Origin of the sequence: Amycolatopsis coloradensis, from assembly GCF_001953865.1 — a bacterium.
In the GTDB taxonomy this organism is placed as follows: Bacteria; Actinomycetota; Actinomycetes; order Mycobacteriales; family Pseudonocardiaceae; genus Amycolatopsis; species Amycolatopsis coloradensis.
This window is the reverse complement of sequence record NZ_MQUQ01000041.1, coordinates 1-55926: the sequence shown is the minus strand read 5'-3', so window position 1 is coordinate 55926 and position 55926 is coordinate 1. Positions and strand designations below refer to the sequence as shown.

Genomic DNA, 55926 nt, shown 5'->3' with positions numbered 1-55926 from the left:
TCGGTCCGCCACAACACGGTCCGCCAGCGCCCGGGCAGTGCGCAGTAGGCGGCCCACGCCAGGCGGGCGTTCGAGCGGAGGATGAGGAGTTCTTCCGCGCCCACGGCTCCGGCGGCCACTTCGGTCGCCGGGGTCATGCCGTACAACTCGACCCGTTCGTGGTGGTGACTTCCTTTGGCCACCAGTTCCGCATGGTGACCGCGAGATAAGCCCGCAGGTTGTCCCGGGGTCGCCCCCGGCGCGGATGACGCCCAGGACGCGCAGCGCTTCGCCGGCGACGATGTCACACCCCGCGCGCGTCAGTCTCCCGGCAGCTCCGGCAGCGCCAGGTGCTCGCGCAGCGTCGTGCCTTCGTAGGCGGTGCGGTAGATCCCCCGGTCCTGGAGTTCCGGCACCAGCTTGTCGACGATGTCGTCCAGCGCGGCGGGAACCAGATGAGGGCTGATGTTGAAGCCGTCTACGGCGCGGTTCCGGACGTAACGCGCCCACTCGTCGGCGATCTGCCCCGGCGTGCCGACGAAGGAGTGCTCGCGCGGCTGGACTTCGAGAACCAGTTGGTGGATCGAGAGGTTCTTGCTTTCGGCGAGTTCGCGCCACTGCCGGATGCGGTCGAGCTTGCCGGTGCGATGTTCGACGGAGAGGGTGCCGCGTGAGGGATCCAGTTCCTCCTCGGTCGGCTCGACGTCCGGCAGCGGTCCGTGTGGATCGTAGGCGGACAGATCCCGGCCCCAGTACTGCTCCAGGAACGAGATGGCGCGCTGCGGGTTGAGCTGCCGCAGCCGGATGTCCTCGCTGCGTTCGGCCGCGTCGGCCGGGGTGTCACCGAGGACCACCGTGGCACCGGGCAGGATCCGGACGGCGTCGGCGGGGCGTCCGTGCTTGGCCAGCCGCGCCCGGAGATCGGTGGCGTAGGCGATCGCCTTGTCGTACGCGGTGTTGGCGGAGAAGACGACGTCGGCGTGCTTCGCGGCGAGTTCGCGTCCGCCGGGGGAATCGCCGGCTTGGAACAGCACCGGCCGTCCCTGCGGACTGCGGGGGACCGTCGGCGCGGCACGCAGCCGGACGAGGTCGGTGCGCCGGTCGACCACGTCGCCGCCCGACCACAGGGCCGACGCGGCCTCGACGAACTGGTCCGCCCGGTCGTAGCGGAGTTCGTGGTCGAGCCAGCCGCCCCGGCGGAAGTTGGCGCCCGTCCAGGCGTTGTCGGTGGTGACGACGTTCCAGCCGGCCCGGCCACCGGACAGAAAGTCCAGTGTGGACAGACGGCGGGCGAGCTCGGCGGGGAAGTTGTAGGTGGTGTTCTGGGTGGCCACCAGTCCGATGTGGGTGGTGGCGGCGGCGAGTGCCGCCAGCTGCGTGATCGCGTCCGGCCGCCCGGCGACGTCGAGCGCGAGGATCCGCCCCCGGTTCTCGCGGACGCGCTGGCCGTCGCCGAGGAAGAACGCGTCGAACAGGCCGCGTTCCAGGGTCCGTGCCACCGAGACGTAGGTTTCGATCTCGGTGTGCGCCCCGTTCGACGGGTCGTCCCACAGGTATTGGGCGCCGACGCCGACGTAGAAGACGCCGAGGTGCAACTGCGGATCTGGTTCGCTCACGGTCATCCTCTCGAAGCGGCGAAACGGTTGACGGGGCGCGGCAGGCCGAGTGCCGTGCGCAGGGTCGTGTTCGGCTCGGGCAGGCTCAGCACGCCTTGGGCGCGGAGCTTGGGGAGCACGGCTTCGATCAGCAGAGGCAGATCGGTCGCCAGCACCGCCGGATGCAGGCGGACGCCGTCGACGACCGTGCCGAGCCACCCGAGCAGATCGGCGAGGCCATCGGTGGATCCGGTGTACCGCAGGCGATCGGTGCGCTCCCAGCGGATGGTCGAGTCGAGACGTCGCAGCCGGGTTTCAGCCGGGTTCTCCGCGTTCAGGAGGACCTCGACTTCGGCGAAGACCCGGGGCGTGCCGGATTCCCTTGCCCGGAGAGCCCGATGACGGAGGTCGCCGAGACCGTTTCCGCCGACCAGGACGACGTCGGGCCGTGCGTCGTCAGCCAGGTGCTCCGGGGCGATCACGACCGGCAAGCCCTGCGGTGGCCGTGGGGTGATCAGCGGGCCCTTGACCGAGAACGTCGCGCCCTCGAAGTCGACGTGGTGCACCTTGCCGGGATCCAGGTAGCGGCCGGTCGCGACGTCCTTGATGACGGCGTCGTCCTCCCACGAGTCCCAGAGCCGCCGCACCACGTCGACGACGTCGGTGATCTCCCGGCGCAGCCCTGCCGGATCCAGCGGTCCGACACCGACGGTGGCGAGGGTGCCCGGGTCGTTGGCGGCACCGACCAGCCAGGCGGCCCGGCCGTGCGACGCGTGGTCGAGGCTCGCCAGCTGGGTGGCGACGTGGAACGGCTCGGTCGTGGTCACCTGCGCGGTCGCGCCGAGGCCGATCCGGTTCGTCCGGGTGGCCACGTACGCGGCCCGGCCGAGCGCGTCCAGCCGGACGCCGCTCGGTGGTGGCAGCGGCGAATCGTCGAAGGTGACCAGGGTGAACCCCGCGATCTCGGCCGCGAGGACGAGATCGACCAGTGCGTGCGGGCCCAGCCGTTCGGCGGCCGGGCGCTCGTCATCGAGGCCCGCCGCCGGATGCGCGCCGTCGCCGTCGAGTTCGACCGCGAGCCGCACCGGGTCACCGCCTGTCCGGGAAGTCATCGCATACCGCCCCTTCGTCCAAGTCCCTTCCGAGAGTCGACGGCGGACCCGGTGTCGCGCACCTGTGTTCAGGATGTGGGAGCGGGAATGAAAATCCGGCCGGCGGCGTCGCAGCCGTCATGGTCACCCCTATCGACGATCCTGTCTGGGCATCGCTGACCGGTCCGCACGCGCACTTCGCCGAACGGTCCGGCCAGGTGCTGCGCTATCAGGTCGACGTCGCTCCTTTCCTCGCCCTGCCACCGGAACCGGACGACGGCGTCTGGGACGACGTCGCGGAACTGGCGGGTCCCGGCGAGACGGTCATCGTCCACAACTCGCTGCCGGTACCGGCGGACTGGGAAGTCCTCGGCAGGATCGCCGGGGTCCGGCTGGTCGACGTCGCGCTCGAAGTCGCCGAAGATCCCGAAGCCGTCCTGCTGGGCCCGGACGATGTCCCCGAGATGCTGAACCTCGTCGAGCGGACCAAACCGGGACCGTTCCGGCAGCGGACCATCGAACTGGGGACATACCTGGGAATCCGGCGCGACGGCGCGCTGATCGCGATGGCGGGCGAGCGGCTGCACCCACCCGGTTGGACCGAGATCAGCGCCGTCTGCACCGACCCCGCCTATCGCGGCCAGGGGCTGGCGACCCGGCTCGTCCGCGCGGTGGCGGCGGGCATCCGGGCCCGCGGTCTCCGCCCGATGATGCACGCGGCGGCGTCGAACACCTCGGCCATCCGCCTGTACCAGTCGATCGGCTTCGAGCTGGTGCCGCGGCCGGATTTCGTGTCGGTCCGTGTTCCGGGAGCCGCCGTTGCCCCGGCGGCCGCGCTCACCGGCCTAGCGCGCGGTACTGCCTGGCCGCAAGCGGCAGGAAGATCGCGGTGAGCACGGCGGGCCAGAGCAACGCCAACGTGACCGAATGCGTGCTCGCCCAGTCGGTCGCGCCCCAAGTGGGATTGCCGAACAGGTCCCGGATCGCGGTCGCGGTGGCGGACAGAGGGTTCCACGTGCTGATCGCGCCGAGCCAGCCAGGCATCGTCACCGGCGAGACGAACACGCTGGAGAGGAAACCCACCGGCCAGACCAGGATCTGCACGGCGACGGCCGACTCCGGCGTCTTCAGCAGCAGACCGAGGTAGATCCCCACCCAGGTGAAGGCGAACCGCAGCCACAGCAGCAATCCGAACGCGGCCAGCGTCGGCAGGAAGCCGCGTTCCGGCGCCCAGCCCACCAGCAGCCCGGTCACGACCATGACGGCGAGACCGACGACGGCGTTGAGCAGATCGGCCGCGCTGCGCCCGGCGAGGATCGCCGTCGTCGCGACCGGCATGGCGCGGATCCGTTCGGTGACGCCCTTCGCGGCGTCCGTCGTGACGGCCACGACCATGGCCTCCAGCCCGAACAGCATGGTCATCGCGAGCATGCCGGGGATGAGGAAGTCCAGGTACTCGCCGTCGGGGACGGCCATCGCCCCGCCGAAGAGGTAGCCGAACATCAGCACCATCAGGACGGGGAACAGCAACCCGACCAGTATCGAGCCGGGCCGCTGCCGCCAGTGCAGCAGGATCCGGCCGGTGAGCGCGGTGGCGTCGGAAATCGCGGTCAAGACGGCTCCTCGGTGGTGGCGTGTCCGGTGAGGTGCAGGAAGACCTCGTCGAGCGTGGGTTTGCGGGTGACGGTCTCGACCCGGTCCGGGCCCACCTTCGCCTTGAGTTCGTCGGGGGTTCCTGCGGCGACGACGCGGCCCGCGTCGATGACGGCGATCCGGTCGGCGAGTTGATCGGCTTCTTCGAGGTACTGGGTGGTCAGCAGCACCGTCGTGCCGGAGCCGACCAGATCCTTGATCGACGCCCAGACCTCGATGCGGGCGCGCGGATCCAGCCCGGTGGTCGGTTCGTCGAGGAACAGCACCGGCGGCGAGAGGATCAGGCCGGCGGCCAGGTCCAGCCGTCGTCGCATCCCGCCCGAGTACGCGGCGACGGGTTTACCCGCCGCTTCGGTGAGGTCGAACCGTTCGAGGAGCTCGTCCGCCCGGCGTTTCGCCGCGGCGGCCTTCAGGTGGTGGAGCCTGCCGAACAGCACGAGGTTCTGACGGCCCGTCAGGATCTCGTCCACCGAGGCGTTCTGCCCGACCAGGCCGATGCGGTAGCGCACCGCCTTGGGGTCCGCGAGCACGTCGTGGCCCGCCACCCACGCCCGGCCGCCGTCGGGGCGGAGCAGGGTGCTCAGTATTCGCACGGCGGTGGTCTTCCCCGCCCCGTTCGGCCCGAGCAGGCCGCACACCGTGCCCGCTTCGACGCGAAGGCTGAACCCGTCCAGCGCCACCTTCCCCCGGTACCGTTTTCGCAGGTCGACGGCTTCGAGTGCCGCTTCTTCGTATGGCATACGGAATAGAGTAGCACAAACTTCGTACGGGTTACGGAGTAAGTCTTCTATGATGGCGCCATGACGGAGACCAACGGCGGCGATCCGGCGCGTACGATCGCCACGTTGTGGGGCACACGGAAGCTCCCGCGGCGCGGGCCGAAACACACGCTGACCACCGAGCAGGTCGTCGCCGCGGCGGTCGGACTCGCCGACGGCGACCAGGATGTCGCCACGCTGTCGATGCGCAGAGTCGCCGAATCGCTGGGCGTCGGCACGATGTCGCTCTACACCTACATCGCCTCGCGGGAGGAACTTCTCGAAGCGATGCTCGACAGGGTTTACGAGGAAGCGGTGGGGGAACTGGGCGAACCCGGCGACCAGGGCTGGGAGGACGGCCTGCGTGAGGTCGCGAAGGTGAACTGGAACCTCTGCCTGCGTCATCCGTGGGTGCTGCAGGTGTTCACCGGGCGTCCGCCGCTCGGGCCGCACTCGATCGCGAAGTACGAACGCGAACTGGCGGTGGTCGAGGGTCTCGGCCTCACCGATGTCGAGATGGACTCGGTCATCACGCTGGTGCACGACCACGTGGAGGGGGTCGCCCGGCGGCGGATCGAAGTCGATCGCGCCGTCCGCCGTACCGGGATGAACGACGAGCAATGGTGGGAAAAGGTCGGCCCCTTGCTCGCCGAAGTCTTCGATCCGGCCCGGTTCCCGCTCGCGGCGCGCGTCGGCCGGTCGGCGGGGGAAGCGCACCAGGCACCCCACAATCCTGAGCACGCCTACGCCTTCGGTCTGGCCCGATTACTCGAAGGAGTGGCCACGCTGATCGGCGGGCGGGGCGGGCCGCTTGTGAAGACACGCTAACGAGGGATTTCAGAAACTCGCGATGGACTGCACAGGCGCCGGGGGCCAGACTTCGCGCCATGAAGGCATTGGTCAAAGCCGACCGGGCACCAGGGCTTGAACTCACCGACGTGCCGGACCCGGCCGTCGGCCCCGGCGACGTCGCCATCCGCGTGCTGCGCGCGGGTATCTGCGGCACCGACCTGCACATCGACTCGTGGGACGACTGGGCGGCGCGCACCATCGCCGCGCCACTGGTCATCGGGCACGAGTTCGTCGGCGAGGTGGTCGAGATCGGCCGGTCGGTGACCACCGTCAAGGTAGGCGACCTGGTCAGCGGCGAGGGCCACCTGGTCTGCGGAAGCTGCCGCAACTGCAAGGCGGGGCGGCGTCATCTGTGCGCCAGGACCAAGGGCCTCGGCGTGCACACCGACGGCGCGTTCGCGCAGTACGCCGTGCTGCCGGAGATGAACGCCTGGGTGCATCGCACCAAGGTCGACCTCGACATCGCCGCGATCTTCGACCCCCTCGGCAACGCCGTGCACACCGCGCTGTCGTTCCCCGTCATCGGCGAGGACGTGCTGGTCACCGGCGCCGGGCCGATCGGCATCATGGCCGCCGCCATCGCGCGCCACGCCGGCGCGCGCAACGTCGTCGTCACCGACGTCAGCGAGCACCGGCTGGAACTGGCCCGCAAGGTCGGCGTCGACCTGGCGCTGGACGTCTCGTCGGCGACCATCGCCGACGCGCAGGAACGGCTCGGCATGGCCGAGGGCTTCGACGTCGGCATGGAGATGAGCGGGCGGCCCGAGGCGTTGCGCGACATGATCGCGAACATGTCCCACGGCGGCCGCGTCGCGCTGCTCGGCCTGCCGGCCTCCGAGGTCTCGGTGGACATCGCCGCCGTCGTGCTGAAGATGATCCAGATCAAGGGGATCTACGGGCGCGAGATGTTCGAGACCTGGTATTCGATGTCCGTGCTGCTCCAGGCCGGGCTGGACATCTCGCCGGTGATCACGCACCGGTTCGGGTACAAGGATCACGCGAAGGCGTTCGCGACGGCGAAGGAAGGCCGTTGCGGCAAGGTCATTCTGGATTGGACGGAGAACTGATGTACGGCGCGATGCGCGACGACCTCAAGGCCGGGCTCGCCGAAATCCGGGAAGCCGGGTTGTACAAGGGCGAGCGGGTGATCCAGGGACCGCAGCGGGCTTCGGTCAGCGTCGCCGACGGCGAAGTCCTGAACTTCTGCGCCAACAACTACCTCGGCCTCGCCGACCACCCCACGCTGGTCAAGGCCGCGCAAGAGGCGCTGGACCGCTGGGGCTTCGGCATGGCGTCGGTGCGGTTCATCTGCGGGACCCAGCAGCCGCACAAGGAACTGGAGGCGAAACTCTCGGAGTTCCTCGGCACCGAGGACACGATCCTCTACAGCTCCTGCTTCGACGCCAACGCCGGGCTGTTCGAGACGCTGCTGACCGACCAGGACGTCATCATCTCCGACGAGCTCAACCACGCGTCGATCATCGACGGCGTCCGGTTGTGCAAGGCCAAGCGGATGCGCTACCGCAATCGCGACGTCGCGGACCTGGAGGCACGGCTCAAGGAGGCGTCCGGCGCGCGTTACCGGATGATCGCCACCGACGGCGTGTTCTCGATGGACGGCTACCTCGCGCCGCTCGACGAGATCTGCGCGCTGGCCGAGCGTTACGACGCGCTGGTGATGGTCGACGACTCGCACGCCGTCGGCTTCACCGGCCCGACCGGACGCGGCACGCCGGAACTGTTCGGCGTGCAGGACAAGGTCGACGTGCTGACCGGCACCCTCGGCAAGGCGCTCGGCGGGGCGAGTGGCGGCTACACCTCGGGCCGCGCGGAGATCGTCGAGATGCTGCGGCAGCGTTCCCGGCCGTACCTGTTCTCGAACTCGCTCGCGCCGTCGATCACCGCCGCCGCGCTCGCCACGCTGGAACTGCTGGACTCCTCGAGCGAGCTGCTGGGCAAACTGCGCGCCAACACCGAGCTGTTCCGGCGGCGGATGACCGAGGCGGGCTTCGACCTGCTCCCGGGTGAGCACCCCATCATCCCGGTGATGATCGGCGACGCCGCCAAGGCTGGCAAGATGGCCGATCTGCTGCTCGACCAGGGCATCTACGTGGTCGGTTTCTCGTACCCGGTGGTGCCGCACGGTAAGGCCCGGATCCGGACGCAGATGTCGGCGGCGCATTCGGCCGACGACGTCAACCGTGCGGTCGACGCGTTCGTGACGGCACGGTCCATGATGGATGAATGATCGATCCGCGACGGCTGCGGGTACTGCGCGCTCTCGCCGACCACGGCACCGTGACGGCGGCGGGCCAGGCGCTGCACCTGACGCCGTCCGCCGTCTCCCAGCAGCTGGCCGCTCTCGAAGCCGAGTGCGGCCAGCAGCTGTTGAGACGGTGGGGCCGCCGGGTCTCGCTGACCCCCGCGGGTGAACTGATGGTGGTGCACGCCAACGCCGTCGCCGCCGAACTGGAGCGGGCACAGGCCACGCTGGCCGCGCTCGATTCCGGTGTCCAGGGGCAGGTGCGGCTGGCGAGTTTCGCCTCGGCGATCACCATGGTGGTCGCGCCGGCGATCGCCGCGCTGCGTGCCGGTTCGCCCGGTGTTTCGGTGCTGGTGCAGGACGTCGAGGGGCACGCGAGCATTCCGCTGCTGCTCGACGGCGAGGTCGACCTCGCGATCACCGAGGAGTACCGGCTCTCACCACGAACGGATGAAAGCAGGCTCACCCGGTTCCCGTTGTACGTGGAGCCGTTCGACGTTGTGCTGCCCACCGCGCACCGGCTGGCGGAAGCGTCCGAAGTGGACATCGACGAACTCGCCGACGACGACTGGATCGCGCCGAAACCGGGAAACCCGTGCCGCGACGTGCTGATGATCGTCTGCGCCAATCCGGGGATCCGGCACGTCTCCGACGATTTCCACGCGATCACCACCCTGGTCGCCGCGGGCGAGGGGGTGGCCCTGGTGCCGCGCAACGCTTTCACCGCCGTTCCCGGCGCGGTCACCGTCCCGTTGCGCGGTGAGCCGCCGCTGCGCCGGGTGTTCGCCGCGGTCCGGCGGGGGAGCGCGGACCACCCGTTGCTCAAGACCGTCCTTTCCGAACTGCTCGAAGCGTCGCCAAATCATGCGAATGCGGGCGAGGGGAACCACCTCTAGGATCCGGGTACCTGCCGTCGAACGAAAGACAGGGCGCGGATGCTCCAGATCGATGGCCTCACCTGGACCGTCACGATCGGACTGGTGCTCGCGCTGCTGGCACTCGACCTGCTCCTCGCGGCCGTGCGGCCGCACAAGGTCGGCTTCGGTGAAGCGGTGGCCTGGTCGATCGGCTACATCCTGGTCGCGGTGGCGTTCGGTGTCTGGCTGACGCTGGCGCACGGCGGGGACTTCGGGCAGCAGTACTTCGCGGGTTACATCGTGGAGAAGAGCCTGTCGGTCGACAACCTCTTCGTCTTCGTGATCATCATGAGCACCTTCGCGGTACCCGAGGAACACCAGCACAAGGTGCTCACGTTCGGCATCGTCGTCGCGCTGATCATGCGCGCGATCTTCATCGCGCTCGGCGCCACGTTGCTTTCGTTGTTCTCCTTCATGTTCCTGTTGTTCGGGTTGCTGCTGATCTACACCGGGATCCAGCTCTTCCGGCACCGTGACGAGGATCCGGACATCGAGAACAACGTGGTGGTGCGGACCGCGCGCCGTCTGCTGCCGTTGTCGAAGGAGTACGACGGCGGCAAGCTGTTCACCCGTCTCGAAGGGAAGCGGGTGGGCACGCCGCTGGTGGTGGTGCTGCTCGCGATCGGCGGGATCGACCTGCTGTTCGCGCTGGACTCGATCCCGGCCGTCTTCGGGGTCACCGACGAGCCGTACCTGGTCTTCGCCGCCAACGCCTTCGCCCTGCTCGGCCTGCGCGCGCTGTACTTCCTGGTGAAGGGCCTGCTCGATCGACTGGTGTATCTGTCGGCGGGGCTCGCGGTGATCCTCGGGTTCATCGGGGTCAAGCTGATCCTGCACTGGGCCCACGTCGACATCGACGAGAGCGTCCCGGAGATCTCGACGCCGGTCAGCCTCGCGGTGATCATCGGCATTCTCGTCGTGGTGACGGTGGCGAGCCTGTTCAAGACCCGCAACGACCCGACCGCCAAAGCACATCCGGGCTCGCTGCGCGCCTCACGCCCCCCATCCGAACAGGACTAGCGCCAGCCGTGGGCCAGGAGGTCGAAGATCTCCTGGACACCCTTCCGGGGATCCGGCGTGCCACGCGTGAGCGCCGGGATGTCCAAGACGAACCGCGCGAGCGCGCGGCAGGCGGCATCGTCGTGACCGACACCGGTGTCGTCGGCGATGGCGACACCGAGGGCCACAGCGTGCCGAGTCCACATGCGCTCGCCGTACTCCTGCAGCGCGGGGGTGCTGTTCACCAGCGCGGTGAACTCGGAGTACTGGGGATGCTCTGTGAGCGGGAGCCAGGTAGCGAGCACGTACTCGCGCAAGGCCTCGACGACGCTCTGCCCTTCCGGGCGTTGCCGCACCGCGGCGATCAGATTCGCCTCGCGGTCCTGAGCCTCGTCGAAGACCAGCGCTTCCTTGCCGGGAAAGTGCTTGAACAGCGTCGTGGTCGAGACGTCCGCGGCCTCGGCGATGTCCCGGATGCTCACCTGGTCGAAGCCCCGCTCCAGGAACAGTTTCAGTGCGGCGTCCGCGAGCGCTTGACGGGTCGCCGCCTTCTTGCGTTCACGCCGTCCCGGTGTCTCCATGAGCGCAGCCTACCGCATGAGTTGTCACAGTCACTAAGTTGACTCGTTGCACTTTTTCACTCGTTCTGCTTTTCTGGCGGTATGAGAATCAGCATCGTCGGAGCGGGCCCCGGTGGCCTCACCTGCGCCCGCATCCTGCAGAAGCACGGCATCTCCGTGACGGTCTACGACCGCGACCCGCATCCTCAGGCACGTGACCAGGGCGGCACTCTCGACCTGCACGCGGACGACGGGCAGCTCGCCCTGCGTGAAGCCGGTCTGCTCGACGAGTTCTTCGCGCTGGCACGGCCGGAAGGACAGGAGATGCGCAAGCTGGACACGGCCGGGCGGATCCTGGAACACCATGTCCCGGCCGAAGGTGAGCTGTTCAAGCCGGAGATCGACCGCGGGTTGCTGCGAGGGATGCTGCTCGACTCGCTGGAGCCGGGCACCGTGCGCTGGGGCAGAACCCTGGTGGGCGTGGGTGGTTCCGGGGAGCTGAACTTCGCCGACGGGACGACTGTCGAGACCGATCTGGTCATCGGCGCCGACGGCGCGTGGTCACGGGTGCGCCCGGCGGTGTCCGCGGCAGTTCCGCGGTATTCCGGGATCACCTTCCTGGAGGCGTGGTTCGAGGACGTCGACACCGCGCATCCCGACATCGCCGCGCTCGTGGGGCAGGGCGGCGCCATGGCCGCCGACGGCGAGCGCTGCCTGTTCGCCCAGCGCAACAGCGGCGATCAGATTAGGGTCTACATCGTCCAGCGCCTGCCCGCGGACTGGGTCGGTGTCAGTGACACCGCGGAGATCCGGAGCCGGCTGCTCGACGCGTTCTCGGCCTGGTCGCCGCCGATGGTGCGGATGATCACCGACAACGACGGCCCGTACGTCGATCGCCCGCTGTTCGTTCTGCCCGTCCCGCACACGTGGGAGCACAAGCCGACGGTGACCCTGCTCGGCGACGCCGCCCACCTGATGCCGCCACTCGGCGTCGGCGCCAATCTGGCCATGCTCGACGCGGCCGAACTCGCCCTCGCGCTGGCAGGTTCCGGCACGGTCGGCGAGGCCGTCGCCGCCTACGAGAAGACGATGCTTCCCCGAGCGGCGGAAATGGCCCGGTTGTTGGAGAACGGCGCCGAGGGCTTGCTCGACGCTCCCTCGGATGAAGGCTACTTGCCGTTCATGTCGGAATCGGTGGAGAAGACGATCACGCTCGGGTAGGTCCTGGCTCTGGTCGTGTGTGTCTAGCGGCGCGGGGTTATGGCCGGTGGCGTCGCGATGCCAGGTCTCGACCACGGCGCTGGCCAGCGGTGCGATCGACGGTTGACGCGCTGGCCTTCGCGGTGGTCCGGCATGGCCCTCCGTTTCCTCGCGTTCGGTACTGATGCGCCGTCGGGGAGCGCTGCTGTGAACGTGATGTCAGCTTGTCGTGGGGTGGCTGTGCCTCTCGGTCTTCGGGGCGTTGCCGTTTCTGGCAACGACCTCGGAGCTTGCTTTGGACGAGAAACCGCCGCCTGTCAGTGGACGGCGACACTGAACCTCGCCCGACCGGATCGCTGGAAGAGGTCAGGCCCATCTCCACGGCGCGGGCTCAGAGCGGAGGTTCCGGTCGCGGCTCATGCAGTGGCGGTGGCTCGCTGACGTGCGTCAGCCCGGTCGGTGTCGTGATTCTCAGCGTCCCATCAGGCGCGAGGTGATAGACCCAGCCAGGCTCGTCCTTGAGCCGGTGGTCCCGGGTGCAGTAGGTGATCAGGTCGGCCACGCTGGTTTCGCCCTGGAACTGCCAGGGGATCGAGTGATCGAGTTCGCATGCCTGCGCGGGACGGTCGCAGCCCGGTCTTCGGCACTCGCGATCCCGGACGCGGACGAACTCGGCCATCGCCGCGTCCGGCCGATACTGGGTCCTGCCGAGATCTTGGACCTGCCCGCTCAAGGGGTCGGTGATGATCCGCCGCAACACCGTGTTCGGGCCCGTGGCGATGTGGCGGCCCAGCGAAGCGGGGATGTGGCCGTGTCCGGCCATCTTCACCGGATCGTCGTTCAGTCCCAGATACGTGAACATGTCCATGTAGAGGAACACCTCGGCTCGCTCGGCGGCACCGCCTTTGCCGCTGAGGAGCAGATCGAGGGCGATGTCGGCTCGGAGTTGGTTCATCGTCCGGGTATCACCGTGGTTCTTCAGTGCCTTGGCCTCCTGATGGATTCGCCGGTAGGCGGCGTTGACCTTCTCCGCCTGCCCGTCCACCACCTCGATCGAGGCGACCCCGGCCTCGCCTTGCGCCACCGCCAACCGGCGCCCGTCACGGCTTTGCTTCGACCGCTTTCCGGCGCCGACCGGATCGGCCTTGTTCGCGGCGTAGTTCGCCGCCTTGCGGACCTGGGTACTGTTCTTCTTCGGCAGCCGCGACTCCAACTTGGCATCGACCACCAGCGAATCCTCGTGCGACAACCATGCCGTCGCCTCGGCGACCTTCTGTGCGGAGTAACCGCCTACCAAACCCCGGTCCAGCAAGGAAAGCGTCCGCGGTAGCCGGGAGGTCAACGCGACTCCTGTCGAGACAAGGGAACCGGCGAAATTGTCCACGAGAGACAGTGTCATCGCCACCTCCTGCACCACGCTCCGCGCCCCGCCCCGAAGCTCGCTCAGTCGTGACAGGGCGCGATACCGAACGGCTTCCCAGCGTGCGAGTGCGGCAGTGGCTTCTCGTGCGACGAAGATGGAGTCCTTGTCGTCCAAAGAATTCAGCAGGGCATTGATTTCCTCCAGGTTGGTCGAATCGGATAGGTCCTTCAAAGCGGCGATGGCCGCTTGAGTGGTTTCCATGCGGCGAAGGTACCGTCGACCACCGACAGAAACGGAAACCTGTTTACTGTCAAGGAAACCTGGTCTGATCGATGCTCGCGGCGACCTTGTCGTCCGACGAGGTCGCGGCCGTCCGCGTTGCCAAGTGCCGGCAAAGCGCATCTGACAACAGAATCTTGAGCAGTCGATCCTGAAATCCTCGAGTGGGAGCTGGGTGAAGGCCTCGAACCTCCAGCATGGCCGCGAGCGTCGGCGTCGTGAGAGTCGCGGCCACCGCGTTGCCGGATACCGGCAAACCTCACTCGACAACAGAATTCCGAGCGTCCAGCCCCGAAGCCTTGAGAAGGCTCCCGAACCGCCAACGTGGCCGCGAACGTCAACGGGAAACACCCGGTCACCAGCCAGAAGAACACACTCTCGTGCCAGCCTGCTTCAACGCCAGAGCGCTCGGCCTCGAAAGCCCGCCGAAGACGTTGGTGGGGAACACCCGTCTTGGTGATCGCTGACAACGCCGTATAGCCACTGAGAAACACCAGCGCCGTGATCATGGCACAAGAGCGATCGGCGGGTCGGATGATGCCGATTGACGCGGGCCCAGTAGCCAGCCGCCGAGCGGGCGCATCAGGAATCCGACGGCTGTGGAAGCAACTGTGCCGTCAGGTTTCCCTCGGGTAAGGAGCCCGCCACGAACCACGTTAGCCACGACCCCGGGCTTCTTGTGTGGCAAGGGAAGCTCCTTCGCTCCGGGAATGAGCTGTGAGCGCCATGGTTGAGAAATGGAAATCCGCGATGGGCACATACCCGGTCGGCATGAGTTACCCGAGGAAGTCGCTCACCAGCTCGCTCGACTCGGGACGGCACTCGTCGAAGTAGGCGTGCCGTGCCCCGGCGAAGAGGTGCATCCGCGCTTCGGGAATCCGGTCGGCCAGCAGGGGCGCGTTCGCAGGCGGAGCGAGCAGGTCGTCGTCGCCGTGGAGGACCAGGGTGGGGGCGGTGATCTCCGGGAGTACGTCCCAGGCGTCGTGGGTGTTGCTCGCGACGAGGTGCCCGCGGACCGCGTGCGGCGGCATCCCGTGCGCGCCCAGCACCCGGTACGGGCCGGGGTTCGCGGCCCGCCATCCGGGCGTGTACATCAGATTCTCCAGCGTTTTTCGCGCCTCGACGGAGGATCGCCGGGCGAGGGCCAGCCGCACGTCGTTCGACCGCTCGACGCCGTGGGTGCCGCCGGGTGAGGTGCAGCCGAGGACGAGCCGCCGCACCCGGCCGGGGTACCGCGCGGCGACCCATTGCGCGACGCGGCCACCCATCGAGGTTCCGTAGACGTCGGCCTCGGCGACGCCGAGTTCGTCGAGGACCGCGATCACGTCGTCCGCGAATCCCGTTGTGGAATAGGGGGTATCGGGTGCGTCGCTGGCTCCGGTGCCGCGGTAGTCCATGGTGATCGTGCTCGGGAAATCCCCGCGCGTGCGGTTCCACCACTTGTGGTCGTTCGCCTGCCCGGCCAGCAGCACGAGCGGCCTGCCCGTGCCGTGCCACTGGTAGGCCAGCCGGGTGCCGTCGGCGGCGACTGCGTGGCCGGTTCGGGGGAGCGTGGTCATCCTTCTCCTGTTCGGTCTTCCCACAGTCTGGCCGAGGGCCACTCGCCCCTCGTTCACCGTCTGGTGGATCTGCTGGACCAGTGCCCGCGACGGCGTCGACAGCGGGCGTGACGCGGCCGGTCTTGGGGATGCCGAGGACGACGGTGCGCCAGACCTCCGGTTCGCGCACCGGCGCCGCGCTCAAGACGCCGTCGGCGACGTCCGCCGCGATACCGATGCCCGGCAGGATCGTCCAGCCGTGCCCGCCGAGTACCAGCCGTTTCTGCAGCGTCATGGAGTTGGTCTGCACGGTGACCTCGGTCTGGGCGCCTGCTTCACGGGCCGCGCCGTCGATGAGGGTGCGCAGCGCGTGCCCCTCGGACGGCATGACGAGCGGACGCGCGGCCACCTCGGCGAACGGCACGGGGCAATCGAGTGGGCCAGGAGCGTGGCCGCGCTCGTGGGCGACGGTTCCGTCGTCGTGGCGGACGGGCAGATGGTCGACCGGCCGGTCGAACTGCGCGCCAGGGCGATCCTCGACCGCGCGGGTGAGTCATTCCGGCCGGCCGGATGACTCCGACTCGGTCTGGCCGTGCCCGCCGATGGGCGGTAGCGTTCCGGTGAGCGGACTTTTCGTTACGGGTGAACGGAAAGGAGGCGTGGTCCGGTGCACGAACCGAGGGTGACGGACTTCGCGACCACCGATCCGGAACAGGCACGTGCCCTGATCGCCGAGGCCTACCGCGACAACCGGTTGCGGGTGCGAGGCACCGTCGAGAACTACCGTTTCGAGCACAACCGCTGTGATCTCGGGGACGTGCATTTCGACTTCCTGCACAACACGCTGACCACGGAGGTCGTCGTCCAGCCGCTGGGCAGGGTGGTGCTGTTGCGCGTGCTGGGCGGCGGGCTGGAGATCGACGACGGCGTCAGCGACCGCAGGCTGGGTCCGGGCGACGTGTTCGTCGGCCCGCACCCTGGGCACGGCTACCGGACCGGGATGCACGGCGCGCGCCTCCAGGTCACCGGTATCGACCTTTCGCTGTTCACCGGGATGGACGGCGGGCCGGTCGAGCGGCTGTGCTACGACCCGGTGAGTCCGGAGAAGGCCCGGCGATGGCGGCAGACGGTCGACTACCTCACCGGGCTCTTTTCCGAACCGGGGGCGGAGTACGGCCCGCTGGTGCTCGGCGCGGCCGGACGGCTGATGGCCGCGATGGCGCTGGACACCTTCACTGCGGGCGAGGGCGATTCCCGTCCCCGTGACCGCCGTGACGCCGTCCCGGGCACCGTGCGCCGCGGGATCACCTTCCTGGAGGCGAATCCGGACCTCGACCTCGGCGTGGCGGACATCGCCCGCGCCTGCCGGGTCTCCGTGCGTGCCCTGCAACTGGCGTTCCGGCGGTACCTGGACACCACGCCGATGGCTTATCTGCGCCGGGTGCGGCTGGACCGGGTCCGGGCCGAACTCCGTGCCGCCGAACCCGGTGACGGCACGACGGTCACCGGAATCGCGGCGAAGTGGGGGTTCCTGGACGGGAGCAGGTTGAGCGCGCACTATCGCGCGGCCTTCGGTGAGTCACCAAGTCAGACCCTGCGCGAGTGATGACGTTCGTTTTCGTCGGTGCGACTCTGCGTTTTCGCCGCTGGACGGCCGGGGGCCGCGAGCGGTTCCATGGGATCCGGCACCAGCAACGCCGGGCCCCCGCCTGCTGGTGTGTCGTAAGCGGACCGGCCGGCCGGTTCTTCTAGGGACGCGCCGCGATCCCGTCGTACATGACGCGGCGGACCGCTCTGCTCATCGCCGCCTGCCCTCGCGGCGACGGATCGCGCAGTCCGGAAAGCACCGAAGCGAGGATCATCCCGTTGATCGCCCGCGCGGTGGCGTCGACGTCCAGATCCTCGTGCAGATAACCGAGACGGACGCCGTGGTGGAGGTAGCCCGCGGTCAGTTCCGCGGCGGTCTCGTAGAAGTCCAGTACGCGTTCCCGCATCTCGGCGTCGATGCCGGCGGCCTCGAGCAGGAGGAACCGGGCCATCCGCGGGTCACTGCCGAAGATCTCGGCGAGCGCGTCGCCGATCCTCGCGCTCTGCTTGCGGTATTCGGCCAGGCTGTTGACCGCGTCGGGGGCGTTGTCCGCCGCCAGCGAGGCGACCACCTTCTCGACCAGGTCCGTGATGACGTGGTCGACGATGTCCCGTTTGTTCTGGAAGTAGCGGTAGAAGGTGCCGTGCCCGATGCCCAGCCGCGCGGCGATGTCGGCGATCCCCGTCGCGTGGTAGCCGCGTTCGGCGAAGCAGTCGAACGCGGTCTCCACGATCTCGCGCCGTAGTTCCTGCTTCTTCCGTGCGGCCCTGCTGACCGGGGTCTCCGTCGTCATCCCGCCAGCTTATTGCTTCGGACATTCAAATGACATACCGTTCCGGAAATGACACGTCATTCCGCGAGGGCGCTGGTGCTCGGCTGCGGCGGCACGCTGGGCTTTGCCTGGACAGCGGCGGTCCTCGACGCGCTCCACACTCGGGCGGGCTGGGATCCGCGCGAGGCGGACGTCCTGGTCGGGACCTCCGCGGGCGCCGAGGCGGTGGCCATGCTCGGGGCGGGTATCCCGGCGAAGGCGATCCTCGGCGCGCTGGCAGGTACGCCTGATGGCGATCCCATCGTCGCCGCGCACGTCCGGCGGGTGCCGAACCGGTTCCCGCCGGTGCCGTATCCCCGGTGGCCCGCGGCCAAGCTCGTCCGGGCCGCGCTGCGCCGGGACGTCGACGCGATGGCCGGTCTCGCGGGACTTCTTCCCCGTGGCAGGGGAGACGCCGGCTGGCTACGCGAACTCGGGGAAGCCTTGGCACCGGATGGCTGGGTCCCGCATCCCGCGACCTGGCTGATGGCCACGGATCCGGCGGGAGGACGGGTCGCGCTCGGCTCCCCGGACGCCCCGCCCGCCCGGCTCGGCGAGGCGATCGCCGCGTCGTGGGCGATCCCCGGCTGGTTCCCACCGCCGGTTGTGGGCGGACGTCCGCTGCTCGACGGCGGGACGGTTTCGCCGACCTCGGCCGATCTCCTGCTCGGCCACGACGTCGGCGAGGTCGTGCTGATCGCGCCGATGAGCAGCGAAGGCGGGGCCCCGGCGCGCGGTCCGGCCAAGCTGGAACGCCTGCTGCGGACGGCGATGACCCGGCGCGTGGACGATGAGGCGCGTCGGTTGCGCGCGGCGGGCGTGCGGGTGATCCGGATCGAACCGGGGCCGGCCGATCTCGCCGCCATGGGCGCCAACTTCATGGACGGACGGCGGCGGGAGCACGTGCTCGCGACCGCGTTGAGGACGGCGCCCGGCCTGGTCGCCGGTGCTTTCGAACGAGAGGGAGTGCGCGCGTGAGCAAGTACCCGGACCTCGACCTCGCTCGCGCGCATGTGGCGATCACCGGTGCGGGACAGGGCATCGGCCGCGCGACCGCGGAACGCATGGCCGCGCTCGGCGCGCGCGTGTCCATCGGCGACCTCGATCTCGAGGCCGCGAAACGCACCGCCGCCGACATCGGCGGGACCGCGCATCACCTCGACGTCGCCGACCCCGTTTCCTTCGCCGCCTTTCTCGGCGACGCCGAACAGGCGAACGGGCCGCTCGCGGTGCTCGTCAACAACGCCGGGATCATGCCCAACGGCGGTTTCCTCGACCTCTCCGACGCGCTGAACCGGGCGACCATGGAGGTCAACGTCTTCGGCGTCGTCCACGGTATGCGGCTGGCGCTGCCCGGCATGCTGGAGCGCCGCCGCGGGCACATCGTCAACGTCGCGTCGCTGGCCGGGAAGTTCCCCGTCAAGGGGCTGGCGATCTACAACGCCAGCAAGTTCGCCGTCGTCGGGTTGACCGCGGCGACCCGGCTGGAGTACGCGCCGCACGGCGTGAGCGTCTCCGCCGTGCTGCCGTCCGCGGTCGACACCGCGCTCGCGTCGGGGCTGGACATGCGGCCGATCCCGAAGGTGAAACCGGGCCGGATCGCCGACGCCGTCGTGGCTTCCGTCCGCACCCGTGCCGCGGAGATCGCCGTGCCCGGTTACGTCGGCGCGCTCGCGAGCCTTGCCGGTGTGACGCCCGAACCGGCGCTCAACGCCTTCCGCCGCCTGATGCGGGACGACCGGGCGCTGCGCCCCGACTCACCGGATCGCGCGGCCTACCGCACGCGTCTCGATCAGGACACCCACCGGGAGGAAAACGCATGAACGCGCAGTACGACGCCGTCGTCGTCGGGGCCGGTTTCGGCGGGATGGGCGCGGCGATCCAGCTCAACCGGCTCGGCTACGACAACTTGCTCATCCTCGAACGCGAGTCCGATCTCGGCGGCACCTGGCATGTGAACCGCTATCCTGGGCTGGCCGTCGACATCCCGTCGGCCACCTACTCGTACTCGTTCGAGCCGAACCCGCACTGGTCGCGGCTGTTCGCGCCGGGCGCGGAACTCAAGCGGTACGCCGAGCACGTCGCGGACAAGTACCGGCTGCGGCGCTACATGCGCTTCGGCACCGTTGTCACCGGTGCCGTCTGGGACGAGGCGAACGCGCACTGGACGGTTTCCCGCGCCGAGGGCGAGCCTGTCACGGCGAAGTACCTGCTGACCGCGACAGGGTTCCTTTCCCAGCCCAAGAAACCCGACATCTCCGGCATCGACACCTTCGGCGGCAAGGTCATCCACACCACCGCGTGGGACGACGGCTACGACCTCGCGGGCAAACGCGTCGCTGTGATCGGCACCGGCGCGACCGCGGTCCAATTGATCCCTGAGATCGCGTCCCTCGCGCGGGAACTCAGCGTGTACCAGCGGACCCCGATCTGGGTGAGCCCGAAACTGGACTTCCCGGTGCCCAAGGCGGTCCGGCGCGCGTTCGCCGCGGTGCCGTTCACCCAGCGGGTCGCCCGGCTGACCGGGACCGCGTTGCTGGAACTGATGATGGTCTCCGGCGTGCTGCACTACAGGCAACTGCCGATCGCGAACCGGCTCGGGAAGATGTGGTGCCTGGCGCATCTCCGCCGTCAGGTGCGGGATCCGGGGCTGCGTGCGGAACTGACGCCGCGGTATTCGTTCGGCTGTAAGCGTCCGACGTTCTCCAACGAGTACTTCCCGGCCTTCACCAAGGACCACGTGCACCTGGAGACGACGTCCATCGCGAAGATCGACGAGACCGGGATCGAGACGGCCGACGGTGCGCGGCGGGACATCGACGTCCTGGTGCTGGCGACCGGATTCGACCTGTGGGAGGCGAACTTCCCGGCGGTCGAGATCATCGGCCGCGGTGGTCGCGATCTCGGGAAGTGGTGGCGGGAGAACCGGTTCCAGGCCTACGAGGGCGTCGCGATCCCGAAGTTCCCGAACTTCATTTCGCTCAACAGCCCGTATTCGTATTCGGGACTGTCCTATTTCACCACCATCGAGACGCAGATGCGGCATATGGACCGGCTTTTCGGTGCGATGCGGCGCCGCGGCGCGACCGAGTTCGAGGTCACGCAGGAGGCCAACGACGCGTTCCTCGACCGGATGACCGAACGGCTCGGCGACTCGATCTTCACCCTCGGGAACTGCGCTCCGGCGAACAGCTACTACTTCAACCCGCACGGGGAGGCGACCTTGCTCCGCCCGTCCTCCACCCTCAACGCCATCAAGGAGGCCCAGAACTTCCCCATCGAGGACTACACCTTCGCCTGACGCGGCGGTGATCAGCCGGACAACACCCGTGATGTCCGGCTGATCACAGGTGATGTCCGTCTGATCACGTGTGCTCTCCGTTGGCGGCCGCAGGGGGCCGGGATCCCGGGAGATCCCGGCCCGTCGTCACTGCCGCTTACTGCCTGCGGAGCCTCAGCGTGACGGCCGCGCCCGCCGCGGCGAGGAACACCGCGCCGAGGGCGTACGGCCACCACGGCACCGAGTCGTCGCCCACCGGGGAGGCGCCGTAACCACCGGCCGCGCCCGTGCGGTCGTAGGTCGAGCCGGGCAGCTTGTCGCCGTAGCGGGTTTGCAGGGCCTCACGGTAGGCGGCGAGGGTCATTTTCTCGCCGGTCTTCGCCACCGACGATCCATCGAGGACGGTCACGATGTCCCCGTCGACGGCGTACCAGGCACCGGCCTGCGGTTCGCTCAGGAGGTAGCCCTTGCCGACCCGCGCCGCGAGGCGCTTTTCGACGTCACCCGAGGCGACGTTGTAGACCGACCAGCCCGTGCCTTCGCGCTGCGACCACACGGTCGCCGCGTCGCCGTTGCCCAGGGTGGCGGGAGTGGCGACGTAGGCCAGTTCCGCCGGCACGGCCGAGGTGCCGGCGATGAAGGCCGCGGTCGGCTGGTAGACCGCCACCGGGGTGCGCGGATCGGCTTTGGCGGTCCTGGCCGCGACGGCCATGTCGGCCTTGGCCGCACCGGGGAACTCCGCTTTGGCGAGCCGCTGGGTGGTCGCGTCGCTGGTGACCACTGTGGACACCGCGGCGAGATCGGCGGCGGTGGGTACGCCTGCCGGGGAATCCGCGGCGGAGGCGTGGCCGCCGAGTGCCAGAGACAGTCCGAGAGCGAGGATCGTGGCGCCGAGGAAGGTTCGCTTCATGGTTTCAGTCCTTGATCCCGTAGACGGTGTGGGTCCAGGTGAAGGAGTTGTTGGACCGGTAGGCGTTGTAGCTCATCTGGTTGTAGCGGGGGCTCGAACCCCACGGGTCGCCGTAGTACACCGTCGTCGCGCCATTGGTGTTGTCGTAGCCGTAGAGCACGTGCATGTGGCCGCCGCCGCTGCGCCAGCCGATCCGGGTGCCGATCGGCTGCCGCGCGTCGACCTGGCTCTTGATCGAGGCGAAGGTCAGCGTCTGGCCCGAGGAGCTGTAGGTGCCGACGTTGCCGAATCCGAGCCACCGGAACACGCGCTGCTGATCGCTCAGGTAGCCCTGGTTGTTCGCACAGTCCGAACCGGACTCGTTGTGCGCGACCTGGCAGAACTTCGTCTGGGAGATCGAGTGTCCCCACCAGGCGGCGATGGTGTTGCCGCTGGCGTCCCAGCACCAGTTGCTCTTCTCCTGCGCCTGCATCTTGATCGGGATCGTGGTGGCCGCCGTGATCGCGGGCGCCGCGGAAGCGGGCGCCTGGAGGGCGACCATCGCGGCGACACCGGCGCAGGCCGTGGCCAGCCCGCGCCTGAATGAGGTCTTCACCGTCGGAACACTCCTAACTGGATGGTCGAACGCGAAGCACGCGCGGGCGGCTACCCGGAGGGGACAGGTGAAGGCTTCGGCTACCCGACTGGGTGGTCGTCCGGCGCGAGCGGGGGACTTGCGCTGTGGTGAGGTGACACAGGGGCACTGCGAACAGTCTGAGATTCACCCTCAGGGGGTACCCGTGGCAAGGTTCGCGGCAATACCTAAGGGTCCGTATTGCGGCTGCGGGGTCCGCGCCAGGCAGGTCGGCGTCGCCCGATCGAGTTAACGCCGTGACCGCGGTGGTGTGGACCAGCGGAAAGCGTCCGGCACCCGGTCACTGTTCGTGTTCCCGCCTTTCGGCGGGTGTCCTATCGGTATGGTCCCGAGCATGCCGACGATCGGTGCGGCACCGGTGTTCGTGGCCCGCGACACCGAACTGGCCGAACTGGTGCGCGTCACCTCGAGCCCGCCGTCGGTCGCCGTGGTGGAGGGCGAACCGGGTGTGGGCCGGAGCCGTCTGCTCGAAGAATTGGCCGCCCATCCCGCGATCGCGTCGCGCGTGATCTGGTCCGCCCGCTGCGGTTCTTTCGTGCGGCCGTGCCGGTTGGCGTCGTTGGTCGACGCGCTGCTCGGCAAGAGCGAGGTGGCCGCCGCCCACGCGGCAGGCTTCTCCCCGGTGACCGGCGTCCTGCGACGGCTGATCCCCGAATGGTCGCCGTGGCTGCCGCCCTTTCCGGAGAACGCGGACACCGAGACCGTCCGGCAGCAGGAGTTCCGTGCCGTGCGCGAAGTCCTGACCGGCTGCGGCCCGGCGGTACTGGTGCTCGACGACGTCCACTCCGCCGACGACGACACGGGGGAGTTCCTGCGCGGGCTCGCGGCGTCACCGGCGGCGGCGTTGAGCGTGGTGGTCAGTTCGGTCGCGGGCGGCCCGCGGCGATTCCCGCCGATAAGGGAGATCGCCGCGCATCTCTCGCTTCCGGCGTTCACCGCCGCACAGGTGCGGACACTGCTGGACGCGTCCTTCGGCCGCTGCGCGCCGGATTTCGCCGAAGCGGCGCACCGGCGGACGTCCGGGATCGCCGTCGACCTGACGGCCTTGGTGCAGAGCGTCGGTGACACGGCCGAGGCGCTTTCGGCGGACAGACTGGAGTCGGCGACCGTGCCGCCGATCGTGCGGAGCCGGGTCGCCGGGCTGATGGCGGAGATCGGCCCGCCCGCGCGGGACGTCGTGCGTGCGGCCGCGGTGCTGGGATCACCCGCCGGGGAAGCGGAACTGGGCGCGGTGGCGGCACCGACAGCGGGGCAGATCCCCGGCGCGGTCACCGAGGCCGTGGAAACGGGGCTGGTGCGGGATCTCGGTCGCGGCCGCTACGAATCGGGGAGCCCGCTGATCGCCGAAGCGGTCTACGCACTGCTTCCCGGCCCTCAACGGTGCGCGATGCACGGCCGCGCCGCCGCCCGGCTCGCCTCGGGCGCCGAACCCTTCGCGTCGCTCATCGCCCGGCACGCGCGGCTGGCGGGCGATCTCGTCGCGTGGACACAGTGGACCGGCGTCGCGGTCGACAACGCCATCGAAGACGGCCGGACCGAGGAAGCGAGCCGTCTGCTCGAAACGGCGTTGCGGGATCCGGACCTGCCGAGGACCGCGCGCGAGTCGTTCGCCGTCCGGCTCGGCCGGGAACTGCCGCGCAGTATCGCCCACGCCGGCACGGTCCGGCTGCTGCGGGAGATCCTGCGCGAATGGCCGCTGAGCAAGGCCGCGCGGGGTGAGATCCGGGTCCACCTCGGTCAGGTGCTGATCAACCAGGTGGGCAAGGTCGAAGCGGGAAGGCTCGAGATCGAACTGGGCGCGGCCGACCTCGGCAGGCGGCAGGCGCTGCTCGCCAGGGGGCTGGTCACGCTGGCGATGCCGCATATCGGGACGGTCCCGGTCGAGGAGAACTTCCGCTGGCTCGACCAGGCCGAACAGGTGAGCAAGGGGGAACACGACGCCGGACTGCTCGCCGCGATCGCCGCCAACCGGCTTTCGGCGCGGATGCAGGTCGCCGATCCGGACGCCTGGCACGCCATCGCCGACCTGCCGCGGGCCCCCGAATCGGCCGAGGTCTGCCGCCAGGTGGCTCGCACCTACATCAACTTGGCCGACGCGGTGGCGTGGAACGGGCACTACCCGGTCGCCCGTGCCTACCTCGCGACCGCGCGGCGGCTGATCCGCGACGACCACCAGCCCTACCTCGACGCGCTGGCCGACGGTACGGAACTGCGCCTCGACCTCGCGATGGGGGAGTGGGCGATCGTCGCCGAGAAGTCGCGGGCGATGCTGACGCGGGTCGACAAGGACGGTTCGCTCGCCGCCGAACCGCTGCTCGTCCTCGGCTGGTACGAGTACGGGCAGCACCGGCCGACCGCGGCCCTGCGCAGCTTCGACGCGGCGTTCGCGCTCTCCGCGGGCAGCGTCCCGATCCAGGCGTCGGCGTACGCGGGCCGCGTCGCGGTCCATCAGGCGGGCAAGGATCTGCAAGCCGCCAGGCGTCTCGCCGAGTACGGCCTGGATACCGTGCGCCGCAAGAACAACTGGGTCTGGGCGGCCGAGCTGATGCCGTTCGCCGTGCGCACCATGCTCGGACTGGGACAGCTCGTCGAGGCGAGGGAACTGCTCGGCGAGTACCGGCAGGGCATCGACGGCAAGGACGCGCCGGTCGCCAACGCGGCGGCGCTGCTGTGCCGGGGAATACTCACCCAGGCCCGCGGCGAGACGCTCGCCGCCGGAGACCTCCTGCTCGGTGCCTCCAAGGCCTACCACGCGCTGCCTTTCCCGTATTTCGCCGCCTACGCCGACGAACTCGCGGCCGGATGCTTCGCCGAAGCCGGGGAACGGGAACGCGCGGTCGCCTCGTACACCACCGCCGAGACGGCGTATGCGAATCTCGGCGCCGCTGTGGACGCGCTCCGCTGCCGTCGGTCGTTGCGCCGATGCGATCCCGAGATGCCTCGCCGTGGCCGCAAGGGGTACGGCGAAGGGCTGTCGCCGAGGGAACTCGAAGTCGCCAGGCTCGCCGCCCAGAACCTCACCAACCGGGAGATCGGCGAGCGGCTGTTCCTGTCGCCGCGGACGGTCGAGATCCACGTCGGACGGGCGCTGCGCAAACTGGGGCTGCCTTCGCGCACGGTCCTGACCGAGGACCTGCTCCGCGACGCGAGCGGCGAGGATTCCAAAACGGCCTGAGGTGTTCCTTAGGGGTCCGTATTCGGCGATTCGCTGGGTAAGTCGTGAGAAACCGCAGGTGAGAGCCAGTTTCTTTAAATAGTGGGACGACCGCCGCGTTCCACTATTGTTCCGTTTCCGCCGCCGTCCGACAGTTGTCCGGCAGTCGCGATTTCCCGGAAAGGAATCACCGTGAGCAGACAACGGATCTTCGGCGTGGTCGTCCTGACCATGGCCGCGCTGGCACCGGCGGCGGGTATCGCCGGTGCGGCACCGGACACCCCGCCAGCCGACCTCCACCGTGCCATCGCACCGACCGACGCCGCGCCTTCGCCGACGGGTGGCGTCCACGGCCAGAGCATCGGCGGCTCGCCGGCGTCGGTCAAGGACTACCCGTACGCCATCGCCGCGCTCCGGGAAGGCGGTTCGCGGCCGAAGGGACAGAGCTGCAGCGGTTCCGTCATCGCGCCGCGGAAAGTCATGGTGGCGGCCCACTGCAAGGAACTGGCGGGTGAGAAGAGTGTCCTTTATGGACTGGATGACCTCAAGAGCGCGGGTGGCACTCAGCTGAAGGCCGTCGACTACCGGATCCACCCCAGATTCACCCAGCCCTGGAACGGTTACGACGTCGCGGTGATCACCACCGACGGCGACATCCCGGTCCCGCCCGGCGGTTACGCCAAGGTCGCCACCTCCGCCGACACCGGCCTGGAGACGCCCGGCAAGGACGGGTTCAGCCTTGGCTACGGCAAGAAGGACATGAACGACTCCACCCAGGACGTCACGTTGCACAAGCTGACGCTGCCGATCGTCAACGCGAGTCAGTGCACCGGCGTGGAGAACGGCGTCGACCCGGAGACGATGATCTGCGCCGGGTACTCCGACGGCCGCAAGACCGTCCTGCCCGGCGACAGCGGCGGCCCGTTCGTCGTCGACGGCAAGGTCGTGGGGATCACCTCCTGGAGCCGCAGCGATTTCCGCTGGTACAGCGTCTACAGCAGGCTCAACAACGAGATGGGGGACTGGGTCGCCGAGCAGATCGGCGGCGAGCAGCCGGGTGACGCCTTCACCCTGGCAGCTTCGCCTTCGTCGGTGAAGGTCTTGCCGGGCGAGTACGTGTCGGCGAGTGTCACGAGCGAACCGGGCAAGAACGGTGCCGAGAACATCACGCTGTCGGCGTCGGGACTGCCCGAGGGTGCCAAAGCCACGTTCCAGTCCGCCACGATCAAAGCGGGCGAGGTGGCGAAGCTGACCATCGAGACCGCCTCCGGAACACCGGAAAAGGCTTATCAGGTCACGATTTCCGGGAAGGGCACGACCGAAACGGCCACCGCCGGCCTCACCCTCACCGTCGGCGCGGGCGAACCTCCCGTCGGCGACCTGAAGGTGACCGTGAACCCGTCCTCCGGCTCCGGCCGAGCGGGTTCGCTGGTGAGCGCCACCGTCACCGCGACCGGTGGCAGCGACTCGATCACGTTGTCCGCCAGTGGTTCCGGGCTGCCGATCAACCCGTTCTTCTCACCGCGGACTGTGTCCAGCGGCGGCAGTTCGACCATGCAGGTCTTCGCACCGTTCCAGCCGGGCACGTATCCGGTCACGGTGACCGCCAAGGACGCCGTCGGCAAGACCGCGACCGCCACGTACACCCTCATTGTCCAGTGAACTTCACCGAAACAGAGGTGACCAACCATGCGTAACAAGACGAAAACCCTGCTGGCACTGGGCTTGTTGGGCCCACTCCTCGCGCTCGGCGCCGGAACGGCCGTCGCGGCCGAGGCGGAAGGCGTCGTGATCCCGGCCAAGCAACACTACGGTGATCAGTACATCGTCGTCCTCCACGACGTCGCCGCCGCCGGGCAGCCGGCTTCGGCCGAATTGGCCCACCGGTACGGCGGCGAGGTCCGTTCGGTCTGGACAGCGACCATCCGCGGGTTCTCGGCCAAGAGCATGACCCCGGCCGAAGCGCGGAGGCTGGCCGCGGACCCGTCGGTCAAGGCGGTCTACGAGGACGGCACCGCCCGCGGCACGGGCACCCAGCAGAATCCGACGTGGGGGCTGGACCGGGTCGACCAGAAGAACCTGCCGCTCGACAAGTCCTACACCTATCCCAACGAGGGCGAGGGCGTCACCGCCTACGACCTCGACAGCGGCATCAACCCGTCGAATCCGGAGTACGAAGGCCGTGCCAGCCTCGGCAAGGACTTCTTCGGCGGCGACGGCAAGGACTGTCACGGTCACGGCAGCCACACCGCGGGCACGCTCGGCAGCAAGACCTACGGCGTCGCGAAAAAGGTCAAGATCGTCGGGCTGAAGGTCCTGGGCTGCGACAACTCCGGGCCGGACTCGGGCATCATCGACGCCGTCGACTGGGTGACGGCCAACGCGAAGAAGCCCGCGGTGGCGAACATGAGCCTGGGCATGGACGCCCCCGGGGTCGGGGACGACGCGGTCAAACGGTCGATCGCCTCGGGTGTCGTCTACGGCGTGGCCGCGGGCAACGCGTCCACCGACGCCTGCGACACCAGCCCGGCGCGGGTGCCGGAGGCGATCACCGTGAACGCCTCGGACTCCGGCGACAACCGGTCGTCGTTCTCCAACTACGGCGGCTGCACCGACATCTTCGCGCCGGGCACGAACATCACGTCGCTGAGCCCGGGCAACGGCGGTTCGGCGGGGATGAGCGGAACTTCGATGGCGACGCCGCACGTCGTCGGCGCGGCCGCGCTCCACCTGTCGGCCAATCCGGGCGCCACACCACAACAGGTCCGGGACGCGCTGGTGAACAACGCGACCACGGGTGTCATCAAGAACGCGGGCAGCGGCTCGCCGAACAAGCTGCTCGACGTCTCCTTCATCGGCACCGGCGGCCCCGGCCCGAAGTGCGGCGTCAAGTCGAACACCACGCCGGTGTCCATTCCGGACGCCGGAGCCGCGGTGACCAGTTCGGTGACCCAAGAAGGCTGCGACGGCAAGGCTTCCGCGTCGTTGCCGGTTAAGGTGGACGTCTCGCACACCTACAGCGCCGACCTCGTCCTCGACCTGGTCGGGCCGAGCGGCAAGACTTACCGGCTCAAGGGCTCCGGCGGCGTCGGCTCGGCCGGCGGCGTGCACCAGACGTTCACGGTCGACGCTTCCGGTGAGGCGGCCAACGGCACCTGGAAGCTGAGCGCGCAGGACGTCTACAAGTTCGACACGGGCAGCATCGACGGGTTCAGCGTCACCTTCTGAATCCGGTGAGACTCGCCGGCAGGGCGGGGAGGGAAGACACCGGCGGGGCCGCGCTCGCGGTCCCGCCGGTGTCTCGCAGGTCGTGAGTGCGTGGCCTTCAGGACGGCTCGGCGGCGGTCGCTGGGCGACGGCAGGCGTCTCCACGCGATGGTGCTCCGGGGACTGAAGACCGAACCCGAGGTGATCGCCCGAGAGATCGTCAGGACGCGGTGAGCGCCCGCCGGAGTTCCTCGTACGTCGGCGCGAGCGCCCGGAGCGTGTCCGCGGCGCGCGTGTCGTCCTCGGTGACCAGGTCGTACTGCAACGAACCGACCAGCCGTGCTTGCGTGGTGAGGATGGCGGCGGCGCGGTCGTGGCCCACCCGGCGCAGGCACGTCGCCGCGTCGGCCAGCCGCCGAGCGCCGACGCGGACCCCGAAGTGCGCGAGGAGCCCGCGCAGGTCCGGGTCAGAGCCGGAGCCGATCCGGGCGGCCAGCGCCAAGGCCGCGTCGGCGTTGCCGAGGCTGCCGGGCGGGAGTCCGGTTTCGTTCTCGCCGCCGAGCCTGCCGATCGCGCGGGGGAGCGAGGCGACTATCGCGGTCTCGTCGGCGACGACGGTGTGCCGGACGAAGTTCGTCCGCATCGTGTGCGGCTTGCCGTAAGCCACGGTTTCGGCCTGCCAGGCGGCGGCGAACTCCGCGCGCGGTAGCCGCGCGTACGGGAATCCCTGCGGGTCGTGGACGGTGACGGACTCGCTGTCCGCGGCGAGCACGACGAGGAAGTGGTCGGCTCCGATCGGGCCGGTCATCCCGGGCTGGTAGCGCAGGTGCCCCATCTCGACGGGGCCGATCATGACCGGCCCACCGGAAAGGCCTTCGACGAGCCGGGCGAACGCGGCGTCGGGGTCTTCGTCGCTGAAGGTGTCCGCGCTCCAGCCGAGGACGTCGAGCGCTTCACCGACGCCGATGTCGGGATCCCAGCCGAAGGCGTCGAAGAACGGCAGCGATCCGCCGACCAGTTGCATGCCGAAGGGGCTGCCGGTCACGGTTTCGAGCACCTCGATTCCCGGCGCCTCGGCACCGAGCATCATCGCGAGGGAATGGGCGTAGCAATAGGGGCCGGAGCCACGGTAAGGAAAGTCGATCACGCGTTCGACACTGGCAGTTTTCGCGGGAAAACGCCACCCTCACCGACTCCAATCCGTTGTGGACGGTTCTCCGGCTTTCCTCACCCGTCCGGAGGTTTCCAGGCCACTCAACGGGTCCTATCCAGGGACCCCGCCGATCCCGGTTGCCCTCCATGATCTTCGCGACACAGGATGGCGTTCGATCGGGCTCGCTGTCCCCGTCGTCCTGGCCGGACACGACGACCAGTTCGTGGTCGGCCGGGACATGGGCCAGATGGCTGTAGGGCCCGATGGGCGCGGCCAAAGCCTCCGGGCTCCAGCGCGTCCCGAGAGTAGCGGCGACCGATGATTCCGGACCGCGACGGGAGTCTCTTCCCGGGAACGACTGGAGGGAACCGAGATGACGAACACGGGACCGCGGGCGCGCGGCCGCGCCACGGCCGGGGTCTGGCCGCTGATCCACACCGAGCGGGCGGCGCTGGCGAAGGACCTGATCGGGCTCACCGAACCGCGGTGGGGGACGCCGTCGCTGTGCACCGGGTTGACCGTGCGCGACGTGCTGGCGCATCTCACCGCGGGGGCGAGTCTCACCCCCGCGCGCTGGCTGGCGGGCGTGATCCGCTGCCGGTTCGATTTCGACAAGCAGGTCACGATGCGACTGGCCGAGCAGCTCGGTGCGGACGGCGCCGAGACGCTGGAGCGGTTCCGCCGAGCCGTCAAGAGCACGACGAAACCGCCGCTGCCCGCCATCGCGATGCTCGGTGAGGTGATCGTGCACGGCGAGGACATCCGGCGCCCGCTCGGTCTCCGCCGAGAGCATCCGATCACCGTCCTCACCTCCCTGGCCGGCTACTACCAGGGGGCCGATCTGGTGGTGATGGCGAAAGGACGCATCGGCGGGCTTCGGCTCGAAGCGACCGACGGCCCCTTCGCCGTCGGATCCGGGCCGCTCGTCTCCGGCACGACCCTGGCGCTGATCATGGCCATGACCGGACGAGCAACCTATCTGGACGAACTCCGCGGTGACGGGGTCGCGATCCTGCGGCGGCGTGTTCCCGCTCCGGAGTGAGGGAGCCGGGCGCCGCCGTCCGGACGACTCTCGGCCTTTGCCGACTACGTGCTCAAGCATCCGCCGCTGGTGCGGATGTCGGAGACCGCGGCGCCGGGGGCGCGCTACCGCATCGGCGCCTACCGGTTCCGGCACCGGCACGTCGCGCACGCCCTCCTCGCCCCGCTGGCGGCCGAACACGTGACCGCGCTGGTGCCGGAACTGGGGGAGGACCGCCTTCGCGCGACTGTGGCGGGTCGCCGGAGCCAAGTAGGGTGTCGGCGAGAACCCCGGGAGTGTGTCGATGACGGTGGAGAGCCGGACGTACCGGCCTGCCAGGCAGGCCGTGCTGGTGCTGCTCGCCGCCGTGCTGACCGCGCTCGGCCTGTTCTTCGCGCTCCATTCGGGTGATTCCGCTTCGGCGGACGACTCGCGCGGGGCGAACGCGATGGTCGACTCCTCGGTCTCCAAGGCCGTGGCACCGGTGCGCGCCGTGGGCAGGCTCGCCGCCGAACCTTCGCTCCTGGGTGTGCACGGTCACGGTGACCTGCCTCTCTTCGGCACGGTTCCACACGGGCCCGCGTCGACGACGTTGCTCCGGCTCGGTGAATTCGACGCCGACGTCACTCCTCTCTCCCGCGCGGCGCACCGCCTCGCGCTGGGGGATCGCGCTCCTCCTTTCCCGGTAGCCGTCTGAAGCTCACGGGCGTGCCTTCCGCGCGCCCGAACCGGGAATACATCGAGGAGAAACCGTCGTGCCGCGCGAAACCGCGCGGCGAGGCATGACCGGGCGAGCCGTCGTCTCGCTGGTCGTCCTCGCCGCGACCGTGTACCTGTTGCTGACCACCGCCCCGCGCCTGGGGCTCGATCTGCGTGGTGGCACGCAGATCGTGCTGGAGACCAAGGATTCACCGACCGCCACCGCCGGGCCGGAGACCACCGACCGGACGCTCGAGGTGCTGCGCCGCCGGGTCGACGCGCTGGGCGTCGCCGAACCCATGCTCGCCCGCTCCGGGGACAACCGGATCATCGTCGAACTGCCCGGCGTGCGGGATCCGCAGGAGGCCGTCGAGGTGATCGGCCGCACCGCGCAACTGTCCTTCCATCCGGTGCTCGGAGCTTCCGCCGAAGCGGCACAGGGAAGCCGCGTGCTGCCCGACGAGAGCGGGCAGTCGATCACCCTCGGGCCTGCGGCGCTGACCGGGGAAGGCGTCGACAAGGCAAACTCGACGATCGATTCACAGGGCGGCGGCTGGCTCGTTTCCGTTGACTTCAAAGGGGATTCCGGCCGCTCCTGGGAGAAGCTGACCGGGCAGGCCGCCTGTTCCCCGCCCGGCGATCCGACCCGGCGGGTGGCGATCGCGCTTGACGACAAAGTGATCTCGTCGCCACAGGTGGGCCCGCAGGTCGCCTGCGGAGTCGGGATCGTCGGCGGGAGCACGCAGATCACCGGGCGGTTCTCCCCGGACGAGGCGAAGGATCTGGCGTTGCTGATCAACGCCGGCGCGCTGCCGACACCGGTCGAGATCATCGAGCAGCGGACCGTCGGCCCCACCCTCGGCGCCGCCGCGATCGACGCCAGCGCCCGCGCCGCCGTGATCGGGCTGGCGCTGACCGCGTTGTTCCTGCTGGTGGTGTACCGGCTGGCCGGATTGATCGCCGTGGGCGCGTTGGTCGCGTACGCCGCCGTGTCCTACGCCGCCCTGCTCGCCGTCGGCGCGACGCTGACCTTGCCGGGGCTCGCCGGGTTCGTCCTGGCCATCGGCATGGCCGTCGACGCCACCGTGCTCGTCTTCGAACGGGCGAGAGAAGAACACTCGGTCAAACGAGGGGGCACGCTGACCCGCTCGGTCGGCCGCGGGTTCAGCGGGGCGCTGTCGGCGATCGTCGATTCGAACGTGACCACCCTGCTCGCCGCGGGGCTGCTGTTCTGGCTGGCGTCCGGCCCGGTGCGCGGGTTCGGGGTGACGCTGTCCATCGGGGTGATCGTCGCCCTGTTCATCTCGCTCGTGCTCACGCGCTGGCTGCTGCACCTCACGATGCGGGGAGCCCTCGCGCGCGAACCGCGGCTTTCCGGGCTCACCCACGAAGGCCGCGTCCGCCAGTGGGTGAACCGCCGCGACCCGGCGTTCCTCGGCAAACCCCAGCGCTGGCTGATGGTGGCCGGGGCGGTCGTCATCGCCGCGATCGCGGGACTCTTCGTGGCGGGGCCGAATCTCGGCGTCGAGTTCACCGGCGGCCGGGTGATCGAATACAGCACGTCGGCGCCCGCCGACGTCGAACAGGTCCGGGACGCGGTGTCCGACGCCGGATTCCCGCGCGCCGTCGTGCAGATGTCCGGTGAGAACGACATCGCGGTGCGCACCGAGCCCATCGACGAGGCCGCCGCCGAGCGGATCCGGACCGCGGTCGCCGGGGTCACGGGTGACGCCACTGAAATCCGCGACGAGCAGATCGGCCCGAGCCTCGGCGCCGAACTGCGCACCAAGGCGGTCATCGCGCTCGGCCTCGCCGTACTGGCGCAGCTGAGCTATCTCGCGGTGCGGTTCGACTGGCGGCTCGGCCTCGCCACGGTGGCGGCGCTCGCCCAAGACGTCCTGATCATCCTTGGGATCTTCGCCTGGCTGGGCAAGTCCATGGACGGCGTCTTCCTCGCCGCGCTGCTGACGGTGATCGGGTACTCGGTCAACGACTCGGTGGTGGTCTTCGACCGGGTCCGGGAAGTGCGGGGGCTGCGCCGCGAGGAACCGTTCGCCCGCGTCGTCGGCACGGCGGTACTGCAAACGCTGCCCCGGACGATCAACACCGGCATCGGGGTGCTGTTCGTGCTCGGCGCGCTGCTGTTCCTCGGGGACGGTTCGCTGGCCGACTTCGCCCTCGCGCTCCTGCTCGGTCTCATCGCCGGCACAGTGTCCACTGTGGCCACCGCGGGGCCGGTGGCCATCCTGCTCGACCGGCGGTGGCCGGGTGCCGCGCGTCCGGTCAGGAAGCCGTCGCGGACACGGGAGCGCGAAGACAACGGCGCGGTGGTGTGATCGGCGTTCCTTTGTGGACCACCGCGCTCCGCCCGGCCTCTATGCTCGTTCCCGGTGGCAGGGGAGTCCACCGGGAACGAGGGGCGGGGTAGATGATCCAGAGCGTGCTCGTCGGCGCGGTCGTCGTGCTGGCCTGGACGATGACGGCGGCACGGCTGGAGCGGTGGCAGATCACCGCGCCGATGGCGATGGTCGTGGCGGGGCTGGCGATCGGGTTCAGCACCCGGAACGACCTCGGCAACGGGCTCAACACCGAGATCGCCCTCAACGCCGCGGAACTGATCCTCGCGCTGCTGTTGTTCGTGGACGCCACCGCGGTCAAGGGCGGCTACCTCGGCCACGACGGCAAGACCGCGGTGCGGCTGCTGCTGATCGCGCTGCCGCTGACGATCCTGATCGTGATGGGCGCCGGCCTGCTGGCGCTGCCGGGTCTCGGGTGGACGGTGGTGCTGCTCATCGCCTGCATCATCGCCCCCACGGACTTCGCGCCGGCGACGTCGGTGGTGCACGACGTCCGGGTGCCCGAACGTGTGCGGCATCTGCTGAACGTCGAAAGCGGCTACAACGACGGCGTCGTCGCACCGGTGTTCATCTTCGCGCTCACCCTCGCGGGGAGCAATCACCAGGCGAACACGCCGGGTGAAGCGTTGCAGGCCGCGATCCCCGCGGCGCTGCTGGCCGTGCTGGCGGGCTCCGTGATCGGCGCGGTGGCCGCGGTGGCGATGAACGTGACGGGCAAGCACGGCTGGTCGACGCGGCATTCCGCGCGGGTGGCGGCGGTCGCGTTGCCGCTGCTGACCTACACCGCCGCCGTCGCGATCGGCGGCAACGGTTTCGTCGCCGCGTTCATCTGCGGGATCGCCTACAAGACCGCCCGGCACCCGAGTGAAGACGAACTCGGGCTGGCCGAAGACGTCAGTTCGCTGTGCGGGCTGCTGATGTGGTTCGTCTTCGGCAGTACCGCGGTGCTGGTGTTGTCCTTCGGCCTCACCTGGGGCGTGGTGATCGTCAGCGTCGTCGCGCTGACCGTCGCGCGGCTGATCCCGGTACTGCTCACCTTGCTGCGGACGGATTTCCGGTGGCGGGACCGGATGACCGTCGGCCTGCTGGCGCCGCGCGGCGCGGCGTCGATCGTGTTCGGTCTGCTGGCCTACAACTCACTTGACGGGGACGCGGCGGACGTCGCGTTGAGCGTCATGGCGGTCACGGTGCTGGCGAGTGTGATCGCGCATGGCGTGGGAGCGTCGGCGTTCTTGAACCGCAAGTCGAAGACTTCGTGACGAGGCAGGAATCGGGACACTCGCCGTCCCGATTCCTGCCTGGCTCACCGAACTCTCACGTGCTCGGAGACGTGAGTGCCGGGTTGATCGCCTCAGCCGCTCATCGCCTTCCTGATCGCCGCTTCGAGCATTTTCACGTGCTTGGAGTCCATCCCGCCGTAGGTGAAGGTGTTCATGTCCACCTTGTCGGCGTACATGGGCACGTCCTCGACGACAGCCTTGGAGGCGCCGGGCACGTCGAAGACGAGCTTCCCCGGCTTGAACGCCGTCGGCGGAATGTTCTTGAGACCACTGATCTTCCCGACAGTGAACGTGTGCTTTCTGGTGCCGAGTCCTTTGACGGCGGCCTTGATCGTGATCGTCCGGCCGCTGAAACTGATGGATCGGCGTCTGGCGTGGATGTACACGAACCCTCCCCTGGGCACGGAAAAAGGCACTCTACGAGAAAGACGAGGAGCTGACGGGCGCTCGTTCCCGAACCGTTATCGCGTAGCGGCGAGCGCCGGGCGCCCGACCTCCGGTGACGGCGGCACGAACCGGAGGTGGGGGATCGCCCGAGATCATCGAGGTCCGGGTTCCGGAGCAGGCCGCGCTGGACGGGGACGCCCGGAAGGCAGGGGCGGACGGGTCGCCGACGTCGTTCTGGCCCGCGTGGCTCGGCGAGGACTTCGACCGGGTGGCGGTGTGGTCCGTCGGCTACGAGGCCTGGTCGACGGGGGCCTGTGAAACCGCGGGTCACCTGGTCCGTGCGATCGAGTTGTGCGAGCGCACGCTGGCCGCTCGGGAGCGGATATTCGGAAACGATCATCAAGACACGTTGAATTCACGGAACGATCTGGCCTACGCCCACGGAACCGGGGGTGATCTGCCGTTGGCGATCAAGATGTTCGAAACGGCGCGGGCCGACGCGCTGGGCCCGGATCATCGGCGCTCAGGTCGTACGGTTCGGCGCTGTCCCACAACGCCTCCGCCTCGCCGAGGAACGCCCGCCCCGAAACCCCCTCGTCGCCGTCGGCTCCGAGGTGGACCGTATCGGTCGAGCACCCTCTCGTCCGGGATTCCTTCACGTTCCCGGGATCCGGTGCCGAATTCCTGACATCGATGGCATTTCTCGGCGGCCGGAACGTTTCCTGGTGTTAGTGCCTGGTCAGGCCCCCTGGCGGGCGCCGGAAACCCCTCCCGGGTACCGCCGGTGCCGGAACGACGCGAGCCATTCGGAGCATTTCTTCACTTGGTCCAGTCCAGTTACCGCTCTAACGTAGAGGGATGGAGCTGGAACTGCGCCACCTGCGCATCATGTGCGCGATCGCCGAACTCGGGAGTATCACCAAAGCGGCGAACACGCTCGGAATGGCGCAGCCCGCTTTGACCGCACAACTGAAACGCATCGAACGGACGCTCGGCGGGAAGCTCTTCCTGCGCGATCACACGGGGACCAGGCCGACCGCGCTCGGCCTCCTCGTCCTCGACCGGGCCAAGATGGTGCTCCCCGCCGTGTCGTCGCTGCACGACGAGGCGGCCCGCCTCGCCCAGCACACCGGCACCGCCGAACCGGTGACCCTGCGGCTCGGCTCGGCGACGGGGCCGATGCTCGGGGCGCTCCTGCAGCGACTCGGCACCACCCATCCCGACATCCATGTCGCCACGCATACCTCGTGGTCGGCCAACAAGCTCGCGGACATGACCGCCGAGGGCGCGCTGGACTTCGCCTTCGTCGGCGTTTGCGGTGACGCCGGGCCGCCGCCGGAGCCCGGCGTCCGGTGGCGGACGCTCGCGCATCATCCGGTGTTCGTGCTGATGTCGGCGCGCGACGAACGTGCCCAGCACGACGAGGTGGAACTCGGCGCGCTGGCGGACGAACGATGGTGCGCGACACCGGGAGACGGATGCTTCGGCGACTGTTTCGCGTCCGCGTGCGCCCGGTCGGGGTTCACGCCGCGTTCGCTGTACGAGACCGATGTGCTGACCTGTATCGAGATGGTCGAATCGGGACACGCGGTGGTGCTGTGCCAGCCGCTGTTCCACGAGATCCCGGGAATCGTCGCCGTCCCGATCGCGGGGAATCCGCTGAGCTGGCGGAATCTCGTCGGCTGGTCGGAGCGAGGGGAGATGGGGCCGTTCGCCGCGGAGATGATCGCCCTGTCCCGCGCGGTGTACGGCGAACTGATCGACCGGCGGCCGACCTACTCGAAGTACCTTGAGTTGAACCCCGGTTACGGTGTCGACTACACGGACGCGGGGGTACGCTGACCTGCGGCAATACCGGTAATAGGTCCAGTCCATTGGGGTGGGTATGACCTAAATGGTATGTACCTTTTGCGTGAGGCGCCTCGTACGGTCGGGGACGAGATCCCCTTCCCGTACGTCTTGAGAAAGCGCCTGAAATGAACCGGAAGATCGTAGCGGCCGCCGCGGCGGCCATCACGGGCGCCGGCCTGGTCACGGCCATCGCGCTGACGCCGAGCGCCAGCGCCGGCCAGGCCGTCTCGCCGGCCGACCAGGTCCAGTCGGAGATCGTCGCCGCCTTGTCGCGCGACCTGAAGATCAGCCCGGAGCAGGCCAGGACCCGACTCGCCGGTGAGCAGACCGCAGCCCGCGCCGACAGCGCCCTCAAGACCCGGCTCGGTTCGTCCTACGCGGGATCATGGCTGGACGCGGCCGGGACCACGCTGACCGTCGCGGTCACCGACGCCGCGCTGGAGAGCACCGTCCGCGAGGCGGGCGCGACCCCGAAGACCGTCGCGCGGAGTGCCGCCCAGCTCGACGCGGCGAAACTCTCGTTGGACGCCAAGGGAACCAGCGCACCGAAGTCCGTGCCCGGCTGGTACGTCGACGCCACCACCAACTCGATCGTCGTACTGGCCAACGCCGGCACCGAGGCCGCCGCGAAGTCGTGGGCCACCGCCTCCGGCGTGCGGGCCGACGCGGTGCGGGTCGAGGCCAGCACCGAGAGCCCGCTCCCGCTGATCGACGTCATCGGCGGCAACGCCTACACCTTCGGCTCGGGCCGCTGCTCGATCGGCTTCTCGGTCGAGGGCGGCTTCGTGACCGCCGGGCACTGCGGCACCACCGGCACGCGAACCTCGAACCCGAGCGGGAGCGTCGCGGGCTCCAGCTTCCCCGGCAACGACTACGGATGGGTTCGCGTGGACGCGGGCAACACCCCGCGTCCGCTGGTGAACCGCTACCCGGGCACCGTGCCGGTGGCTGGCTCGCAGGAGGCCGCGATCGGCGCTTCGGTCTGCCGCTCCGGTTCCACGACCGGCTGGCACTGCGGCACCATCCAGCAGAAGAACGCCTCGGTGAACTACCCGCAGGGCACCGTTTCCGGTCTCACCCGGACCAACGCCTGTGCCGAGCCGGGAGACTCGGGCGGTTCTTGGCTCGCGGGTGACCAGGCACAGGGTGTCACCTCCGGCGGTTCCGGCAACTGCAGTTCGGGCGGCACGTTCTACTTCCAGCCGATCTCGGAGATCCTGAGCGTCTACAGCCTGCGGCTGGTGACCTCCGGCTCGAACCCGCCGTCCAGCACCACCACCACGACGCCGACCGGCCCGACGACGTCGAACCCGCCCACCGGAACCTGGGCGGCCGGAACCACCTACGCCGCGGGTGCGACGGTCACCTACAACGGCACTTCGTACCGGGCCTTGCAGGGCCACACCGCTCAGGCCGGCTGGGAGCCGCCGAACGTCCCCGCCCTCTGGGCGCGCTCCTGACCGCCTAGCCGTCCGGGCCACACGCAGGGGTGCGCCCGGACCCGACCGCCCCCGACGTCGTCCGTGCGTCGGGGGCGGTCCCTTTTCCGGGGTTTCAGTGCAGGACTTTCAGCCCCACCACGCATGCGACGATCCCCACGATCAGCAGAATTTTGGCCAGTGACGCGGTTTCCGCGCCCGACCACATGCCGTAGCCGACGGTGAGCGACGCCCCGATCCCGACCCAGACCGCGTAGGCGGTGCCGACCGGGAGATCCTTCATCGCGTAACCGAGACCCACCATGCTCGCCACCAGCGTCACGCCGAAGATCACCGACGGCGTCGGCCGGGACAGCCCTTCGGACTTGCCGAGGGCGGTGGCCCACACGGCTTCCAGCACACCCGAAACGATCAGCACAAGCCAGGACATGACGCGCTCCCAGAGCGCCGTCTTGTCGCTGGCCGGGTACGGCACCCACTCGTCCGGGGACCTCGATCACGAGGTTCCGCACCCAGGGTCGCACACCGCCGGTGCGGGGCGCCCGCGGGTTTGACGAGGGTCACCCACGCGGACGCGCCACTGTGGACGGTCAGGGCCTCAGTTTTGGCGCCCTGCCAGCACCTTGGGTGCCGACCAGGCGAGCAAACCCAGTTCCAGCACCGAGAACCCGATCAGCGCCCACGCGCTCGGCAGCCAGACCAGCGCGATGCCGACGAGAAGGATGGGCAGGACCAGTCCGGCGTAGGCGGCCAGGAACAGGGCCGCGAGTACTTCGCCGCGCACCGGCGGTTCGGCGAGGGCGGCGACGGTGGCCACCGAGGCGCGGAAACCGAGCCCGACACCGGCACCCGCCACGACCCCGCCCGCGAGGAAGAGCCACAGCTGGGACGTCGTCACCGCGACCGGCAACGCCACCAGGCCGGACACCATCAGCACGAGGCCGAGCCGAAGCTGGGCACGCCTGGCCAAACCGGCGAAGACCACCTGCGCGGCGGCGGCCGCGAGGAACACGGAGAACGACGCGAGACCGGCCAGCAGCCGTGAACTCTCGTGCAAACCCTGCGCCAGCAGTGTCGGCGTCAGCGCCATGAACAGACCCGTGATCGCGAAGGCCGCGAAGGCGCCGATCGCCGCGCCGAAGAACGCGGGCCGCGCGCTCGACGGCAGCGAGACACGTTGTGGCCGGTACGCGGGCCGTTCCTCGGCGCGCTCCACCGTTTCCGGGACGAGCGCGACCGCGATGGCCGAGACCACCAGCAGAACCAGGAAGAACACGAACGGCGTGACGAGCGGCTCGGCCGAGTAGCTCGCGAACACCCCGCCGAACAGCGGCCCGAGCGACAGGCCGCCCATGTTGACCACGGTCGCGATCAGCCCCGCGCGGCCGTGGTCTTCGCGCGGCCGGGCCACGGCGCGCAGTTCGGACAGATGGGCGGTGGCGGTCGCGGTCAGCGCGCCGATCCCCACGCCGCCGACGAGCCTGGCCAGGATCAGCCCGGGGACGTCCGGCCACGCCAGGAAGAGCGTCGCGGAAAGTGCCTGCGCCAGGGTCGCGGCGAGGATCACCCGCCGTCGTCCCAGCCAATCGCTGACATGCCCGGCGAGGTACAGGCTGGCCATCACGCCCACCGCGTATGCCGCGAACACGATGGTCACGACGTAGGTCGGGAAGCCGTCACGTTGCTGGTAGAGCACGTAAAGCGGGGTGGGAACGGTCGAGAAAGCCAGCGAGACGGCGTAGGCGGCCGCGACGACCCAGAAGCCGCGACCGTGGCTGATTGGCCGGAACGCGGGACGGGGGAGGGTGACGGTGTTCAACATGTTTCCACTGTGAGTCCCCCGATCATCCAAGTCCAACGAACAATGCTGGTCACAGTTATCCCAAACTGCGATAATCGGTGGCGTGGAGACACGTCAGCTCGAATGCTTCGTCGCCGTCGCCGAGGAACTCAGCTTCACCCGCGCTGCTCGACGGCTGTACGCGGTGCAGTCCACCGTGTCGGCGACGATCCAGGCGCTCGAAGGCGAACTGGGCGTCAAACTGTTCGACCGGTCGACGCGGCGGGTCGAGCTTTCCCCGGCGGGCAAGGTGTTCCTGCCCGAGGCCAAGGCCGCGCTGGAGGCGCTCGGCAGAGCGCGCGAAGTGGTCGCCGACGCCTCCGCCGGTCTGCGCGGCAGTCTTCGCGTCGGGACCCTGACCAGCGTCGGCGACCTCGACCTGCCCGATCTGCTCGGCGCGTTCCATCGGCGGTACCCGCTGGTCGACCTGCACGTCACGGTGTCGATCACCGGATCGACAGGATTGGCCGAAGACCTGCGCCAGGGCAGGCTCGACGTCGCCCTGCTCGGCCTGCCCGAGTCCGATCTCGCCGGGCTCGACACCAAGCTGGTCGGGGCGGCGCCGTTCGTCGCCGTGCTGCCGGACGGCCACCGGCTGGAAAACCGCCGGTCGCTGACCTTGGCGGACCTCGCGGACGAGTCGTTCGTGGACAATCCGCGCGGCTTCGGCAACCGGGTCGCCCTGGACCGCGCGTTCGAGGCGATCGGGGCCCCGCGGCGGGTCATCGTCGAGGTCGCCGATCTGCGCGCGGTACCCGCCTATGTGGCGGCGGGGCTCGGCATCGCGGTGGTCCCCGACCTCCGGCTGTTGTCAGGGGCCAGGACGATCCCGCTCGATGAGCCCGGCCTCGTCTGGCCGCTGACCATCGCCACGAGGGGTGAGCGGCCACCCGGTCCGGCGGCCCGCCTCCTGCTCGACCTGATCGACGGCGGGGAGTTCTCCATCGCCATCCCGGTCCGGACCTGAACCCGGCTTCACCGCGTCCTGATCTCCGGCAACAGGTTCTCCCGCTTCAAGAAGAACAAGGTCCCGCCGATGAGCGCGACGGCGATCAGGTAGCCCAGTGCCAGCGACACGGCACCGCCGTTCGCGGGCGGGAGCAGCACACCGAACACCGCGCTGACCCCGGCGAGGATCCACCGCCCCCGGCCGGTGGTGAGGCTGACGGCGAGCAGCGCGACCGTCCACAGGAGATACCACGGCTGCACGACCGGCCCGAGGACCAGCATCGCGGCGAAGGTCAGTCCCGCGCCGTGGAGCGGGTGCGTCTTCTCGCGGTAGGTGTGCCACAACAGCCTGGCCCCGACGGCGAGGCCGAGGATCGCGCCGATGAGCGAGAACACCTTGATGGCATCGTCGGTGAGGTCCGCGCCGAAGATCTTGCCGACCCCGCCGACGAGGAAACCGAGTTCGTTGGTGGGCGCCATCCAGCTGTGGACCTGGCCGGAAACCCCGGAGAGCACGCGGATCCAGCCGAAACCGAGCCCGCTGCCGACTGAGATCGCCACGGTGACCGCGGCGAATCCGGCGGGCAGCCCGAGCGCCACCGCCACCCGTCCGGCGGGTGTCGCCCGGCGGAACAGGTCGACGCCGACGAACAGCAGACCCGCGACGGCCACGATCTTGATGTTCGCGGCGGCGCTCACCGCGATCACGCCCGCCGCGATCAGCGCCGGGCGGGCGGCGCCGGACTTCGCCGCGCCCATGAGGACGAGTTCCAGCCCGGCGACCATCAGCCCGACCATGAGCCCGTCGTTGTGCACGCCCGCGACGATGTGCCACAGCACCAGCGGGTTGAGCAGGGCCAGCCACAGCGCGATCGACGGCGAGACGCCGACGCGGCGGGCGAGCCGGGGGAGCGCCCACGCCATGAGCGCGATACCGGCCAGCCCCAGCAGCCGGTGCAGCAGCACGGTCGGGACGAAGTTTTCCCCGGCGAGGTGGGCGATCGCGCGGGCCAGTGCGACGAACGCCGGTCCATAGGGCGCGGGGGTGTCCCGCCAGTAGTGGCTGACCGCCAGCGTCACCGGCGAATCGGCGCCGAGCGCCTCCGCCGGTCCGACGAGATAGGTGTCGAACCCCTTGGCCGCGATGAGTCCTTGCGCCAGATAGCTGTTGATGTCGCCGCTGAACAGCGGGCGCGCGACCAGCAGTGGCGCGCACCACGAGACCGCGATCCCGTACAGCCGCCGCTCGGGCAGCTCGGCGGCGAGCCGTCCGATGCCCAGCCAGGACAGCACCAGGGTGGCCATCCCGGTGACGCCCAGCGCCACCACCAGCACCGATGGCAGGCCGATCCCGGAGGTGACCAGCACCAGCACCGCGATCCCGAGGAAACCAGCCCAGTGCAACGCCGAGCTGGTCAGCCCGGTCTTCTCCGGCGCGGGCAAGACGTTTTGCATGCGGCCAAACTACTCCAACCGCGAACTCCGGTTCCGCCGATCGTCCGAGAAACCGGCCGGGACGCTTCGAGACCGCGTTCGCCGGGTATCCCCGCGCTGGAGAGGCGGTGATGGGCGTGAAGAAACGCTGGGTGCGTCTCGGCGCGTTCACCCTGGTCGGGTTGCTGATCGTGGGTGCCGTAGTGCAGTTCACCGGGCTGCTGTCGAGGCTCAACCCGTTCGAAACGTCCACTGTGGACCGTTCGCAGCCCGCGGTGCTGCAGGCCATGCGTGACCTCAGCCAGTATCACGCCGCGGTCGGTGACTACCAGGTCATCGTCGACATCGAGAAGGACGTCAAGTGGGTGCCCGCGAGCATCGCCGGGGAGCGGACCCTGTTCGTGGCGGCGGGCTCGGTCGACGCGTACGTCGATTTCGGCTCGCTGGTGGAGAATTCCCTCACCGTCTCGGAAGACCGGAAGTCGGTCGAGGTGCGGTTGCCCGATCCTCAGCTGGCGAAACCCAATCTGGACAACGAGCGCAGCTACGTCTTCGGCCAGGAGCGCGGTCTGATCGACCGGCTCGGGGCGCTTGTCTCCGTGCCGAACCAGCAGCAGTTCCACCTCGCCGCGGAGAAACGGATCGCCGACGCCGCGCAGCACTCCGGCCTCCTCGAGCGCGCCAAGGCCAACACCAAGGCGATGCTCACGGGGATGCTCCAGGCACTCGGCTTCCGCGTGACGTTCCCCGCGGAGCCGACGACCTGATCGGGGACCGGGAAGTGCGCGTACGTGCTGTAGTTGCGATTGCGCTCTTGACCGCGTGACCTCGTGCTGGTGGGCTCAGGGAGTCGAACGGGAGGCGCGATGGTGACGAAGTCGAGGGACAGCCTGATCTGCAAGCCGCTCGCCTCCGGTGAGGTCACCGTCGACGCGCCACCGGAGATCGTGTACCGGCTGGTCAGTGACCCCGTCGCGATGGCGGAGTGTGCCCAGGAGCTTCGTAAGGCTCGCTGGATCCGCGGTGCGACCGAGGCCGCGGTCGGGAACCGGTTCGCGGGCAGCAACCGCAACGGCTGGCGGCATTGGGTGACGCATGCGGAAATCATCGAAGCCGAGCCCGGGCGCCGGTTCGCCTACCGGGTGCGCACGCAGTTCCGGGTGCCGATTTCCCGCTGGGAGTACGACATCCGGTCCGACGGGGACGGCAGCCGAGTCACCGTGACGAACTGGCTGTGGATGCCACCCTGGTTCGTCCCGATCGCCATCTTCATCACCGGCCAGTCCGACCGCGCCGGGGCCAATCGCGCCAATATCGCGATCACGCTGCAGCGGATGAAGGCCCGGGTCGAGGGCCGGGACTGGCGACGTGACTAGCGTCACGCGCCCTCGCGTGCCCGAACGGTGAACTCGCGTGCTTGACGGCGTAACACGCGGTGGGATCCGGCCGTGAGTCCTTTGTGGACTGTCAGCGCGCCACAAGTCGTAAGGGGTCCTCAGGGCACGATCGAATCGACGTAGCCGCCGTCGACCCGGACGGCGGCTCCTGTCGTGGCCGAGGCGAGCGGGGAAGCGAGGTACACCACCAGGTTGGCGATCTCCTCGGGTTCGATGAGCCGCTGCAGCAACGATTGCGGCCGGTGCAGGCGCATGAACTCGCGCTGCGCCTCGTTCCACGGGAGATCCTTGTCGACCAGTTCGTAGACGAAGTCCTCGACACCGCCGGTGTGGGTCGGGCCCGCGATCACCGAGTTGACCGTGACGCCCGTCCCCGCCGCGGTCTTGGCGAACCCGCGGGACACGCCGAGCAACGCGGTCTTCGACACCCCGTAGTGGATCATCTCGGCGGGGATGACGATCGCGGAATCGCTGGCGATGTACTGGATCCGTCCCCAGCCGCGGCTCGTCATCCCCGGCAGGTACGCGCGGGTCAGCCGCACCGCGGCGAGGACGTTGACCTCGAAGTAACGCCGCCACTCGTCATCGGTGATGTCCAAAGGTGACCGCGACCCGAAGATGCCGAGGTTGTTGACCAGGACGTCGATGTCGGGCACCGCCTCCAGAACCCGGTCGGTGCCGTCGCCGGTGGACACGTCCCCCGGTGCCGCGACGACGTCGGCGTCCGGCACCTCGCCACGCAGCCGGTCGATCGCGGCCGTGACACCGGACTCTCCCCGGCCGTTGAGCGCGACCCGGGCACCGGCCTTCGCCAGGCCTGTGGCGATGGCGAAACCGATGCCCTGGGTCGATCCGGTGACCAAGGCCGTCTTCCCGTTCAGGTCGAGTCGCATCGCTCCAGTCTCGCGCAGGAGGTCACCGCCCGCTGGGTGTCAGGCCTCGGTCGCGACCTTCCACAGGTAGCCGTCGGGGTCGGCGAAGTAGCCGGAATACCCGCCCCAGTCGGCTCCGACGGCCTCCTTGACGACGGTCGCGCCCGCCGCGATCGCGGCCCGTATGACTTCGTCGACCTCGTCCCGGGAATCGGTGATGTGGTGGAAGGACGACCCGCGGAAACCCGAGCCTTCGGCGGGCACGCCGGCGTCCTGGGCGGCCGCCTCTCGTGCGTAGAGGACCAGCGACGGGGATCCCTCGCCGAGGGCGCATTTCACGAAGCCGGGGTAGTCCTGCTCTATTTCGCAGCCGAGGCTTTCGGCGTAGAACTTCTTGGCACGGTCGACGTCCTCGACGCCAAGCATAATGGTGCTCACCTGCAACTTTGTCGTCATGAGGCGAGATTAGGACGACCGCGCCGACCCCGCTTCTCGATTCCTGATCACCTCCAGACCGGACTCGCGTGCTTGAAAACCTCGAGCACGCGAATCACGTCTCCGTTCTGGCTCGCTCACAGCTTCCTGCCGTAGGTCCCCGCCTGTCGGCGGCCCGATCATGGCGGTGGTTGTGTGCGGGAGAGTACGGCGGAGGCTAGCGTCGTCCAGCATTTCTGGTCGCTGTCGATCCAGGGACGGTTCTACCTGTTCCGGCCGCTGCTGGTCGGGCTCGTGCTGCTGGTGGCGGCGCTCGGCCGGGCGAGAACACCGAGGAGCCGTCACCGGGTGGGTGATCTAAACAACAAATCGCCGCACAATTGCATCGGGCTGCATCGAACCGAGGGCTTGCCAAGATCATACGCAACGATTCGCCCTTATCCGCGCAGTGAAACGGCAGATATCGTCGTGGGTATGAAGGTCGCTGTCCACCAGGGCTCCTACGCCAAACTCCCCGCCGCGGTCGCGGCGTCGGACGCCGATCTCGTGGTCGCCGCCGAAATGATCACCACCGGCTACCACATCGGCGCCCGTTCCCACGCGCTCGCCGAACCGGCCGACGGTCCGACGGCGGCGCGGATGTCCGCGCTGGCAACGGAAACCGGCGTCGCGCTGGCCTACGGCTATCCCGAGCGCGACGGCGCCCACGTCTACAACAGCGTCCAGCTGATCGGCCCCGGCGGCCGCCGTCTGGCGAACTACCGCAAGACGCATCTGTTCGGCGACATCGACCGCTCCTGGTTCGAGCCGGGCACCGAGGCGGTCGTCCGCGCCGACCTCGGCGGTGTCTCCGTCGGCCTGGTGATCTGTTACGACGTCGAGTTCCCCGAACTGGTGCGGGCGCACGCGCTGGCCGGGACCGAACTGCTGCTGGTGCCGACGGCGCTGATGAGCCCGTACGAACTGGTCGCCGACACACTGGTGCCCGGTCGCGCGTACGAAAGCCAACTGTACGTCGTCTACGCGAACCGGTGCGACACCGAACAGGAACTGACCTACTGCGGCCGGTCCTGCGTCGTCGCCCCGACCGGTGAAGTGCTCGCCCGCGCGGGCGCCGGTCCGGAGTTGATCAGCGCCGACGTCGACAGGACCGCCCTGCTCGTTTCCCGAGCCGAAAACACCCATCTGGCCGACAGGCGGCCCGAGCTGTACCGAGGACTCTCCGCATGACTTCCGCCCTCCCGACCGCGATCCACCACGACGAACCGGCCGGCCGTCCGATCACCATGTTCGGCCCCGACTTCCCGTTCGCCTACGACGATTTCCTCGCCAGCCCCGCCGGTCTCGGCTCGCTTCCGGCCGACCGGCACGGCACCGAGGTGGCGGTGATCGGCGGTGGCCTTTCCGGCATCGTCACCGCGTACGAGCTCATGAAACTCGGCCTGCGTCCGGTCGTGCACGAGATCGCCGAGATCGGCGGCCGCCTGCGCACGGTGAACTTCCCCGGCTGCCCGGACGACGTCGTCGCGGAGATGGGCGCGATGCGTTTCCCGCCCGCGTCCACCGCGCTCTTCCACTACATCGACAAGGTCGGCCTCCAGACGTCGCCGTTCCCGAACCCGCTGGCGCCGGGAACGCCGAGCACCGTCGTCGACCTCAAGGGCGAGAGCCACTACGCGCGCACGGCGGACGAACTTCCCGCCGTCTTCGGCAAGGTCGCCGCCGCCTGGGACAGCACGCTGACCGAGCAGGCCGCGTTCACCGAGATGCAGACCGCGATCCGGGACCGCGACGCGAAGACGATCAAGCGGCTGTGGAACGAACTCGTGCCGCGTCTGGACAACCAGACGTTCTACGGTTTCCTCTGCGACTCACCCGCGTTCGCCTCCTTCCGCGACCGCGAGATCTTCGGCCAGGTCGGCTTCGGCACCGGCGGCTGGGACACCGACTTCCCGAACTCCATCCTGGAGATCCTTCGGGTGGTCTACACCGGCGCCGACGACGAGCACCGCGGCATCGTCGGCGGCAGCAGGCAACTTCCGTCGCGGCTGTGGGAACACGCGCCCGAGGACATCGCTTTCTGGCCCGCCGGGACGAGTTTGAGTTCACTGCACGGCGGAAGCCCGAGCCCCGGCGTCGCCCGGCTGCACCGGACCGCGCCGAACAACATCACCGTGACCGACACCGAAGGCCGCATCCGCACCTATCCCGCGGCGGTGTTCACCGCGCAGAGCTGGATGCTGCTGTCGAACATCGAATGCGACGCGGCGTTGTTCCCGATCGACCACTGGACCGCGATCGAGCGCACGCACTACATGGCGTCGTCGAAGGTCTTCGTCCCGGTGGACCGGCCCTTCTGGCTGGACAAGGACCCGGAGACCGGCCGCGACACGATGAGCATGACGCTGACCGACCGGATGCCGCGCGGCACCTACCTGCTCGGCGACGACCCGGACGCGCCCGCGGTGATCTGCCTTTCCTACACCTGGGCCGACGATTCGCTGAAGTGGCTGCCGCTCTCGGTCTCCGAGCGCGTCGAGGTGATGCTCCAGTCGCTGCGGGAAATCTATCCCGGCGTCGACGTCCGGCGGCACATCATCGGCGACCCGGTGACCGTGTCGTGGGAGGCCGAGCCGCATTTCATGGGCGCGTTCAAGGCGAACCTGCCCGGCCACTACCGCTACCAGCACCGGCTGTTCACGCATTTCATGCAGGACGGCCTCGAAGCCCGGCACCGCGGCCTTTTCCTCGCGGGCGACGACGTTTCGTGGACGGCCGGCTGGGCCGAAGGCGCCGTCCAGACGGCGTTGAACGCGGTGTGGGGCGTGCTGAACCACTTCGGCGGCGCGACCGACCCGGCGAATCCGGGACCGGGTGACGTCTACGACGACATCGCGCCCATCGAACTGCCTGACTGAGCACGGCGGTTCGCGAGCCGGGCCGTGACGGTGGCGAGGAGAACGCCGAGGACCGCGCCGAAGGTGTTCATCAGCCAGTCGTCGGTGTCGCAGGCGCGGCCGATCGCGGGCACGAGTGCCTGCGAGGCCTCGACCACCGCGGACAGCGCCGAGCCCGCGGCGAGCGTGGTCAGCGGGCGCCGGGAGGCCAGCGCGGCGAAGTACACCGGCGGCAGGAACAGCGCGACGTTGGCCAGGAGTTCCACCGCACCCAGCGAGGGCAGGGAGAACTGGACCGTGCACACGATCTCGTCGATCGTCCTGCCGGTGGGCACCAGCGTCAGCGCGAACACCGGTACCAGGGACACCCCGGTGAGCGCCCACAGGAACCGGCGTCTGCCCGCGAGCAGGTGACCGAGGACGGCGCAGACGAGCGCTACCAGCAGGATCGCCACCGGCACGAGGGCGGAGTGGTCGAGCAGGAAGTTCGTGATCATGCGGTGAAGTCGACCTCCGCCGCGGGCACGACGCGCAGCCGCCCGCCGGGGTGGATCGCCGTGCTCAGGATCAGGTTGTGCCGGGCGACGACCTGTCCGGCGGTGAGCCCGGTGGTGGGATCTCCGTCGGCCGACGGCGCGTGGCCGTCGGCGACCAGGACGACGTCCAGGCCGTGACTTTGCGCGGACCGGGCGGTGGCGTCGACGCAGTAGTCGGTCGCCAGGCCGGTCAGCACCACCGTGTCCACGCCCCGTTCGACGAGCAGCGCCGCCAGCCCGGTGCGGTAGAAGGAATCCGTCGCCGTCTTCTCGACCACGAGGTCGGCCGGTTGGAGGCCGAGCAGCGGGCTCAGCCTGGTGCCCGGCGACGCGGGGTCGAAGTCGGTGCCGGACGCGCCGATCTGCCTCAGCGCGATCACCGGGACGCCCTGCTCGCGGGCCTGGCGCGCCAACGTGGCGATCCGGGCCGCCAGTTCCTCGCCGCGCCAGACCAGGGGAACGAGCATTTCCTGCATGTCGACGATCAGCAGCGCGGTTCTCATGGTCGGCAGCCTAGATCGTGTCTCTCGATTCGCTGACTCGTGAGTGTTCCGGGCGCCCGGGTGTCGCGAAAGCCACTTTCGGGACGTCTGGTGTCCTGAAAGTGGCTTTCGCGACATGGCCGTTGGGCATCGCGGACCGACTCGCGCCCGGCGTGGGCGCCAAAGACACGGTTGGCCCTGACCCGAATCACTCACGACAACGCCACGTTGATGGCGCCGCTGCTGGGCTGGGACTCGCACCGGCAGGAGCGCGAGGTCACCCGGGTCGAGGCGGAGCTGCCGAGCTGATCGTGGTGGGAGGCGGACACGGGTCCGCCTCCCGTCCGGCTACTTGAGCCAGTCGAGGTACCGGGTCGCCGCGATGCGGGCGCCGTCCTTGGTGGTGAGGACGTCGCTCTTGACGGCGGAGAACATGCCCGCGGTCTCGTCCACGGTCACCGAACGCGTGTCTCCCTTGGCGGACAAGGTGATCCGGCCCAGTTCGTCCAGCGGGTAGACGTCCGGGCCGCCGACGTCGAGGGTGCCGTTCAGCGGCTTTCCCGCCGAGACCTCGGAAACCGCGGCGGCGACGTCGGCCGCGGCGATCGGCTGGATCGGCGTGCTGGGCAGCCGGACGGTCGTGTCGTCGGACGTCCAGGACAGGACGGCGCCGACGAATTCCATGAACTGGGTGGCGCGGACGATCGAGTAGGGGACGCCGCTGCTCTTGAGGATGTCCTCCTGAAGCGTCTTCGCCCGGTAGTAGTCGAGTTCGGGGACCTGGTCGACGCCGACGATCGACAGGATCACGAAATGCCCGGTGCCCGCCTTCTTCGCCGCGGCGACGAGGTTGTCCATCGAGGCCTGGAAGAACTCGGGGGAGGACTCGTCGAAGGTCGGGGAATTGGTCAGATTGACGACCACGTCGGCGCCGTCGAGCGCGGTGTCCAGACCCTGCCCGGTGAGAAGGTCGACCCCGGTGGACGGCGAATGCGGCACCGCCTCGTGCCCGGCCTCGTTCAGGTTCCCCACGACCTGCGAGCCGATCAGCCCGGTCCCGCCGATGATCGCGAATTTCATGACCAGTGCCCTTCGTCGGTGGATGCCCGCTAACCCGGACACCTCATGTCCGAGATAATACTCAGACATGTTGTGTCCGAGTCAATAGGCGGGTTAGAGTCATCCTGGTGAAGATGTCCGGCGGGGTCGAGTGGGCCCTGCACTGCTGCGTCGTGCTGACCTCGGTCGACGAACCCGCGCCTGCCGCGCGCCTGGCGCAGCTTCACGACGTCTCCCCGAGCTACCTCGCCAAGCAGCTCCAGGCCCTTTCGCGGGCCGACCTCATCCGGTCGGTGCAGGGGAAGGCCGGCGGCTACGTCCTCACGCGGCCGCCTTCGGAGATCACGGTGCTCGACGTCGTCGAGGCCATCGACGGGTCCGGTCCGGCCTTCATCTGCACCGAGATCCGCCAGCGCGGCCCGATGGCGACGCCGCCCGAAGCGTGCACCGCGCCGTGCGCCATCAGTCGGGCGATGGCCGACGCCGAGACGCAGTGGCGGGCGGCGCTGCGCGCGGTCTCCATCGCGGATCTGGCCGACGACGTCAGAGGCGACTACGGCCCCGGCGCGCTCGCCGGAATCGGCGCCTGGTTCAAGGCCGCTGACGGCTAGCCAGAAGCGCGCTTCGCCGCGTGAGACGAGAGGAAAGTTCCCTTCGGCAACCCACACGCGGTACCGGCGCCCTCGTTGCTACTGGTGGGGCGACTGGTGCTGCTGGGGCGTGCTCCGAGTCCGAACGGACGCGACCCCGGATCGCCACTCAAGACCCCCTAGCCTTACGGGGTCCTGGGCCACCGCCAGCGGGAACGCCCGCACGGGGGAGTGCCCGTGCAGGTAGACGGTGCCGAGCACCGCGATACCCAGCCTCCCGCCCCCTTGCTGCACCGCGTTCAGCGGGCCCGCCATCGCCGGCAGGATTCCCGCGAGCGGCAGGAAGCGTTGCGGCCACCGGAGACCCTCGCCGAGTACCAGCCGCTGACCTCGGCGGACCACGCGCTGATCACCGCACTCCGGCACGATGGCCGCACGGGCATCGCGGATCTCGCGCCGCGGCGGGCCTGGCACCGGCGACCGCGGCGCGCCGCTTGGCGGGCCTTCGCGAGGTGGCGACGACTCTGGCCACTCACGAGGGATTGGCCGTCGTCGTCGCCACGACCGGGCCCACGAACTCGGCCGCGCAGGCGTTGTGCCCGGATCCCGCCGCGCTACACCGCTATCTCACGCATCGGCTCGGCGCGTCGCGTGCGATCCACACCGTGCACACCGCGCCGGTGCTGCAAATCGTGAAGGCGGTCGGACCGCTCACCCGGTGAACCGGTCGGCGTGCTCGCTCACCCACTGCGCGAAGGTGCGGGCGGGGCGCCCGGTGACCCGCTCGACGGTGTCGACCACGGTCCTCGCCTCCATCGGCGGATCGGAATGCCAGCCGACGACGTATTCGGCGTCGGCCACCGAGACGCCGTCGGCCAGCAGCCGGTCGATCGCCTGCTGCCGGGTGATCTGGTCCAGATCGAGGTCCCGGCCGAGGGCGGCGCCGAGGATCGCGATCCGTTCGCGGGTGGTCAGGGCCTCCGGGCCGGTCAGGTTGTAGACCTTGCCGGAGTGCCCGTCTTCCACGAGCGCGGTGGCCGCGACGGCACCGATGTCGCCCTCGTGCACCACCGCGCTGGGAAGATCGAACGGCTCGCGGACCACGCCCTCGGCGCGGACGGAGTCGATCCAGGTCAGGGCGTTGGACATGAACTCCTGCGGCTCCAGCCGCGTCCATTCCACGCCGGACTCGGCCATGGCCTGCTCCGTCGGCCCGACGTAACCACCCCAGACGATGGTCATCCGGCGCACGCCCGCCTCGACGGCGCGCTTGACCAGTTCCGCGCCGACGTCGGCGAGTCCGGCGGTGGCGGTGATGTGCAACCGGGTGACGCCATCGAGGGCGTCGGTCAGCGTTTCCGGCGCGGTGTGCGTGCCTTCCACCAGTTCGACCCCTGCCGGAAGCCGGGCTCCGGCGGGATTCCTGGTGAGTGCCCGGACGCGTTCCCCTCGGCGGACGAGTTCGGTCACCACGTGACGGCCGGTGTTCCCGGTGGCCCCTGTTACCAAGACGGTCATCGTTGCTTCCCTTCGTTTTCCGTGAAGGTAAAAGCTCAAGTAATGTGGAAGTCAAGCGGAGCGGCCGGGGATCGGGAGGCGTTCGTGAGCGAGCGCTTCAGCGGGCTCTGCCCGTTCGCCCTGCCGTACACCGCCAAGCGGTGCAATCGGCGGCGCCGGTGGCCGGGTGACTTGTCAAGTCTTAGTTTACGGCAAAAATTAACGGTCTCCGCACCTGTCCGAAACTCTTGACGCCGCCGCCTTGTCCGGTGAGGATCGGCCGGTCCTCGCCTCCCGCAGAATGGACCAGACCATGGCAAGACGTCCCCGCACGTCGTCCCGTGCGCGCCGAAGTCCGCTCATCGCCTTGATGAGCCTCACCCTGCTCGGCGGGGCCGTGGTGGCCGCGCCGACGGCGGGCGCGGCCGAGCAGCCGGTGATCGGGAAGCCCGCGCTCGGCCGGGACGGCTGCGCCCGGATCGAGAAGAGCCTGCCGACGCTCGCCGACTGGCCGAAGGTCGAGAGCCGGTTCAAGGGCAAGACCGGCGACGAGGCTCGGATCGCCCAGATCCTCGGGGGAATGACCCTCGAGGAGAAGGTCGGGCAGATGACGCAGCCCGAGATCGCCGCCATCACCCCCGACGAGGTCCGCCAGTACTCCATCGGCTCGGTCCTCAACGGCGGCGGCTCGTGGCCGAACCAGGACAAACACGCGTCCCAGCAGGACTGGCTGAAGCTCGCCGACTCCTATTGGGACGCGGCGAAGACCAGCCGGACGAAGATCCCGGTGATCTGGGGCATCGACGCCGTGCACGGCAACAACAACGTGTACGGGGCCACCGTCTTCCCGCACAACATCGGGCTCGGCGCGGCGCACGACCCGTGCCTGGTGCGCGATGTCTCCGCGGCGACGGCCCGGCAGATCCGCGCCACCGGCCAGGACTGGGCGTTCGCGCCGACGCTGGCCGTCGTGAAGGACGACCGCTGGGGCCGCACCTACGAAGGGTTCTCGGAGGACCCGCGCATCACCCGCGCGTACGGCTACGAGGCGATCAACGGGCTTCAGGACGGCTCGACCAAACGCATCGGCTACAACGGCGTGATCGGCACCGCCAAGCACTTCATCGGTGACGGCGGCACCCTCAAGGGGCAGGACCAGGGTGTCACCCCGTCGTCCGAAGCCGAGATGATCAACGTCCACGGCCAGGGCTACTACGGCGCGCTCGCGGCCGGTTCCCAGACCGTGATGGTGTCGTTCAACAGCTGGACCAACGCCGAACTCGGGATCGACGAGGGCAAACTGCACGGCAGCGACAAGGCGCTGAACCAGATCCTCAAGGGCAAGATGGGCTTCGACGGCCTCGTCGTGTCCGACTGGAACGGCATCGGCCAGGTTCCCGGCTGCACCAACGCCTCCTGCCCGCGGGCGATCAACGCCGGCATCGACATCGTGATGGTCCCGCACGACTGGAAGGCGTTCATCACGAACACCGTCGCGCAGGTCAACGGCGGTCAGATCCCGGTCTCGCGGATCGACGACGCGGTGACTCGCATCCTGCGCGTCAAGCTGCGTTCGGGGCTGTACGAATCTCAGAAGCCGTCGGACCGTTCCTACGCCAACTCCGACGAAGCGCTGAAGGAGACCTGGCTGGCCCGCGACGCGGCCCGCTCGTCGCAGACATTGTTGAAGAACAACGGAAACGTGCTGCCGCTGAAGCCGAAGTCGAAGGTCCTCGTGGTCGGCAAGAGCGCGGACAGCATCCAGAACCAGACCGGTGGCTGGACGCTGAGCTGGCAGGGAACCGGCAACACCAACGCCGACTTCCCGAACGCGACGTCGATCCTCGCCGGGCTCAAGCAGAACCTCGGCGACGTCAACGTCACCTTCGACGAGAAGGGCGACGCCGACCCGAAGGGTTACGACGCCGTCATCGCCGTCATCGGTGAGACGCCGTACGCGGAAGGCGTCGGCGATCTGACGCGCAAGACACTTGAGGCCTCGAAGCTCTACCCCGAAGACCTGGCCGTGCTGGACAAGGTTCGTGGCAAGGGCACTCCTGTCGTCACCGTCTATGTCGGTGGGCGACCGCTGTACATGAACAAGGAGATCAACCGCTCCGACGCGTTCGTGGCGGCCTGGCTGCCCGGCACCGAAGGCGGTGGCGTCGCCGACGTGCTCGTCAAGGGCGGCTTCAAGGGCACTTTGCCGTACTCCTGGCCCAAGAGCGCTTGCCAGACGCCGCTGAACGCGGGCTCGGCCGAGTACGACCCGTTGTTCAAACTCGGCTACGGCCTCAAGACCGGGCAGCGCGTCACCATCGGGCAACTGGACGAGACCGTCGGCCCGGTGACCTGTGGCTCGACCGGTGGTGGCGGCACCGCCACCGAGGATCTCGAGGTGTTCAACCGCACGGATGTCGCGCCGTACAAGGGTTTCATCGGCTCCGCGCAGAACTGGGGCGGTACCGAGATCGGCCCGGACGGCATCGCTTCACATGCCGAGATCGGCGTCGTCCAGTCCGACGTGAACGTCCAGCAGGACGGGCTCAAGTCGACCTGGACCGGCACCGGCCCGGCGCAGCTCTACTTCCAGAACCCGGCCGGTGCCAACGATCTGCGGGGCTACCTCAACGCCGACGCGGCACTGGAATTCGACACGATCGTGCATCAGGCACCGGCCAACCGGACGGTGATCAGCATGCACTGTGTCTACCCGTGCTTTTCCGAGGTGAACGCGACCAAGCTGTTCACCGACCTGGCGGGCGCGCCGAAGTCGACGGTGAAGATCCCGGTGTCGTGCTTCGCCAACGGGCTGGACCTGGAGAACATCAACACGCCGTTCCTGGTTTACACCGACGGGCGGTTCTCGGCTTCGTTCGCGAACGTGCGGTGGGTGCCGAAGGGAGCTCAGGACCCCGATGCGAGGCCTTGCTCGACTTTGAGCTGACTTCGGGCGCCGCCGCCCGACCGCAATTCGTCCTCTACTTGCGGTCGGGTGAGCGCGCGAGGGGTGCCTGGCTGTCCTTCGGGACACCTTCGGGACACCTTCGGCAGGCGCCGAGGCCGCCGTCCAGGGCGTCGCGAAAGCCACTTTCGGGACGTCTGATGTCCCGAAAGTGGC

At 69.2% G+C, this 55926-nt stretch carries 51 protein-coding genes, 1 pseudogene and 1 riboswitch; of the genes and pseudogenes, 29 read left to right on the top strand and 23 right to left on the bottom strand.

What is annotated here, in order from left to right:
• Positions 1–299: 299 nt before the first annotated feature.
• Both BS329_RS40635 and BS329_RS40630 read right to left on the bottom strand, forming a co-directional pair.
• Positions 300–1601: an LLM class flavin-dependent oxidoreductase gene (locus BS329_RS40635; RefSeq protein ID WP_076168812.1), complete on the bottom strand. Its 1302-nt coding sequence runs from the start codon at positions 1599–1601 to the stop codon at positions 300–302.
• Positions 1598–2686, bottom strand: a complete 1089-nt coding sequence (locus BS329_RS40630) for an LLM class flavin-dependent oxidoreductase (protein WP_076168810.1) — start codon at positions 2684–2686, stop codon at positions 1598–1600. Before BS329_RS40630 ends, BS329_RS40635 begins: the two co-directional genes overlap by 4 nt.
• Before the next feature lie 119 nt (positions 2687–2805).
• Between BS329_RS40630 and BS329_RS40625 the strand changes: the two genes are divergently transcribed.
• Complete coding sequence (locus tag BS329_RS40625; protein ID WP_084750851.1) at positions 2806–3558, top strand: GNAT family N-acetyltransferase; 753 nt, start codon at positions 2806–2808, stop codon at positions 3556–3558.
• Here the strand turns inward: BS329_RS40625 and BS329_RS40620 are convergent.
• Together BS329_RS40620 and BS329_RS40615 are read right to left on the bottom strand one after the other, a co-directional pair.
• A complete protein-coding gene (locus BS329_RS40620; RefSeq protein ID WP_076168808.1) occupies positions 3503–4279 on the bottom strand; it encodes an ABC transporter permease in 777 nt (258 codons plus the stop codon). The two genes, BS329_RS40625 and BS329_RS40620, sit on opposite strands and share 56 nt — an antisense overlap.
• On the bottom strand, positions 4276–5058 hold the full coding sequence (locus BS329_RS40615; protein WP_076168806.1) for an ABC transporter ATP-binding protein: 783 nt from the start codon (positions 5056–5058) through the stop codon (positions 4276–4278). Before BS329_RS40615 ends, BS329_RS40620 begins: the two co-directional genes overlap by 4 nt.
• A gap of 60 nt (positions 5059–5118) precedes the next feature.
• Between BS329_RS40615 and BS329_RS40610 the strand changes: the two genes are divergently transcribed.
• The 5 genes from BS329_RS40610 to BS329_RS40590 are packed head-to-tail and all read left to right on the top strand — an operon-like array spanning position 5119 to position 10128.
• Entirely contained in the window at positions 5119–5904 is a 786-nt protein-coding gene (locus BS329_RS40610) for a TetR/AcrR family transcriptional regulator (protein WP_076168805.1), read from the top strand.
• Positions 5905–5963: 59 nt separating this feature from the next.
• Complete coding sequence (tdh, locus tag BS329_RS40605) at positions 5964–6995, top strand: L-threonine 3-dehydrogenase (RefSeq protein WP_076168803.1); 1032 nt, start codon at positions 5964–5966, stop codon at positions 6993–6995.
• Positions 6995–8176, top strand: coding sequence for a glycine C-acetyltransferase (locus BS329_RS40600; protein ID WP_076168802.1), 1182 nt, complete (start codon positions 6995–6997; stop codon positions 8174–8176). The genes tdh and BS329_RS40600 overlap by 1 nt, the downstream gene beginning before the upstream one ends.
• Positions 8173–9087, top strand: coding sequence for a LysR family transcriptional regulator (locus tag BS329_RS40595; RefSeq protein WP_076168800.1), 915 nt, complete (start codon positions 8173–8175; stop codon positions 9085–9087). Before BS329_RS40600 ends, BS329_RS40595 begins: the two co-directional genes overlap by 4 nt.
• Before the next feature lie 39 nt (positions 9088–9126).
• The gene (locus tag BS329_RS40590; RefSeq protein WP_076168798.1) at positions 9127–10128 is read left to right on the top strand and encodes a TerC/Alx family metal homeostasis membrane protein; all 1002 of its coding nucleotides are present in this window, start codon (positions 9127–9129) and stop codon (positions 10126–10128) included.
• On the opposite strand, the gene BS329_RS40585 is transcribed toward BS329_RS40590, so the two are convergent.
• Positions 10125–10688 (bottom strand): TetR/AcrR family transcriptional regulator, encoded by a 564-nt coding sequence (locus tag BS329_RS40585; RefSeq protein WP_076168796.1) that lies wholly within the window; start codon positions 10686–10688, stop codon positions 10125–10127. The two genes, BS329_RS40590 and BS329_RS40585, sit on opposite strands and share 4 nt — an antisense overlap.
• An 81-nt stretch (positions 10689–10769) precedes the next feature.
• On the opposite strand from BS329_RS40585, the gene BS329_RS40580 reads away from it, so the two are divergent.
• Complete coding sequence (locus BS329_RS40580; protein ID WP_076168794.1) at positions 10770–11888, top strand: FAD-dependent oxidoreductase; 1119 nt, start codon at positions 10770–10772, stop codon at positions 11886–11888.
• Positions 11889–12258: 370 nt separating this feature from the next.
• Here the strand turns inward: BS329_RS40580 and BS329_RS40575 are convergent, their stop codons facing one another.
• The 3 genes and pseudogenes from BS329_RS40575 to BS329_RS45060 form a co-directional block, all read right to left on the bottom strand.
• A complete protein-coding gene (locus BS329_RS40575) occupies positions 12259–13491 on the bottom strand; it encodes an HNH endonuclease signature motif containing protein (RefSeq protein ID WP_076168792.1) in 1233 nt (410 codons plus the stop codon).
• Positions 13492–14285: 794 nt separating this feature from the next.
• Positions 14286–15068, bottom strand: coding sequence for an alpha/beta fold hydrolase (locus tag BS329_RS40570; protein ID WP_076168790.1), 783 nt, complete (start codon positions 15066–15068; stop codon positions 14286–14288).
• A 148-nt stretch (positions 15069–15216) separates the two neighbouring features.
• Positions 15217–15435, bottom strand: a pseudogene (locus tag BS329_RS45060) (LysR substrate-binding domain-containing protein); the annotation flags it as partial.
• 279 nt (positions 15436–15714) lie between these two features.
• Here BS329_RS45060 and BS329_RS40560 point away from each other — a divergent pair.
• A complete protein-coding gene (locus BS329_RS40560; RefSeq protein WP_076168788.1) occupies positions 15715–16653 on the top strand; it encodes a helix-turn-helix transcriptional regulator in 939 nt (312 codons plus the stop codon).
• Positions 16654–16795: 142 nt separating this feature from the next.
• Here the strand turns inward: BS329_RS40560 and BS329_RS40555 are convergent, their stop codons facing one another.
• Positions 16796–17428, bottom strand: a complete 633-nt coding sequence (locus BS329_RS40555) for a TetR/AcrR family transcriptional regulator (protein ID WP_076168786.1) — start codon at positions 17426–17428, stop codon at positions 16796–16798.
• Between the two features lie 48 nt (positions 17429–17476).
• Here BS329_RS40555 and BS329_RS40550 point away from each other — a divergent pair, with 48 nt between their 5' ends.
• The 3 genes from BS329_RS40550 to BS329_RS40540 are packed head-to-tail and all read left to right on the top strand — an operon-like array spanning position 17477 to position 20747.
• Positions 17477–18424: a patatin-like phospholipase family protein gene (locus tag BS329_RS40550; protein WP_244197492.1), complete on the top strand. Its 948-nt coding sequence runs from the start codon at positions 17477–17479 to the stop codon at positions 18422–18424.
• Complete coding sequence (locus BS329_RS40545) at positions 18421–19269, top strand: SDR family oxidoreductase (RefSeq protein WP_076168782.1); 849 nt, start codon at positions 18421–18423, stop codon at positions 19267–19269. The genes BS329_RS40550 and BS329_RS40545 overlap by 4 nt, the downstream gene beginning before the upstream one ends.
• The gene (locus tag BS329_RS40540; protein ID WP_076168780.1) at positions 19266–20747 is read left to right on the top strand and encodes a flavin-containing monooxygenase; all 1482 of its coding nucleotides are present in this window, start codon (positions 19266–19268) and stop codon (positions 20745–20747) included. The genes BS329_RS40545 and BS329_RS40540 overlap by 4 nt, the downstream gene beginning before the upstream one ends.
• A 136-nt stretch (positions 20748–20883) precedes the next feature.
• Here BS329_RS40540 and BS329_RS40535 read toward each other — a convergent pair whose 3' ends face one another.
• Positions 20884–21636, bottom strand: a complete 753-nt coding sequence (locus BS329_RS40535) for a hypothetical protein (protein WP_076168778.1) — start codon at positions 21634–21636, stop codon at positions 20884–20886.
• Between the two features lie 4 nt (positions 21637–21640).
• The gene (locus BS329_RS40530; RefSeq protein ID WP_076168776.1) at positions 21641–22231 is read right to left on the bottom strand and encodes a papain-like cysteine protease family protein; all 591 of its coding nucleotides are present in this window, start codon (positions 22229–22231) and stop codon (positions 21641–21643) included.
• Between the two features lie 373 nt (positions 22232–22604).
• On the opposite strand from BS329_RS40530, the gene BS329_RS40525 reads away from it, so the two are divergent.
• The 3 genes from BS329_RS40525 to BS329_RS40515 all read left to right on the top strand — a co-directional run bounded on the left by BS329_RS40525 (position 22605) and on the right by BS329_RS40515 (position 28652).
• A complete protein-coding gene (locus BS329_RS40525) occupies positions 22605–25445 on the top strand; it encodes a helix-turn-helix transcriptional regulator (protein ID WP_244197491.1) in 2841 nt (946 codons plus the stop codon).
• A gap of 171 nt (positions 25446–25616) precedes the next feature.
• The gene (locus BS329_RS40520; RefSeq protein ID WP_084750849.1) at positions 25617–27086 is read left to right on the top strand and encodes a trypsin-like serine protease; all 1470 of its coding nucleotides are present in this window, start codon (positions 25617–25619) and stop codon (positions 27084–27086) included.
• A 27-nt stretch (positions 27087–27113) separates the two neighbouring features.
• The gene (locus BS329_RS40515; protein ID WP_076168775.1) at positions 27114–28652 is read left to right on the top strand and encodes a S8 family serine peptidase; all 1539 of its coding nucleotides are present in this window, start codon (positions 27114–27116) and stop codon (positions 28650–28652) included.
• Positions 28653–28851: 199 nt separating this feature from the next.
• On the opposite strand, the gene BS329_RS40510 is transcribed toward BS329_RS40515, so the two are convergent.
• Positions 28852–29778 (bottom strand): cysteine peptidase family C39 domain-containing protein, encoded by a 927-nt coding sequence (locus tag BS329_RS40510; RefSeq protein WP_084750846.1) that lies wholly within the window; start codon positions 29776–29778, stop codon positions 28852–28854.
• Positions 29779–30157: 379 nt separating this feature from the next.
• Between BS329_RS40510 and BS329_RS40500 the strand changes: the two genes are divergently transcribed.
• From BS329_RS40500 to BS329_RS40480, 4 genes are all read left to right on the top strand, one after another.
• Positions 30158–30826, top strand: coding sequence for a maleylpyruvate isomerase family mycothiol-dependent enzyme (locus tag BS329_RS40500; RefSeq protein ID WP_076168771.1), 669 nt, complete (start codon positions 30158–30160; stop codon positions 30824–30826).
• A 283-nt stretch (positions 30827–31109) separates the two neighbouring features.
• Positions 31110–31502 carry a hypothetical protein gene (locus BS329_RS40490; RefSeq protein ID WP_244197490.1) on the top strand — a complete coding sequence of 131 codons (393 nt, stop codon included), beginning with the start codon at positions 31110–31112 and terminating at the stop codon, positions 31500–31502.
• 58 nt (positions 31503–31560) lie between these two features.
• On the top strand, positions 31561–33840 hold the full coding sequence (gene secD, locus BS329_RS40485) for a protein translocase subunit SecD (RefSeq protein WP_076168767.1): 2280 nt from the start codon (positions 31561–31563) through the stop codon (positions 33838–33840).
• A gap of 92 nt (positions 33841–33932) precedes the next feature.
• The gene (locus tag BS329_RS40480; RefSeq protein WP_076168766.1) at positions 33933–35120 is read left to right on the top strand and encodes a cation:proton antiporter; all 1188 of its coding nucleotides are present in this window, start codon (positions 33933–33935) and stop codon (positions 35118–35120) included.
• Positions 35121–35212: 92 nt separating this feature from the next.
• On the opposite strand, the gene BS329_RS40475 is transcribed toward BS329_RS40480, so the two are convergent.
• A complete protein-coding gene (locus BS329_RS40475; protein ID WP_076168764.1) occupies positions 35213–35527 on the bottom strand; it encodes a hypothetical protein in 315 nt (104 codons plus the stop codon).
• A 113-nt stretch (positions 35528–35640) separates the two neighbouring features.
• Between BS329_RS40475 and BS329_RS45625 the strand changes: the two genes are divergently transcribed.
• The 3 genes from BS329_RS45625 (at position 35641) to BS329_RS40460 (ending at position 38839) form a co-directional block, all read left to right on the top strand.
• The gene (locus BS329_RS45625; protein WP_076168762.1) at positions 35641–36216 is read left to right on the top strand and encodes a tetratricopeptide repeat protein; all 576 of its coding nucleotides are present in this window, start codon (positions 35641–35643) and stop codon (positions 36214–36216) included.
• Between the two features lie 170 nt (positions 36217–36386).
• On the top strand, positions 36387–37370 hold the full coding sequence (locus BS329_RS40465) for a LysR family transcriptional regulator (protein ID WP_076168761.1): 984 nt from the start codon (positions 36387–36389) through the stop codon (positions 37368–37370).
• Positions 37371–37504: 134 nt separating this feature from the next.
• Complete coding sequence (locus BS329_RS40460; protein ID WP_076168759.1) at positions 37505–38839, top strand: alpha-lytic protease prodomain-containing protein; 1335 nt, start codon at positions 37505–37507, stop codon at positions 38837–38839.
• 94 nt (positions 38840–38933) lie between these two features.
• Here the strand turns inward: BS329_RS40460 and BS329_RS40455 are convergent, their stop codons facing one another.
• On the bottom strand, positions 38934–39248 hold the full coding sequence (locus BS329_RS40455) for a DMT family transporter (RefSeq protein ID WP_076168905.1): 315 nt from the start codon (positions 39246–39248) through the stop codon (positions 38934–38936).
• Between the two features lie 11 nt (positions 39249–39259).
• Positions 39260–39328: riboswitch (guanidine-III (ykkC-III) riboswitch) on the bottom strand.
• Positions 39329–39416: 88 nt separating this feature from the next.
• Complete coding sequence (locus BS329_RS40450; RefSeq protein ID WP_076168757.1) at positions 39417–40640, bottom strand: MFS transporter; 1224 nt, start codon at positions 40638–40640, stop codon at positions 39417–39419.
• An 82-nt stretch (positions 40641–40722) separates the two neighbouring features.
• Between BS329_RS40450 and BS329_RS40445 the strand changes: the two genes are divergently transcribed.
• On the top strand, positions 40723–41625 hold the full coding sequence (locus BS329_RS40445) for a LysR family transcriptional regulator (RefSeq protein WP_076168756.1): 903 nt from the start codon (positions 40723–40725) through the stop codon (positions 41623–41625).
• Between the two features lie 8 nt (positions 41626–41633).
• Here the strand turns inward: BS329_RS40445 and mptB are convergent, their stop codons facing one another.
• Positions 41634–43061: a polyprenol phosphomannose-dependent alpha 1,6 mannosyltransferase MptB gene (gene mptB, locus BS329_RS40440; RefSeq protein ID WP_076168754.1), complete on the bottom strand. Its 1428-nt coding sequence runs from the start codon at positions 43059–43061 to the stop codon at positions 41634–41636.
• Between the two features lie 110 nt (positions 43062–43171).
• On the opposite strand from mptB, the gene BS329_RS40435 reads away from it, so the two are divergent.
• Positions 43172–43807, top strand: coding sequence for a DUF4230 domain-containing protein (locus BS329_RS40435; RefSeq protein WP_076168753.1), 636 nt, complete (start codon positions 43172–43174; stop codon positions 43805–43807).
• A 99-nt stretch (positions 43808–43906) separates the two neighbouring features.
• Positions 43907–44416 carry an SRPBCC family protein gene (locus BS329_RS40430; protein WP_076168751.1) on the top strand — a complete coding sequence of 170 codons (510 nt, stop codon included), beginning with the start codon at positions 43907–43909 and terminating at the stop codon, positions 44414–44416.
• Between the two features lie 119 nt (positions 44417–44535).
• On the opposite strand, the gene BS329_RS40425 is transcribed toward BS329_RS40430, so the two are convergent.
• Positions 44536–45330, bottom strand: coding sequence for an SDR family NAD(P)-dependent oxidoreductase (locus BS329_RS40425; protein ID WP_076168750.1), 795 nt, complete (start codon positions 45328–45330; stop codon positions 44536–44538).
• Between the two features lie 39 nt (positions 45331–45369).
• A complete protein-coding gene (locus BS329_RS40420) occupies positions 45370–45765 on the bottom strand; it encodes a VOC family protein (protein WP_076168748.1) in 396 nt (131 codons plus the stop codon).
• Between the two features lie 453 nt (positions 45766–46218).
• On the opposite strand from BS329_RS40420, the gene BS329_RS40415 reads away from it, so the two are divergent.
• The gene (locus BS329_RS40415; protein WP_076168747.1) at positions 46219–46974 is read left to right on the top strand and encodes a carbon-nitrogen hydrolase family protein; all 756 of its coding nucleotides are present in this window, start codon (positions 46219–46221) and stop codon (positions 46972–46974) included.
• Positions 46971–48662: a flavin monoamine oxidase family protein gene (locus BS329_RS40410; protein WP_076168745.1), complete on the top strand. Its 1692-nt coding sequence runs from the start codon at positions 46971–46973 to the stop codon at positions 48660–48662. The genes BS329_RS40415 and BS329_RS40410 overlap by 4 nt, the downstream gene beginning before the upstream one ends.
• On the opposite strand, the gene BS329_RS40405 is transcribed toward BS329_RS40410, so the two are convergent.
• The 3 genes from BS329_RS40405 to BS329_RS40395 form a co-directional block, all read right to left on the bottom strand.
• A complete protein-coding gene (locus BS329_RS40405) occupies positions 48626–49138 on the bottom strand; it encodes a VanZ family protein (protein WP_076168744.1) in 513 nt (170 codons plus the stop codon). The genes BS329_RS40410 and BS329_RS40405 overlap by 37 nt on opposite strands.
• Positions 49135–49680 carry a cysteine hydrolase family protein gene (locus tag BS329_RS40400; protein WP_084750844.1) on the bottom strand — a complete coding sequence of 182 codons (546 nt, stop codon included), beginning with the start codon at positions 49678–49680 and terminating at the stop codon, positions 49135–49137. The genes BS329_RS40405 and BS329_RS40400 overlap by 4 nt, the downstream gene beginning before the upstream one ends.
• A gap of 327 nt (positions 49681–50007) precedes the next feature.
• The gene (locus BS329_RS40395) at positions 50008–50739 is read right to left on the bottom strand and encodes an SDR family oxidoreductase (protein WP_076168742.1); all 732 of its coding nucleotides are present in this window, start codon (positions 50737–50739) and stop codon (positions 50008–50010) included.
• Between the two features lie 113 nt (positions 50740–50852).
• Here BS329_RS40395 and BS329_RS40390 point away from each other — a divergent pair, with 113 nt between their 5' ends.
• Entirely contained in the window at positions 50853–51329 is a 477-nt protein-coding gene (locus tag BS329_RS40390) for an RrF2 family transcriptional regulator (RefSeq protein WP_076168741.1), read from the top strand.
• Positions 51330–51407: 78 nt separating this feature from the next.
• On the opposite strand, the gene BS329_RS40385 is transcribed toward BS329_RS40390, so the two are convergent.
• On the bottom strand, positions 51408–51782 hold the full coding sequence (locus tag BS329_RS40385; protein WP_076168739.1) for a hypothetical protein: 375 nt from the start codon (positions 51780–51782) through the stop codon (positions 51408–51410).
• 38 nt (positions 51783–51820) lie between these two features.
• Here BS329_RS40385 and BS329_RS40380 point away from each other — a divergent pair, with 38 nt between their 5' ends.
• Positions 51821–52030, top strand: coding sequence for a hypothetical protein (locus BS329_RS40380; RefSeq protein ID WP_143253434.1), 210 nt, complete (start codon positions 51821–51823; stop codon positions 52028–52030).
• Here BS329_RS40380 and BS329_RS40375 read toward each other — a convergent pair.
• Positions 52020–52826, bottom strand: a complete 807-nt coding sequence (locus tag BS329_RS40375) for an NmrA family NAD(P)-binding protein (protein WP_076168736.1) — start codon at positions 52824–52826, stop codon at positions 52020–52022. The two genes, BS329_RS40380 and BS329_RS40375, sit on opposite strands and share 11 nt — an antisense overlap.
• Positions 52827–53175: 349 nt before the next feature.
• Here BS329_RS40375 and BS329_RS40370 point away from each other — a divergent pair, with 349 nt between their 5' ends.
• A complete protein-coding gene (locus BS329_RS40370) occupies positions 53176–55752 on the top strand; it encodes a glycoside hydrolase family 3 protein (protein ID WP_076168734.1) in 2577 nt (858 codons plus the stop codon).
• Positions 55753–55926: the final 174 nt, after the last annotated feature.

Bases quoted from the DNA above. Each gene is read 5' to 3' on its own strand.
- BS329_RS40435 (WP_076168753.1), top strand. From the start codon at position 43,172: ATGGGCGTGAAGAAACGCTGGGTGCGTCTCGGCGCGTTCACCCTGGTC.
- BS329_RS40585 (WP_076168796.1), bottom strand. From the start codon at position 10,688: ATGGAGACACCGGGACGGCGTGAACGCAAGAAGGCGGCGACCCGTCAA.
- BS329_RS40450 (WP_076168757.1), bottom strand. From the start codon at position 40,640: ATGTTGAACACCGTCACCCTCCCCCGTCCCGCGTTCCGGCCAATCAGC.
- BS329_RS40625 (WP_084750851.1), top strand. From the start codon at position 2,806: ATGGTCACCCCTATCGACGATCCTGTCTGGGCATCGCTGACCGGTCCG.
- BS329_RS40610 (WP_076168805.1), top strand. From the start codon at position 5,119: ATGACGGAGACCAACGGCGGCGATCCGGCGCGTACGATCGCCACGTTG.
- BS329_RS40595 (WP_076168800.1), top strand. From the start codon at position 8,173: ATGATCGATCCGCGACGGCTGCGGGTACTGCGCGCTCTCGCCGACCAC.
- mptB (WP_076168754.1), bottom strand. From the start codon at position 43,061: ATGCAAAACGTCTTGCCCGCGCCGGAGAAGACCGGGCTGACCAGCTCG.
- BS329_RS40635 (WP_076168812.1), bottom strand. From the start codon at position 1,601: ATGACCGTGAGCGAACCAGATCCGCAGTTGCACCTCGGCGTCTTCTAC.
- BS329_RS40500 (WP_076168771.1), top strand. From the start codon at position 30,158: ATGACGAACACGGGACCGCGGGCGCGCGGCCGCGCCACGGCCGGGGTC.
- BS329_RS40575 (WP_076168792.1), bottom strand. From the start codon at position 13,491: ATGGAAACCACTCAAGCGGCCATCGCCGCTTTGAAGGACCTATCCGAT.
- BS329_RS40515 (WP_076168775.1), top strand. From the start codon at position 27,114: ATGCGTAACAAGACGAAAACCCTGCTGGCACTGGGCTTGTTGGGCCCA.
- BS329_RS40405 (WP_076168744.1), bottom strand. From the start codon at position 49,138: ATGATCACGAACTTCCTGCTCGACCACTCCGCCCTCGTGCCGGTGGCG.
- BS329_RS40535 (WP_076168778.1), bottom strand. From the start codon at position 21,636: ATGAAGCGAACCTTCCTCGGCGCCACGATCCTCGCTCTCGGACTGTCT.
- BS329_RS40370 (WP_076168734.1), top strand. From the start codon at position 53,176: ATGAGCCTCACCCTGCTCGGCGGGGCCGTGGTGGCCGCGCCGACGGCG.
- BS329_RS40455 (WP_076168905.1), bottom strand. From the start codon at position 39,248: ATGTCCTGGCTTGTGCTGATCGTTTCGGGTGTGCTGGAAGCCGTGTGG.
- BS329_RS40630 (WP_076168810.1), bottom strand. From the start codon at position 2,686: ATGACTTCCCGGACAGGCGGTGACCCGGTGCGGCTCGCGGTCGAACTC.
- BS329_RS40590 (WP_076168798.1), top strand. From the start codon at position 9,127: ATGCTCCAGATCGATGGCCTCACCTGGACCGTCACGATCGGACTGGTG.
- BS329_RS40430 (WP_076168751.1), top strand. From the start codon at position 43,907: ATGGTGACGAAGTCGAGGGACAGCCTGATCTGCAAGCCGCTCGCCTCC.
- BS329_RS40525 (WP_244197491.1), top strand. From the start codon at position 22,605: ATGCCGACGATCGGTGCGGCACCGGTGTTCGTGGCCCGCGACACCGAA.
- BS329_RS40420 (WP_076168748.1), bottom strand. From the start codon at position 45,765: ATGACGACAAAGTTGCAGGTGAGCACCATTATGCTTGGCGTCGAGGAC.
- BS329_RS40550 (WP_244197492.1), top strand. From the start codon at position 17,477: ATGACACGTCATTCCGCGAGGGCGCTGGTGCTCGGCTGCGGCGGCACG.
- BS329_RS40570 (WP_076168790.1), bottom strand. From the start codon at position 15,068: ATGACCACGCTCCCCCGAACCGGCCACGCAGTCGCCGCCGACGGCACC.
- tdh (WP_076168803.1), top strand. From the start codon at position 5,964: ATGAAGGCATTGGTCAAAGCCGACCGGGCACCAGGGCTTGAACTCACC.
- BS329_RS40460 (WP_076168759.1), top strand. From the start codon at position 37,505: ATGAACCGGAAGATCGTAGCGGCCGCCGCGGCGGCCATCACGGGCGCC.
- BS329_RS40490 (WP_244197490.1), top strand. From the start codon at position 31,110: ATGACGGTGGAGAGCCGGACGTACCGGCCTGCCAGGCAGGCCGTGCTG.
- BS329_RS40375 (WP_076168736.1), bottom strand. From the start codon at position 52,826: ATGACCGTCTTGGTAACAGGGGCCACCGGGAACACCGGCCGTCACGTG.
- BS329_RS40465 (WP_076168761.1), top strand. From the start codon at position 36,387: ATGGAGCTGGAACTGCGCCACCTGCGCATCATGTGCGCGATCGCCGAA.
- BS329_RS40415 (WP_076168747.1), top strand. From the start codon at position 46,219: ATGAAGGTCGCTGTCCACCAGGGCTCCTACGCCAAACTCCCCGCCGCG.
- BS329_RS40410 (WP_076168745.1), top strand. From the start codon at position 46,971: ATGACTTCCGCCCTCCCGACCGCGATCCACCACGACGAACCGGCCGGC.
- BS329_RS40600 (WP_076168802.1), top strand. From the start codon at position 6,995: ATGTACGGCGCGATGCGCGACGACCTCAAGGCCGGGCTCGCCGAAATC.
- BS329_RS40540 (WP_076168780.1), top strand. From the start codon at position 19,266: ATGAACGCGCAGTACGACGCCGTCGTCGTCGGGGCCGGTTTCGGCGGG.
- BS329_RS40480 (WP_076168766.1), top strand. From the start codon at position 33,933: ATGATCCAGAGCGTGCTCGTCGGCGCGGTCGTCGTGCTGGCCTGGACG.
- BS329_RS40555 (WP_076168786.1), bottom strand. From the start codon at position 17,428: ATGACGACGGAGACCCCGGTCAGCAGGGCCGCACGGAAGAAGCAGGAA.
- BS329_RS40425 (WP_076168750.1), bottom strand. From the start codon at position 45,330: ATGCGACTCGACCTGAACGGGAAGACGGCCTTGGTCACCGGATCGACC.
- BS329_RS40580 (WP_076168794.1), top strand. From the start codon at position 10,770: ATGAGAATCAGCATCGTCGGAGCGGGCCCCGGTGGCCTCACCTGCGCC.
- BS329_RS40400 (WP_084750844.1), bottom strand. From the start codon at position 49,680: ATGAGAACCGCGCTGCTGATCGTCGACATGCAGGAAATGCTCGTTCCC.
- BS329_RS40615 (WP_076168806.1), bottom strand. From the start codon at position 5,058: ATGCCATACGAAGAAGCGGCACTCGAAGCCGTCGACCTGCGAAAACGG.
- BS329_RS40390 (WP_076168741.1), top strand. From the start codon at position 50,853: ATGTCCGGCGGGGTCGAGTGGGCCCTGCACTGCTGCGTCGTGCTGACC.
- BS329_RS40395 (WP_076168742.1), bottom strand. From the start codon at position 50,739: ATGAAATTCGCGATCATCGGCGGGACCGGGCTGATCGGCTCGCAGGTC.